This window comes from Cellvibrio zantedeschiae, assembly GCF_014652535.1.
Taxonomy (GTDB): Bacteria; Pseudomonadota; Gammaproteobacteria; order Pseudomonadales; family Cellvibrionaceae; genus Cellvibrio; species Cellvibrio zantedeschiae.
Window position 1 is genome coordinate 1 of the sequence record NZ_BMYZ01000004.1, and the last position, 57671, is coordinate 57671.

Sequence of the window (57671 nt, forward strand, 5' to 3'; positions counted from 1 at the left end):
CCGCTTAGCTCGGCGTTAACTAGTACACGAATGAAAATAATTACATGGAATTGCAATGGTGGCCTTCGGAATAAAACTGCGGAAGCAGATTTATTGAATGCTGACATATTAATTATTCAAGAATGTGAAAGCCCTGAGCATTCTACACCGGCCTATAAAGAGTGGGCAGGTGAATATCTTTGGGTGGGTTCGCATAAAAATAAAGGCATCGGTGTTTTTCCGAAAAACGGAAATAAAGTAGAATCACTTAATTGGTCGGGCACTTTTAAACTCTCTGGCTTAAGTAGTTCAAGTCCTACTCTAACTTGGAACACTGCTGAGCTAAATTTATTTCTTCCGTTTTCTATTAACAACGAATTTAATGTGCTGGCAGTATGGACCAAAGGAAAAGACTCAGAATCATTTCGTTACATTGGGCAGCTTTGGAAATATCTGCAAATTCACCGCTCTGATTTAGCAAGAAATAAAACACTAATTGTAGGTGACTTTAACAGTAACAAAATATGGGACAATGTAGACCGTTGGTGGAATCACTCCGACGTTGTTAATGAACTTCGTGAAATTGGTATAGAAAGTTTGTATCACCATTCCAAAGGTGAAGCTCAAGGTTGTGAAACCAACCCTACATTCTATTTATATCGTAAATTAGAACGCCCATATCATATAGATTACGTTTTTTGTTCTTCTGACTTGCTCAATAATTGTGAGCTAGAAATTGGTAGTGTTGAAAACTGGCTTAAAGTAAGTGACCATCTACCTTTGAGTGTAAAACTAAATAGTTAACAAGTCGCTCAAGCACCGCACACTTCGTGTGCTGGACAGTTTTTAAGTCGCAGTTTTGTGGTTTTGCTGCGCAAAAGTATTCCACAAAACTACAACTTAAAAACTGCCGCTTAGCTCGGCGTTAGCAATTACAGGAAAATAAATTGGAGTACACCCTAGCTAGGAAACAACCTGAAATTCTTGGGCAGTTATGTCAGGGCTTTTATTTATTACAGCACCAAGTAGCTTTCAATATTTCTGACTTTGCTAACGTGGCATATTTCAAATTTGAAAATCGTTGGGTTCGGCTTTATTTTGAACCCAATATAATTTTTTGGGGTGAGCATGAGCCTCCACAAGAACCAGAAAACTCTAATTTAGAAAGTATGCTTGTTCTTGTAAATCTTAATGAAATGAACGGTATTGTTGGTTTTACTTTAAATTCTATTGAATATGGCCTTAAAGGAAATAATGTATTTGCTTCTTTAACCTTTGAGGGCGGTAAGTGTTTAGTGTTTTCACATAGTTCTGAAACAGATACAACTAGCATACGTTGCTAACAAGTCGCTCAAGCATCGCACACTTCGTGTGCTGGACAGTTTTTAAGTCGCAGTTTTGTGGTTTTGCTGCGCAAAAGTATTCCACAAAACCGCAACTTAAAAACTGCCGCTTAGCTCGGCGTTATAAATGGAACGAGTACCATCGAGAAATAAAAATGGAAAGAAGCCCTGCTGAAAATTCAATTAGAAACTACGCTGCCAACTTGGCTTGTATAAGCGCCTTCTATGCTGGCTTTGCTTTTTTCAATCATCTATTTTTATATGACATAGCTATACTTTCAGTGCTTTCTTTATGGCTCTTCAAAAAGCAATCTTTAACAGGTGCAATTTTAGCTTTTATGTTTGGTATAGTTGCTGTCCTTTTTGCTTTCCAGCAACCAACATTCGCTGGTGGTTGGCATCTAGCTCTTGCATTTTGGTGGGTATGGTCTGGGGGCGCCTCAATCTATTTTGTTTTAAAGTTAAAACGTACCTCTAACGAATCAAAAGCCAAAATCTTGTAGAACGCAAAAGCAAAAAATTTATAACAAGTCGCTCAAGCACCGCCACTTCGTGGCTGGACAGTTTTTAAGTCGCAGTTTTGTGGTTTTGCTGCGCAAAAGTATTCCACAAAACCGCAACTTAAAAACTGCCGCTTAGCTCGGCGTTATAGCGTGCGAATTGTTTCTAAACGTACTTTGTAGAAGTTTTTTGCCAAGCAAATACTTTTAAGTTTTATCGTAACTTTCAAAGTGCGCAGTGTCGTTCCGGTGCCAGTAGAAAGCCTGCGCTAAACGCACTTCGCATTGTGGGTTGCCACTAAGGGAAATTGTTGCGAGCATTAGCATCAGCAATTTTAATCGGCAGCTTCGGTTGGTTTTGTGGAAATGTAGTTTCTAAAAGTGTAAACCATCGCTGCCATAACAAAACGCGTCAGGCTCGCACACTTCGTGTGCTGGACGCATTGTAAGTCGCGCATTTAGCGAATCGCTGCGCGAAGTTTATCGCAATGCGCAACTTACAACGCGCCCCTGCGCTCCACGTTAAGCAGGGAGTAGCCAGAATGGCTAGAACATTGAATGCAAGTATTGTAATTTTTTGCCTTTACGGAATATTTTTATCGATTCTCTACGGCAATACATTTCTATTTTTCCCTGCGGTATTTGGTGTGTTCGGTCTTCTGGCCGCATTTAAAGGTGGGACATTTTTGACGGCATTAAAAATACTTTCAGCTTTAAGTATATTGGCGCTTATAATTATTCTAATTTTCCATTATTGGTTTGTGCCTCAAATGGCTTCAAATGGTAGTGAAACATATACCTTTTATGAATCAGCTGACGAGACACGGCTTATTCTTGTCGCAGTAGTTCCGTTAGTCTTTCTCATAGGCATCCAATTTTTGTTGTTTTATAAAAAAAGGCATGCTTAACAAAGCGGTCAAACAACGTTCCGCTTCGCTCCACTGGACAGAATTCAAGTCGCGGTTTTGTGGTTTTGCTGCGCAAAAGTATTCCACAAAACCACCACTTGAATTCTGCCGTTTACCGCGGCGTTAGAGCAAAATTAGTATGAAATTACTTTATAGGTTCGCTCTTTTAATCTTGGCTTTCTTTCAAAGCATTGCTTACGCCGGATGTGAAAATTCTAGCGTAGAAAAATTTGCTAGAGACTTTTTTACGTTTCATCGCGATTTTTACTACTCAGAGCCCTCAAAAGTTAAAAATCTACTTTCGCCTGAGTTCTACAACATTCTGGAAAATGAATACAAATGTAAATCGAAAGGTGAACTTTGTGCAATTGAAACAGATCCCTGGGTGAGTGCGCAGGACGGTGAAATCGTTGAGCCCATTAGCTTTATAATTACAAGCCAAGCTGCTCTTAGCGCATCGGTAAAAGTGAATTACCTTTTTGTGCTTTCCAAAAGACAAAAGGAAAATCGAGCTGTAACCTTGCAACTCCTAAAACTGAATAATAGTTCTTGCTGGTTATTGGCTGATCTCATTACGCCAAAGGAAGGCTCGTTAAAGAAATATGTTCAAGCGTGGCAATCGGAGTACGGCAAAGCGCTCTAACAAGTCGTTCCAGCACCACTACGGCGCTTTGCGCCTCCGTTGGACGGATTTTAAGTCGCAGTTTTGCGGCTCGCTACGCTCACTTTACCGCAAAACTACAACTTAAAATCCGCCGCTGAACTCGGCGTTATAAAGGAACCGTACATGGAAGGAATATTTGCACTATTTCTGTTGCTTTTATTGGTTGTATTTCTGCTGCTAGTTGCAGCTATACCATCTATATTAAATTTACTCATATCTTTTTCTGCATATTTTATATTTAAAAAAATCACTAAAGCGCGAACAATATCAATTATTGTTGTAGTTGCCATATCGATAGCATTAACTTTTAACCTTAGATCTAAGGAGGTGCTGAGTGATATATTAAGAAACGATAACAATGGCTCTGTTGTGAATAAAATATCCATCAAGAAAAATGAATCGCTATTTATAGACTCCAGCATAGAAAATATTTCATATAGAGAAAGTAAATTTTCGACTTTATCAATTGAAGCTAGCTCTAATTGTGGTTGTATTTTCCAAAAAAATCCGAAAATAATGCAAGAAAACATATACGCGTCAATTTCTAAACTTGGTATAGCTACATCTAATATCGAAAAATCAGCCTACCAATTATATGTAAGTTCAGTCAAAGAAAGTGGTGTTGAAAAAATCAGTTTAGTACTATCTAAAGGTGGTAAAGCTTTAAATACAAGAACAATATCTACAAGGCAAAATTATAGAGGCGAAGGGTATCTACTAGAAAGTGAATTTTCATCGTCCGCAATTATTAATTATATTTTTGGTTACACCTTTTGGGTTCCTATATTTGAAAGTTTATTTGATCAATCGCCTAAAAGTGAAATTTTCTACAGCGCTTTAGAGTCAATGCTGGTGGTTGAGAATGAGCAAATTCTAAGTAAGGAAGCTGTAGCTATTTTCGTTCCTTCCTCTTCAATAGATCATTTAAGTTTATTGGAGCCTGCGAGAAGTGGAAAACAAATTGGGTGTGATTCGGAAAAAATTTCATTAGACTCTATCGATTGGTCAAAGCATGTGTTGGTAGTACGTGGCAATCGAATACCTGTAAGTGTGGGCAATACATTCGAAAGTATTGTATGCGCCAATGGTACAATCTATGTTATTTCGACACCTTCAAACTATGAGAATTCTTTTGAGGTATACGAGTTTAGTAGTGAGGGTGTTCCTATCGCACATGCCAAATATCGGATAGATCCAGTTGAATGGAAGGGTTATCCTAGAAAACCATTAGTATATTTTCAAAAGAATGGCGACTCTCTATCTTTGGGTGTGTTAGATATTAATGAGGAAAGAACAATTAATAAGCTATATTTTTACAATATAAAGGTCCCCAGTAGTATTTAGCTTTTATAACAAGTCGTTGCAGCCTCAGTCGCTACGCTCCTTGGACAGTTTTTAAGTCGCGGCTTTATGGTTTTGCTGCGCAAAAGTATTCCATAAAACCACAACTTAAAAACTGCCGCTGAACTCGGCGTTAGAGTAAATTATGCCGGATTATCATTCTATATTTGAGCACAATAACCATGTGCTAATAGCTACTGAAGATGTATTGAAAGAATTCAAGGAATCATGGAAAAGCTATCATCCAATTTCAAATACACATTTACAATATGCAAACCAAAAGGCTTTTGTGGAAAGTATTTCCTACTATCATGGTGGAGCACCGCTCTACACACTATTTACCTATGAAGCAAACGGCTCCAAAAAATCAATTCCGGCCATATGGCATGAATGCCTCCTTAAAGAGGCTGATCCATCTTGGAAAAAAATACCAGCAAATGAGGTCCTAAGCGTTAATGCTGAGGTTAGAAATGGAATTCCAGTAGTTGTGGTAAAAAATATCAATACAAACTTTGAATATTTAGTCTCACACAAAGTTCAAAACGAGCTTGCGGCTAAAGACATGCAAGTAGTATTTAACTGTCGAGATTTACAAATGGTGGCTTTGAAATATGGTTTTGATTTGGAACCCAAGTTTTAAAGCACTCTAACAAGTCGCTCAAGCACCGCACACTTCGTGTGCTGGACAGTTTTTAAGTCGCAGTTTTGTGGTTTTGCTGCGCAAAAGTATTCCACAAAACCGCAACTTAAAAACTGCCGCTTAGCTCGGCGTTACGTGAGGCGAGAAGATTTATATGCTAATTCGACACATCATAAAAGCAAAATCACTTCTCGTACTTACTTTTCTATTGTCTGTTACATCCCAGGCGGATGATACAAACAAATCTATATCGCCATGTACGCCGCACACTAAGCCTATTTCGGTTGGGCCCAACGTTAATCATCTCACTGACTATAGGGGAGAGGGAGGTACGGTATTAGTTCAGCTTATTGTAACTTCTACTGGTAAAGTAATGGAGCCAGCTGTAGTAGAATCAACAAATCCTGAATTAAATAGCCTTGCGCTAAAAGCTGCTAACCAGTTTCGCTTTAAGCCCGGCAAGCAGCCGTGTATATTTAAAATGCCCATTAAATTTACTGTAAACTAATTTCATTGCCATACAGTCACATTTTTAAAATTCAAATTATTCGTAGTGAAAATATCACGTAACAAGTGGCTCAAGCGCAGCACACTTCGTGTGCTGGACAGTTTTTAAGTCGCAGTTTTAACTAGGCGTCCCCATGGGTTTGCTGCGCAAAAGTATTCCACAAAACCACAACTTAAAAACTGCCGCTGAAATTAACCTTAGGTGTCATGGAGAGAATGTGTTGAAACATACTTGTCCTTGTTGTGGCTATAAAACTTTAGATGAGCCAGCTAAAGGTACATATGATATTTGTGAACTTTGCGGCTGGGAAGACGATTTGGTTCAAAATGAAGATCCAGATTACGAGGGTGGAGCCAATGGCATTTGTTTGCGTGAAGCCCAGCATGAATTTTTAAAAGAGTTTCAAGGCGCCGGGGAATATGAAAAAGATGCAGAATGGAGGTTATTAGAGCCGCCTTCGAAAGAGTCACGTTTAAAAAATAGTAAAACGAACTTTATAGTTAATAGCGACGGTGAAGCAAAAAAATCGTAAAAATAGCTCTAATTCTTAATTCGTGTTTTTTTGCTTTACTTAAATGTGGCCGTTAGCCGCGGCTTTATCTGTAAGTAAAAATTAGGAACGCCTACTATGTCAAATGAAGGCTTAAATTCTCGGATGCCGGCTTATAAGAAAACTTTCGCTAGTGGCGAGATTCAAAAAACTTACCAAGGCTTGGTTGGCGTCGTTCAAAATCTAAGAACTGATTTTTCAAAAATATTTGAAAACGAATATACAGTCGCAAATGTACTTCACGGTTACATCGACTTTACTTATTTCTATCTGCAGAACGATTATCTTAAAAAGCGAAAGCTTAAATTCGCTATTGTGCTAAATCATCAGCAAGCTCACTTTGAATTCTGGCTTCTCGGCCAAACTAAGGAGGTACAAATAAGTTATTGGAACAAATTAAAGGGTTTTAGATGGGTTAATAGTGAAGAAATGCCTAAGTTCTCTATATTTGAATTTGTTTTGTTGCCTGCACCGGATTTTGACAATTTCAAGAATTTATCAAAGTCCATTCACGGTGCATTTGGTTTGGCGTCAAAGGAGATACTTAACACCCTGAAAGCATACAAATAAATAGCACCTAGCACGATCATCAAGCGGATGCATTTTGTTGCGCATTTGCATTTGCGTTGTTCATTCTGTGTAACACAGAAGCGCAACAAAAAACGCACCACTTATAACAACGTTATGTTTCCCGAGGTATTAAATGAGCAAGCAATACACTGATAATTTAGAAGAAATTGCAACCTACGGTTTTGAAAAAATTGACCCGAATGAAAAGGTAGAAGTAAATTTAAAAGACCTTATGTATGTATTTGCTACGTTGCTTGAATACCAAAGGTTCTTTCATCAACCCGCACACTACCAATCCATGAAAGATATCGAAAAGTTTTTAGGCTCAGTTGCTGAACCATCAGGGTATAAATTGCTGCATATTTCAATACACGAAAAAATGCGGAAAATGCTTCCTGAATACATAAAAGAAAAATATGGCGATGGTGACTTTGATTGTCCGAAATTTCCTTTCTATTACGATGCAACAAGGTAAAACATAACACGTCTCTCATGTACCGCATGCTTCGTGTGCTGGACGGTTTTTAAGTTGCGGTTTTAACTAGGCATATTGCCACTAGAGCCTTGTGCAACTTTGCGCTCGGTCGCCCGTTTTCCTTTCGTGGTGTCGCTATTTAGTCAAGCGCTACACTCACGGCTTGAATTACGAGATGCGTTCATTTTTGTAAAGCAAGTTGCCTATAGTGTTGACTAGCTTTTAAATACTGCTTCGCCTGCGTGATTACTGATAGGCTACTGAAATTCAATTTAATGGTGATTGGTATGAATAGCTACCTGAAATTTGGCGCGATATTGTGTGGTTTGGTGCTGGCGGCAACGAGTATTGCTGCGGAGACTGGCGGTGATTTGTATGCGACCTATTGTTCCCAATGTCACGGTAAAAATCGCGAAGGGGCTGTTGGCCCCAATTTGGTTGATGCAACCTGGATTCACGGCGAGCCGACTAAAAGTCGTTTAATAGACATTATCAGTAAGGGCGTTGCTGATAAGGGTATGCCTGCCTGGAGTAGCGTACTCAACAAACAACAATTAGCGCAGCTTGCCGATTTTTTGTTAACCAAGCCTGTGGCAGTTAACACAGAGGCAGCAAGCGCAGCAGAGCTGGCTAAGATACGTGTGCCTAAAGGTTTTAAACTGTCGGTATATGCTGATGGTGTGAGTAATGCGCGTGGCTTAGCTATTGATGAAAACGATGTGGTTTACGTAGGTTCACGCAAAGCAGGAAAAGTTTACGCCTTGGTTGATGCGAATAAAGATGGCGTAGCAGACAAAGTTATTACGGTTGCAGAGGGTTTGGATTCGCCTATTGGTGTAACTGTCCTCAATAAAAATTTGTATGTGGCTGAAGTTGGCCGTGTGATTCGTTTTGACGACATCAGTAAAAATTACGCGAACAAACCTGCGTATAAAATTGTAAAAGATGATTTACCTAATGACCGCTGGCACGGTGAAAAAATTATTAAAGCGGGGCCAGATGGAAAACTTTATATTCCAGTTGGCGCGCCTTGTAATGTGTGCGACAAGGAAAATGGCCCTCATACAAAAATTTATCGCATGAATCCAGATGGCTCTGATTTCAAACCTTTTGCAAGTGGTATTCGAAATTCTGTTGGATTTACCTGGCATCCACAAACGCAGGAGTTGTGGTTTACCGATAATGGCCGCGATGAGTTGGGTGATAACACGCCTTCTTGCGAATTGAATCGCGCACCAAAAGCTGGAATGCATTTCGGTTTTCCTTACTGCCATAGCGGTGTGTTGCTTGACCCGGAATTTGGTAAAGGAAAAAGCTGCAGTGATTATGTGGCACCTGTAGCGCAACTCGGCCCACATGTTGCGCCTCTTGGTCTTGCATTTAATACGGGGAATCATTTCCCTGCACAGTATCGTAATCAATTGTTTGTAGCGGAGCATGGTTCATGGAATCGCACGCAAAAAATTGGATACCGCGTGAGTGTGGTGACGCTCGCAGGAAATCAATTGTTAAGTGATACTCCTTTTATTGAATTCTTGCAGGATGAAAATGTGCTAGGTCGCCCCGTTGATGTAGCTTTTTTGAGTGACGGTTCTATGTTGATATCAGATGATGATCGGGGTCGCGTCTATCGAGTGACTTATACAGGCAATAAATAATTAGCTATTCGCATAAAAATGAAAGAGGCCGATGTATTTTATGCATCGGCCTTTTTTATTGGATTTTAAATTGTAAAAATGACTAGCGCTTCCAAAATAAAATAATAATAGCTGCCAACCAACCGCTGACGGCGAGCATCTTCCACACTTTATCTGGATGGCGTTCCATTAGCGGTTGCTGGCGTTGTGTCAGCCATTCCGGATTGGGGCGTTTTAAATCCTGAAACCATTCTGATAAGGCTTCGTAGCGCGCATTGGGATAAATACTTAAGGCTTTTTCCAGCGCTTTGTCTAACCAATAGGGCACAAGCGGATTGTGTTGCATGGCAGAAATATATTTTAATTTTTGGAAGCTGTGCAAGTCAGTTGCATTACCGTAGTTGGCGCCATAAGGCAATTTGCCTGTTAGCATTTCGTATAAAAGCACGGCTAGAGAAAACTGGTCAGATGCAGGGCCAACTTTGCCGCCGTATCTATATTCAGGCGCAGAATAATCGGCGGTGCCTAAAATAATATCGCGCGTAAAAGGCGCAATGACTTCTTCAACGCCTGCGACCCAGCAAGAACCAAAATCAACAATCATTGGTCCTTTGGAACTAATTACAATATTGTCCGGTTTTAAATCCTGATGCAGCGTATCTTTGCGATGGAAAACGCGAATGCCGCGAATTAAATGTTCAACCAATTCCACCGCATCCACAATCGCCAATTTGCCTCGTTCTTTTAATAATTGCGTGAGCGTTGGGCCACCAATATATTCTGTTAAATAATAAAGGCATGAGCGTGATTCCGGCGCGGGTATTACACGCGCAACACCGGCCCCGTGAATGCGCGAGCCAATCCAGGATTCCATAACGAAGCGCTCAATATAAGCGGGGTCATCCTGAAAATTCACCGAAGGTGTTTTCATGACCAGCGGTGTACCTTTTTCATCTTCAACTAAATAAACCTGGCTACGTGTCGACTCGTGCATAATTTTTTTTACGCGCAATCCATCAATTACCTGCCCTGGTGATAAAAGGGGCGGGAAGGGCAGGCGCGATAACACCTGGATTGCTTCGCTCTGGGTGGCGCTGCCCAGTTGTTCAATGGCTACCGCTTGGATACTGATATTGTCATCGCTGTTATGTGTAAGTGCTAATTCAATTGCGCTGTTGACCAGTGTGTCTAAATCACTGCGATTATTTTTAATAAGGTTTTTAAATTCGGTGGCGGGAATAAATTCATGAATGCCATCGCAACTCAATACAAACACATCTCCCACTTCGAGCTCGATGGTGTGCATATCAACTTCTAAATATGGATCTGCCCCCACGGCGCGGCTTAAATAATTTGTGTCGCGATCAATGCGTTGGGTATGGTCACGGGTAATGCATTCAAAATCTTCTCCACGCAAACGATACACGCGTGTATCGCCCACATGAAAAATAAATGCGGTAGAACCTTTTAATATCAGTGACGAAAAAGTGGTGAGGTAGCCTTCGCCGTAAATTGAATTTTGGCTGCGGCCAAACAAGCTTGAGTTAAGTGCTTGTATGACGCGCATGGCAGATTGCTGCGTGCGCCAGGTATCCGGTGTTGCATAATAATCAGTGAGAAAACCTGCAATTGCTGTTTGGCTTGCTTCGCGCGCGGCCATGCTGCTGCTCACACCGTCGGCAATCGCAATCGCAATACCTTTGTTGGTGAGTGCGTTGCCATCGGGAATGCGTGCGCCTACGGTGTCCTGATTTTCTGGTTTGCGGCCAGCTTCACTGCGCTGTGCAAATTGGACACGCAATGTAGATTGAAGGTGATCCATAAAAATTTTTCGCGAGCTGTGATAAAAATTAATACAAGTGTAATAGAAAAGCCCGCAAGAGCGGGCTAATTCTTAAAACAGTTTTTGGTAAATCAGATTAAGCAACTTTTTATTATGAAGCTTTCTATTATGAAGCTGCCTATTAGGCAACTTCGATTTTTTGCAAGGTTCCGTCTTCGTTTACTTCTACTGTGTGGCCTTTAGGTTCTTTAAGGAACTGGATGAAGATAAAAGCCAAGGCTGCGGCACCTGCAAGCACATAGAAGAAGGTATGGATATTTACAAAGGTATTGATAGTGAGGAACGCAAGGCCACCCACGTTACCGTAAGCACCGGCCATACCAGAGATTTGGCCAGTCATGCGGCGTTTGATCAGGGGCACTACTGCGAACACAGAACCGCAACCCGCTTGTACGAACAGAGAGCAAATAAATACAGCGGCGAATGCTAAGGCTAATGGCCAGTTGCTGTTAATTTGCGATAAGAGTACGTAGCCAATTGCGATGCCGCCAAAAATCACTGACATAGAAAAGCGACGACCTAATTTATCGCTCACCCAACCACCGCCGGGGCGTGCAACCAAATTCATAAATGCGAATGAACCACCGAGCATTGCCGCTTGTGAAATACTTAAGCCTTTAAATGTGTCCATAAAGAATGCAGGCAATACAGATACAACCGCTAATTCAGAACCGAAGCACGCAAGGTAAGCCCAGCTTAAAATCGCCACTTGTTTGAATTCATATTTGTCGTGCTCTGGCACACCGTTTTTCAGCATATCTTTGTTAACACGATAGATTTGTGAAAATTGGAAAACGAACAATGCAATCAACACAACATACAAAATATTAGTGGTGGTAGCGCTTAATAATTTCAAATTCGCTGGTGACATCTTCCACGCAAGCACAGCGAGAATTAAATACATAGGTACGTTCAAGGCAACATAGAACCAGAAATCTTTTTTGCTGCTCACCTCCAAACCGCCAGATTTTTTTGGTTTGAAATAGGTAGAGCCTTTAGGTGTGTTGCGTGCGAATACGTAAAATATCACGCCGTAAACTGCTGCCAAAATGCCCGCAGCGCTCATGGCATAACGCCAGCCATCAACACCACCGAAAACGTGAATGGCGAGGAAGGGCAAAGTAAAACCTGCAGCGGCCGCACCAAAGTTACCCCAGCCACCGTAAATACCTTCTGCCAAACCAACTTGACGAGCAGGAAACCATTCACTCACTAAACGAATACCAATTACAAAACCCGCACCTACAAAGCCCAACATAAAACGGAAGAGTGCAAGTTGTTCAAAGGTTTGCGCAGAAGCAAATGCAATCAACACGATTGATGAAAGAATTAATAAAGCGCTGTAAATATTTCGTGGGCCGAATTTATCAACAAGGCTGCCTACAACAATACGTGCGGGAATTGTCAGTGCAACGTTCAATGTCAGCAGCGCTGCCCATTGTTGTGGCGTCATTTGTACGGATTGCATGATGAGTGGTTTTAATGGCGGCAAGCTAAACCACATCACGAAAGTCATAAAGAAGGCGAACCATGTTAAGTGCAAGGTCGCAACGGATTTATTGGAAAAGTCCAACAGGTTTAATTTTGAAGTGCTCATGGCGTTTATCCAAACTGGTGAAAACACAGTGGCCTCTTTTCTACTTTTGATAGTGAGAGGTGCTCAATGGGGATTTTGCAACGCCTGTGCCAATGCCTTATTTGTTGGCGTAAAACTCATAAATTTAGCCAAATGAGGTGGCTTGGTGCATTTTTGCTGTTCGGACATGCGCTAATTGATATCCGAATAAAGCAAAAGTGATTCATTGTGGTGCGTTTATGGTGTGTTACGGGGAGTATGGTGAGATTTGCAGCGGATCAGCCAAGCGACGGGGAGAAACTGATAATTTTTGTTTGAGAATGGCGCAGCGCGATCTTGAGGCGAGGTTGGATGGGGTAGGTTTAGCCAGGAAACGATCTTTTGTTGTTCCGTTTCTGTTCTCAATGTGTGCGTTTTTGCCTCCGCTAATTGCACTACTTTTGAATTTGTTGTGGTGCGCCGTGGTCTTTATCTGGGCATTTTGGCTGTAAAAATGGCCAGGTTTTAATCTGGTGCAATCCTAAAAGCCTTGATTCACCGATTTTTATTATAAGTGGCGTAAATATTGCCTTAGGTGCTCCATCGTAAAACCTGTTGGAGTTAGTGGTGAAAAATTCTGGTGCAAATATTAATTTTTTTTCCTTTACCGGAAAAACAAAAATCCTCCATATGACATGGATGGCTTTTTTTATCACTTTCGTGGTTTGGTTTAACCATGCGCCCCTTTTAGTTGCAATCCAAAGCACTTTGGGTCTCGATGACCAACAGATTAAGACGCTCCTTATCCTCAACGTAGCCCTCACAATTCCTGCGCGTATAGTAATTGGCATGTTGGTAGATAGTTTTGGACCGCGAAATATTTACTCGCTCTTGCTGTTGATTACCGGCGCTTTCTGTTTTTTCTTTTCGCTCTCTACCAGTTTTGAAATGCTTGCTCTTGCGCGCTTCCTGTTAGGTTTTGCAGGTGCAGGTTTTGTAATTGGCATTCGCATGATTAGCGAGTGGTTCCCCGCGCGCCAGTTAGGCTTGGCAGAGGGTATTTATAAAGGCTTGGGCAATATAGGTTCAGCGGCTGCTGCCATAAGCTTGCCGACGCTCGCTTTGGTGTTGGGTGGCGATGAAGGTTGGCGTTATGCGACGGGGATCACCGGTGTGATCGCCATTATTTATGCGGGCATTTATTACATGTCGGTGCGCGACACCCCGGCCGGTTCAACTTATTTTAAACCCAATAAATCCGGTGGTTTGGCTGTTACCAGTAAAAGCGATTTTATCCAGTATCTGTTAATCAATATTCCTATGTACGGCGCTTTGTCGCTACTGACCTGGAAAGTGCAATTGTTGGGGCTCATTAGTCACACCGCACTGATCGGTATTAATGCAGTTCTCATTGTGCTGTTTTTATTCCAGAGTAAAAAAATCTACAACGTGAATGCCGAGATTTTCCAAAAGCCGGTCGAAAAAATTCATCAATATAAATTTAAACAAGTCACCATTTTAAGCTTGGCTTACGCCGTTACTTTCGGTTCTGAATTGGCGGTGGTTTCTATGCTGCCACTGTTCTTTAAAAATGTTTTCCTGGTTCCAGTTGCTTTGGCTGGTGTATTCGGCGCTTGTTTCGCGGCCATGGATATTATGTCCTGTCCATCGGGCGGTTGGATTAGCGATAAATTTGGCCGTAAAAAATCGCTGATTGTGTTGTTGTTTTTAGCATCGGTCGGCTTCTTTGTTATGTCGCGTATCAATGCTGATTGGCCAATTGAAGTGGCAGTAATCACCATGATGTGCAGCTCATTCTTTTTAGGTTCTGCAGCGGGTTGTGTGTTTGCTGTTGTACCCCTGATTCGCCGCAGCCTTACCGGGCAAATCGCGGGGATCGTGGGCGCTTATGGAAATATAGGCGCGGTGATATTCCTGACCGTATTTTCATTTGTGAGTACACCTGCATTTTTTATTACTATCGCGGCTAGTATTTTTGTGGCTGCGGTTGCAGCGATTTTGTTGGACGAGCCGAAGGATAAAATGTTTGAGGTATTACCAGACGGCTCTGTCCAAATGATTGAAGTCCACTAATGGAGCTTCATTGTTTGAGCGATAGCGGCGTTATTTGCGTGCTCGAATCCTCATTTACTATAAGTAAACTCCGGTTCTGTGCGCGCAAATGCCTTGCTCTCATCTCAAACACTAACGCTCTGTAGGTTGTGTGCATTTTTTTAAGAGGGAGTCGTCATCCTCGCGCAGCGGGGATCCAGCTCTTAAAAAACTTTCGTAATAAAAAGTTGGATCCCCGCTGCGCGAGGATGACGACNACTTTCTCTGTCGGGCAATACTCGAGTGCGGGTGTTAAGGCGGATAATGAAGATGCTATTGGCATTCGTATTCCTGAAGGAACTTTGCTGAGTACCAAAGGTGCGGCGGCAATTATTGCGGATGGTGTGAGTGCGGCTGAGGCGGGTAAAGAGGCGAGTGAAACTTGCGTGCGCAATTTCCTTGTCGATTATTTCTCTACACCCGATACCTGGACGGTAAAAAAATCTACTTCTCAAGTGCTGATCGCGCTTAATCGCTGGCTCTATTCGCGTGGGCGTGAATTTCACGAAGCTAAAAAAGGTTATGTCAGTACTTTTAGCTGCATTATTTTTAAATCACATAGTGCACATATTTTCCACGTAGGTGATTCCCGTATTTATCGTTTGCGCAACGGAAAGCTGGAGCAATTGACGCGCGATCATCGCACAGTTATCAGCGATCAGGAATCTTATTTAGTTCGCGCCATAGGTCTGGATGTGTCGCTTGATGTTGATTGCGGGATTCATGAAATTGAAGTTGGCGATACCTTTTTATTATCAACTGACGGGCTACACGATTTTATTAAGCAAACTGATATTGTTAATGCGCTGGAAAATTCCGGTGAAAATTACGATGAAGCTTGTGCACAGTTGGCGCATCTTGCGTTAAGTAATAAGAGTGATGACAACATTAGCTGCCAGATTATTCGCGTAAATAGTTTGCCAGAAGAAAATATTGAAGACGCTACGCAAAAATTAACCGCGCTACCCTTTCCACCGAATCTGGACGTCGGAAAAATTATCGATGGATACCGGATTGAAAAAGAATTGCACGCAAGCAGTCGCAGCCAGGTGTATCTGGTATCGGATATAGAAACTGGTGAGCGTTTTTGCATGAAAACGCCTTCAGTCAATTTTGAAGATAATGCAGCCTATATCGAGCGTTTTGTTATGGAGAGTTGGATCGGTAGCCGCATCCACAATCCACATGTTGTAAAAATTATTAATCACAACAAGCCAAAAACCTGTCTCTATTACCTAATGGCTTATATTGATGGTATTACGCTGGCGCAGTGGATTAAGGAAAATCCCAATCCACCTGTGCAAAATGTTACCTATATCATTGAGCAGGTTGTTAAAGGCTTACGCGCATTTCACCGGCGCGAAACCTTGCATCAGGATATTCGCCCGGCCAACATTATGATTGACCGCAATGGCGAAGTGAAAATTATTGATTTCGGTGCATGTCTTGTAAAAGGTATTGCAGAAATTGCTACACCCATCAAACGCGATAATGTTTTGGGCACAGCGGAATATTCTGCACCCGAACATGTATTGGAGGCGACCTGTTCTGAGCAATCTGACATTTTTTCACTTGCCGTGGTTGTGTTTGAAATGCTCACGGGTGCTCAGCCGTTTAAAGGCAAGCTCGGGCAGTGCCGGTCGCCGCGCGCGTATCTCAGCACACAATATGTGCCCGCCTATGAATTAAACCCGCTGGTGCCGTTTTGGATAGATGCTGCCATTAAGAAAGGGCTGCGTTACGATCCCGGGCGCCGCCACGCGGATGTTTCTGAATTTTTGCATGAATTATTGCAGCCGAATCCAAAATACAAACAACAGTATCGTTCGATTTTGTCAGAGAAAAAGCCTCAGCGCTTTTGGCAGATTGTATCGGCGGCTTTATTGATAGCCTTGTGTGTGGAAACCTATTTATTAATCGGTAAGATGGCAGGTTGATTAAGTAGCGAACGCGTTAATTTTAATCGCAAAATTAACGCGTTTTTATTTACTTGAGGGATTTGGTATCCGTGCCTTTTAATTTATCAAAAGAGCGTAGCGTTCCTATACCGAGCATTCCCATAATCAATGGATAAAGTGCGTCGCTATTTGGTGTAGGTGGTGTCTCCATGCCGGGAATCCAACACAACAAGGGATAGAGAATAAATTGATAGAAAAGTGCAAGTGCGCCAACCCAACCAATTGCTGGTCGCCAACCTGCAACAAATAAGCTGGTGTGGGTCGCTTCGGTTTTATTGACTTCAGCTTGCGCCGTGTTTTGCTCGGCAATTAATTTGTTTTCCAGATAATCAAATTCGCGATTAGCTTTTAAAAATTCATTTTGCTTTTCCAATCGCTCTTCATCGGAAGTAAATAAATTATCGACTGTGTCGCCAATAGCTTTGACGGTATTGCCACCGTTAAATAATGTTGATAAAAAATTCATGCTGCACCTCCTAGCGCACGGTTAACCCAACCTAATAGAAACTTACTCTGGCTGCGATCTTTATTGCACAAGCTGGCGTAATAGCCGACTTTTACCAGCGTAAAATGCACGATAAATTCTTTTTCATTTTGCTGGTTAATTACACCAAGTGACGCGCTGCCAATAATGCCGTCAGCGGGTTTGATGTCTAACATGGATTGAGCCAAACGACTGGCGGTGCGCACACCCATGTTAACTGCGGTATCAAACAGATTTTCGGCAATCATTTGTGATTTCAAATCGTCACCGCGCACTCTATCCCAATAATCGCGTTTATAGATATCGCGCGCCTGTTGTTCGGTGAGATTGCGAATATCAACATTTGGGTATGCGGTTTGGGAAATTCCGTACTTGGTTGCGCCGCCTCTATCACCGGCAATGTCCGTAAATTTTGCGCCGCCCTCTTTCGCCAGTGTTTTTACAATGGCATCGTTAAAATTGGCCATGACTAATTCCTTCAGATGTGTTTATTTGTTGGTCGAAAACTAACCTGATTAAGCCTGTGATATTACGCGACAGACGTCAATCGTTTTGTGAGGTGTGGCGACAGAATCTGGCGCCTAAAACTTTTATTTGTGATTGATAAAATGAAGGAAGGTAATTTGGGGCAGTAGTTTGGTAAGTCGTTTGGGGAATGGCTGTAGCCGTTTTAACGCGAAGCAAGTTTATATAAAAGATTTTGTTTTACGCCGGGCCATTCATGCTTGACGATACTGTAGAGCACTGAATCGCGTACTCGACCATCGGGCATCACCATGTGGCTGCGGAGGATACCTTCTTCTTTTGCACCTAAGCGTAAAATCGCCTGGCGAGATGTTGAGTTTAAATAATCGGTGAGAAATTCCACCCGATTAAAATTCAGGTTTTCAAATGCGTGTGTGAGCAACAATAATTTTGCTTCAGTATTGAATAAAGTTTTCTGCCAACTTTTACCTAAAAAGCTATAGCCAATTTCTACGCGCTTGTTGGCGAGATTAGCTTTCATGAAGCGTGTAGAGCCGACTACTTTCGTGTTGTGTTTGTCGATGATTGCAAAAGTTAAGCCGTCACCCTGTTCAAAAAGTGTTTGGGCATTATCGAAAAACACGTCTAAATCATTGGGATGTGGAACCAGCGTGACAAATAGCTTCCATAATTCACCATCGCAAATAGCGTCGCATAAACCGGATTTATGTTCATGTGAAAGAGGCTCAAGACGAACAAGATTTCCTTCAAGAACAAGCGGTGTAAATGTCATAGCCTATAGCTCGTGATTCCAATTCGGTTGAACTATAACCACAATTTAATTATTTTTGAATAGCTTTATTCGCCGGTGATTTGTTTTAGGCGAATAAAGCTGCAAAGGTTAAACAGGATTAGAATTTAACTCTCATTCCCAGCTGAATACTTCTGCCGGCTTCTGGCGCTATGTCCCGCAAATAGGATGATGCATTGCGAATTTCTGCGTCGGTCAAGTTGGTCGCTTTTGCAAAGAGGGTGTAATCCGTACCTGCGCTGCTAAAGGTGTAATCGATTCGCGCATCAATGCGGTTGTAGGAATCGGTTTCACTTTCGTTATCACCTGCATGGTTTTGTTTTGATGTATGAGTGGCGCTAATGTTTGCGCTCCATTGATTGAAATTAAAATCCAGCGAACTGCCAATTCGCATAGGTGTAATGCGCGGAAGATCGCCACCATCATCCAAAGTTGCGCGTACCTTATCGCTGAATAAACGCAAATTCCAATATTGTGCAAATGGAATTTTTAATTCTGTTTCAAAGCCCTTAAAGGTGGCGTTTGCTTGGGTGTATTGGTAGCCATTGAGTTCATCAATAATTTCGTTGAGATTTTTAGCATAAATAAAATCATCTACCTTGTTGTAAAAAATACTGGTGGAAAATTGCAGCTTATCACCATGCCAGTGGTAGCCAAAATCTATATTGGTGCTGGTTTCTTCGTTGAGATTTTCATCACCTATTAAATAGCTTCCCGTTGCTGGATGTGGTCCATTCGCGAGCAATTCTTCTACACTGGGTGCTCGTTGTGATTGTGCAATGCCCAGGCTGAATTGTTGATCCTGGGTAAAATGCCAGGTAGTGGTAGCGGATAAGTTAATAGAGTCATGGCTAATGCTGTGTCCTTTTGATATTGCAGCTTGTGCATCGGGCGTAATTTTTTGTGAGTCGGCGCGCACTCCAATTTCGTAAGTGAAATTATTGTGTTTGGTTTCTTCTACAATAAAAATTCCTAAATTGCTGATGTCTGATTTAGGAATAAACGCTTCTTCACCTATGGCAGCAAAGGTGCTTTTTGCAGTTTGTACACCAATGGCACCGTTCCAATTTACATTAAATAATTCGAGCGGGTCGTGAATTAATTCGACGCGGCCTTCGTAAGCATCGTTAGTAAATTTTGTGCCGGGCTCGCCGTTTTCCATTTCTGTGTGTTGGTAATCATTGTGGCCAAGGCGTGCGCTGATTTTTTGGAAACCGTCAAATGGATTATTGAGTTCGCCTTTTACATCGTAACGGGTTTGGTGCATATCAATACGCACCAGTTCATCGCCATTCCCATTATGATCAGGAGGCACGCCATAATTGTTATCGAGCTTGTTCACACTTATGCCGATGAAATCTTCACCGCTAATATAAGACGCGCCCAGGGTGCCGCTGGTGGATTTTGCATCTGTATTGGGAATAAAACCTTTGGCTGCGTCAGCGTGGTCTTCTGGATTTTTAAAAGCGAAGCCGGGAGTTTCCATATTGTCGCTGTCGCGTTTTACACCATCGATATGAAACGCAAAATTTCCTGCGGCAGCATTAAGATTGGCAACACCGACGGTTTCATTGTTGGCGCTTGAATTGCGTAGCTCCGCACCGCCAGCAAAACTTTCAGGCAATTCGCTGGGAATGCGATTGTCTAACACGTTTACCACACCACCAATGGCGCCGCTGCCGTAACGCAATGCTGCGGGGCCACGCAAAACTTCAATCTTGTTGGCGAGCAGTGGCTCCAACGTCACGGCATGGTCAGGGCTCGCGGCTGAGGCATCCATTGAGCCCACGCTGTCTTGCATCACTTTTACGCGGTTATCACTCTGGCCACGAATAATGGGTAGGCCAACGCCGGGGCCGAAACTGGCAGAGCTCACGCCCAATTGCCCATTAAGGGTTTCGCCCAGAGTCGCCGCTGCGGCGTTTTGCAAACTTTCGCCACTCAAGAGGTTTACGGGTTTGTTTACAGCCTCAATACTTTTGGCAAAGGGCGATGCAGTCACTACAACTTCTTCAAGATCATCAGCAAAAGCGATGGGGCAGGCAGCAGCAAGCACTACCGCGAGATAGTGTTTCGGAAAATGGTTCATCTAAAAACTCCACAGCAAAGGGCGCGGCTACTCTAAAGTAGCCGCAATAAAAATAAGGGTTTAGCGAGTGCGGAGTAGAGCGGGAGGTGCGCGTATAAGCGCGAGGCGGCTTTTTAGGCGAGGAACAAAACGCGTGATCGACGTGCTTAGGGTTGCGGCAACTAGCAACGGAATCAGGATGAGGGCTGGCGAGCCAAGCAGCTTATCCAGTGACACTGAATGCTGGCAGAGTGCACATTGGTCATCTGCCTGGGTGAAAACGCCGTGAGCGTGACCTGCCTCCAGCACCGAGGTGAGCGCCAATACTGCCGCCGCGGCTATGAACCAAAGGCGCAGTTGTCGAGTGGATTGGCGAATGACTGTGAACATGGGGCGCAATCTAAAGAAGTTTTGTATGACTCGCAAGCGTTATATTATAACATTTGTAAAAAGGTTGAAATTAACGGAAGCTAAGGCCTCGTTAACTTTTATGTGTTACTTGTGAACTTTGATTCCCTCTATGAACTTTGATCCTCGCCTTATTGAAGCAGCCCAGTGTTACAAATTAATGGTGGGTAGTATCACCCCGCGTCCTATCGCGTGGATAAGTAGTTTGAGTTCCACGGGAGTGCTTAACCTGGCCCCTTATTCTTTTTTCACCGTGGCGAGTTGTAATCCTCCTGTGCTTGCAGTGACTCAGGTGAATCCGCGTGACCGTGCGGCCAAAGATACGCTAACTAATTTACGAGCGACCGGCGAATGCGTCGTCAATATTGTGAGCGAAGATCAGGCTGCAATAATGAATGCCAGTTGTGGTAATTATCCGCCTGAGATAAGTGAGTTTTCCGCGTTGAATATCGCGAGTGAACCGAGCCATTCGGTGAAAGTGGCGGGAGTGAAAGCAGCCAACGTAAGGTTTGAATGTAAACTGCGCGAAGTGCTGGCAGTTTCTTCACTACCCATGGGTGGGCACATGATGTTGCTGGATGTTGTGAGTATTTATGTAAATGAGTCGGTTCTTGTTGATGGCCAAATTGCGCCACACTTGTTAAATACAATCGGTAAGTTGGGTGGCGACTTATACACGGCAACTCACGAGCAATTTGAAATGGCTCGTCCGGATGTAAAATAACCAGGTTGAATTTTCGTATCGAGGTGGCGGAATGTGGGTTTTGTGGTTAGTGCTATTCATGGCGGTGGTGGGTTATTTTATTTATCGCACGGATAAAAAAATAAAATCGAAATTCGAGGATAAATTTAATCCGCACGATTGGGATCTGCCGCGTTCGGTAGAACTCACGGCTGAGATCAAACCTCAGCCGGTTGTCGCGCCTGTTGCGAATGTAAAGCTCAGCTATGAAAAAACATCTTCGGTTCTAAATGATGTTCAGCGTCCTATTTTTACCGCGCTACAGCAAGCATTGAATGGCGAATATATTTTGCTCACCAATATAAATGCGGGCGATGTTTTGAATGTTGGCGCCAGTAATAACCTGCTTGCGGTGCAAGTTGCGACTAAAAATATTGCCACAAAGCAATTTGATTTTGTTGTCTGCGAAAAAACGCAGTTGCGTGCAGTTTGCGTCATTATGTTGGGCGATAGTCTTGATCCATTACTGACTAGCATATGTGAAGATGCGCAATTGCCCTTGGCGCGTTTTAAAGTGCAGGCGAGTTATGATGTTGCCGTTATTCGTGCAAGTTTATTTAAAGCATTGGGCGTTGAGCAAGCTGAGGCAATATCCACCAATGAATCGGTTTTGGATATTGTTGATGAACCGGAAGTAAAAAGCCCAGCTAATAAAAGCGAGTTGACAGAAAGCGGAATTGCTTTAGAGCTTTGTCCTGAGTGCTCGGCGGTTATGTTAAAACGCAAAGCTAAAAATGGTGCAGCTGCAGGAAAATTATTTTGGATTTGTTCTACCTATCCAAAATGCCGTGGCGTCTTGCCTATAAAATAAAGGCAAAAAAATCCGGAAGCTTTACAGCGTCCGGATAATTTCTTTAAACAGAATTAAAAACTAATGTAACGCGAATTTTCCCCTGCTATATATTGAACTCCGTTATTCCCATAGGAATAACCCATGGTTAAACCGGCGTTGCCGTAACCCTGGAAGTAAACCAATTTAAATTTGTGCTCCCCTTCCATTAACCTGATTTGGCATGCATTGACAGTTAATGGGCGGTCATGAGTCCATTCGCACAATTGCTGGCCATCAATACTAAAAATAAAACCATCGTCGCTGCCAAGATAAAACACATAATCCCCAGCTTTTTTAACAGTGAAGGGTGCATTTATATCCACCCAAAAATCGCCGGCATAACCAATATCACCCAGTTTGGGGTGTCGAAAACGACTTTTATCTGCCAAGTCGATACGGTCGACTTTCACGGTTTTTGTCATTTCAATATCGCGTGGCTGATGAATATCGGTAATGGTTATGCGGTTTTTGCTGATCACCAAATCGAACACGCCGCTGACATAAGGTGGTGTAATTCGATAGATAATAGCCACTGCTATGATGGCTAGCATTACCGAAAACACAATGTTTCTATTGAACGGAATGGTTGTCATTATTGCACCACCTGTAATTTCCAAAAGCTAAACCAATTGCGCATTTCGAATTGATCTTCGGTGATGCCAATTCCATAAGTAAAGGGTGCAAAGAACGCGAATATCGCAATAACCAGCGCTATATAAAATCCGAAATTAATCCAGACGTGTTTGCTGTTGGCAATAATGTCATCGCGATAAATGTAGTTAAGGATCAGCGCAAGGTTGAGTGAGCCAAATACCAAAGGTATTAGGTAGTGATAGAGATACATCACACGTTCAATTTGTAAAATGGCAATCATGTAACTCAAGTACAAACCTGTGAAGACACAAATCCAATAAAACAAGGGTGTGTTTTTTTCTTGCTGGCCATAAATAAATTTGCTCATGATTAAACCAAGGCTCAATACAATTCCGGCAATTACGCTAAACCAAATGATCGGGTTTGCAATAATTGTCATGTATTTAACTTCGACTTTTCCATCTACCGTATCTTTATCCCAGCGATAACTGATAGTTTTTTTACCCAGCAGCCAATCCATTGGGTAACTTCCATTTTCATCGGGTTTACATTCGTCCAAACGCGGAACGCCGTCGGCGTATTCGCTCATGTATTTCCAGTTGTCGCGGAAACCAATCGCAAAGGTTGATGGGCTCCAGGTGTCGCCACGTTGAATTGCTTGTAGATATTCAGGTGATGCCTTGTAGGTGCGGTCGGCAATAACTTTGGTACCCATACCAATATGAATATAAAACACGCTGAAGAATACTAATAGAAGTGGTGCCACTCCTGCGGGCACGGCTATGACCAGACGTTTTAGCAGCGCGCTGTAATTAAGTGCTTTAATATTTTTCCATTGATCTACACCAAACAAAATAACAAACAGAATAAGTTCAATGGCACTTGTCACTTTCACACTCATCGCAAAGCCAATCAATGTGCCCAGTAATAGGTAATCGGTTAGTTTGATGGGGCGTTGGCTGGTGACGATGCGGACGAAACAATAAAGCTCGGCAAGAATAAAAAATATTTGAATTCCTTCAAGCATGGCGGCACGCGCCTGTATCACCAATGCATTGTCAAAAATAATAAAGCTGCTAAATAAAAAGGCAAATAAGGGTTGACGAGTAATATTGTTTAATATTCCGAAAAAAAACAAAACCGCTAGCGCCATCAAAACTACCGATGGCCAGCGATAGCCCGTAAATTTTGTGCCTGCTGGTGTGTCCGCTCCCTCAATATGATCAGTAATAACAAAATTATGTTTATCAATATTTTCGTTGGGGTTGATTACAACTTCTGCCAGCGCCATCAGCATTTTTCCAAGCGGCGGATGCGGCTCCATATACATCACACCTTGCACATGTTTTTCGGCAGAGGCGACATGGTAATTTTCATCCCAAAACATAGAGCTGGGTGAACCGTAGTGGATGAAATAAACACTAAAGGAGCAAATCAGCAATATAAGGGGATAGATATTTTTCAACAGCTGAGCATAAGTATCGCTCGCTATTTTTTGTAATTTCCTGGACATAGCATCAGCACTTATAAATTGGACATTGGGGTTGCGTCGGCAATATGAGGGTAGCCTGCCTTATTGAAATTATCTGGCTCCTCAGCGGGGAGAATCTTGCCTTGTTCTGATGCGCGGTGCAATTGAGATTAGGTTGCTAATTGTATTTATGAGCAATCATCAACCACGGTCAGGAAATTTGGCGGGCCTTTCCTGATGAATCCTGCTCCTTCGTGGAGTAGGATAATTTACCTGGCGCACAGCCCATCTTTTTAAGGAATTAATTATGAAAACAGTTGTTATCACCGGCGCTAACCGCGGCATTGGCTTTGCGCTTGTGCAGGAATATCTCGCCCAAGGCTGGCGTGTAATCGCTGTATGCCGTACGGCGTCTGCGGAGCTCAGCGCAACTGACGCACAAGTCATTGCCGGAGTAGATGTGACTAGCACCAAAGCAGTTCAGGAGTTGGCCACAAGGTTGTCCGACGTAAAAATCGATTTGTTGATTAACAATGCCGGAGTTCTACAGCACGAGCGTCTTGGCGAAATTGATTACAACACTGTGACTCAACAATTTTTGGTCAATGCCCAAGCACCCTTGCACGTGACTGAAGCGCTATTAAAGCACCTGAATGAAGGTGCAAAAATTGCGTTTATCACCAGCCGTATGGGCTCCATTGCGGATAATACCTCGGGTGGCTACTACGGTTATCGCATGTCAAAAGCCGCCTTAAATGCAGCGGCAAAATCCTTGAGCCTTGATCTGAAACCGCGCGGCATTTCAGTGGCGATTTTGCACCCCGGTTATGTTCAAACGGCCATGGTAAATTTTGGTGGCGATATTTCGGCCGCTGAATCGGCCAAGCGTTTAAGCAAACGAATCGCGGAATTGAATATGAGTAACACAGGCAGCTTCTGGCATTCTAATGGCGAACGCCTGGAGTGGTAATGATGGCTCGGTTTGGTTTTGTAAATTTTTTGTGATTAATCCTACAAATGAGGTACATTCTGCCCATAACCTCTAATAAATGGGATAACACGAATATGAAAGTTTACCGAGCTTACAAAACACTTTTGGCTACCTTGTTGGCGACAGCGGCCTTTTCCGCTGCAGCTGCGAACAAACCCGCGCAAGAAGAGTGGGTGGATTTATTCAATGGAAAAGACTTAAGCAATTGGACTATAAAGTTAAAGGGCTACCCTGCGGGAGAAAATGCTTTTGATACTTTTCGTGTAAAAGATGGGCTCTTGCAAGCTCGCTATGATAAATACGAAACCTTTGGGAACACCTTCGGGCATATCTTTTCCAACAGCGGGCCATACTCCCATTATAAATTACACGTGGAATACCGGTTTGTGGGCGAGCAAGTTAAAGATGGTCCGGGCTGGGCATTACGCAACAACGGCATTATGTTTCACACGCAATCGCCACAAAGTATGGCGGTGGACCAGGATTTCCCGCTGAGCATGGAGTACCAACTCTTGGGTGGTAATGGCAAAGATGCACGCTCCACGGGCAACCTCTGTACTCCATCTACCCAAGTGGTTATTAAAGGCGAATTGCGTAAAGATCACTGCATGAATTCTACTAGCGATACTTTTCATGGTGATCAATGGGTGACTGCGGAATTGGTTGTGCATGGCAGTGAGTTGGCGCAGCATTTTATTAATGGCAAATTGGTATTTGAATATAATGATTTGCAGAAGGATGATGGCACCCCCTTGGAAGGAGGTTTTATTGCCTTGCAAGCAGAATCCCACCCTGCAGATTTCCGTTCAGTGCGTATATTAAATCTCAAAGGCTGCATGGATAAAAAAGCGAAAAACTACAAATCTTATTTTGTAAAAGATGACGCTAAAGCTTGTAAGTATTAATCAATGTAAACCGAAAATAAAAAGCCCCGCCAGTGATGAGCTGGCGGGGCTTTTTTGTTTCTACAATATTAATGACCTTCTATTGTTTCTGCTTTGAGTGTCGAAAGATAAGCCACCAAATTCCGAATTTGCATACGGTCCAACAACAGATTCATAGGCGGCATGCCTGAGGTGCTGGTTTCAATTTTAGCGATATCAGTGCGATTAAGTTTATGGGTTTTATCCTTACTGCTAATAGTAATTGTGGATTCGGTTTCCGCATCAAATGTACCTTCAATACGTTCACCGGTTTTTAGCACTGCAGTGATTTGACCGAACCCGGGTGCGATGCGCGCCGATGGGCTAACCAATGCCTCCAGCATTTGCTCGCGCGATATACGGCTGGCAATGGTGGTAAGCTCCGGGCCCACGCGTGCACCATTGACTCCCACCATATGACAGCGCACACATTGCGCCATATCGCTAAAGCGGAATAAATTTCTTCCTTCCATTGCATTGCCACCCATTAGAGATTCGCGGTAAACCTCCAGAGGGTCATTGGCGTTTTTACTTGCTTCGTAGGTTGCAACTATTTGCTTTAATTCGGCGGAATCCATTTTTTCTGCAGCAAAAATTAAATCAAGTTGCACTTCTCGAGCAATTTTTCCTGCAATTAATTTTTGCAATTGTTGTTTAAATACTGCAGTGGCTTCTGGCGATTTAACATTGGCGAGAGACGTATAAGCCGCTTGTTGTTCGCCCACAGTGCCGTTTTGTAAAAGTAACTCGTGCATAGATACAACTTGCTGCACAGGCAAGTTCAATTCAGGCAATAACCTTAAGGCAGACATGCGCACTGATTGATCCTTATCTTTCATTGCAGCAAAAGTGACTTTACTCATGTCGCTCACATTAAATTTTTTCAGTGCATTTAATGCGGCAATACGAACGGCTGGATCAGAATCCTGGGAAAGTATTTTGATCAGGTTGTCGTTAGTCTCTTTCACATTAAATTCGGCAAGGGCGTTGATAGTTGCCGCGCGAAATTTTCCGTCCTTATCCGCTAAAAGATTTTTATAGGCGCTAGCCAAAGCGCGCTGCGCATCTTTAGCGTCGTGAATTGCTGCGCCACGATTTTGGCCGGTAACACGGTCAAAGTCAGATGATTTAGCCCACACTGACAATGTATTTATGGCTTCGGCGCGCAGGGTTGCATCAATATTTTTTTGCTGGGCAAAGCGTACCAAGCGTGAACTATTTTCTGCACTGTTATTTGCACCGGTTGCATAAAGGTTGGCATTAATGACACGACGCAAGAAAGGTTCATTGGTAAACCTTGGTGCATCCAATAATTTTGCCAACGCAGGTAATGCGTCTGTTACAAAATTATCATCGCTAATAGCGCGTGCGGCATTGGTAACTACAAATTCGCTAGAATCATTTAGGAACTGTGCGAGCGCTGGGCTCTCCAAACGTTTTAATGCAACTACAGCGGCAATGCGAACGGCTTCAGAAGGGTGGCTTGCTAATTTCGCTAGTGCATCCTGGTTGCCGATACGCGCAAGTGCTATGGCACCGGCTTGGCGTAAATAAACATCTTTATCGTTGTTAGCTGCGAGCATGGCAACGATTGGTGTTATGGCCGATTCTGCACCCAGGCGGCCAAGTGCTTGCGCTGCAAAAAATTGCACGCGTAAATTACTGTCTGCTAATAGCGGCAATAAATTATTCGTAGCGTTTACCGCTTTCGCATCACCTAATAATTTGGCAGCTTGCGCGCGAATTTCTGCATCTTTATCGCTTAGGAATGGCATTAGCGCTGCCACCTGCGCTTGGTCTTTTCGCGCTAGTTGCCCGAGTCCCCAAAGCGCGTGAATGCGAGCAAGTTGATCTTTTGAATCTTTTGCTACTGCTTGCAATTGTTGCGTTGCTTTACGAGTTACTAATTCTAATTGTGCTTTAGTGCGCACGCGCATATCAGCATGAGAGAGTAGCGCGGTTAATTTAGATAGCGAAAGCGAACCGAAATTTTCTGCAAGGCGCGCCTGGGTATCTTTACGCGCGGCGTTACTCGTGGTTTCCGGCGTATCCAATTTCCAGATGCGACCTTTTTCTTTCAGGTTCCAGCCTTCAACCCAGTCGCTCATATAAAGCGCGCCGTCGGGACCAAAATCAATTCCGGTTGCTAAAATGCCACGGAAAACATTTTGATCTGTGTCGAGTTTAAAAGAGGCGCCTTCAGGTTTTAAGGTGAAGGCATTAACCCCTGCACGTGCAGGCGAGCCGACAAATTCCACCACAAAAAAATGATCCAGCCATTTGTCACTCAGTGCTGTACCGGGGTTGTAAGTCATTCCAGCGGGGCCGGCATGATAAGGTGCAATTGGGGGTAATACATGCGCAGCTTGTCCTTCAAAACGAGGCTTGTAATAACTCTCATCCATCCAGACTTTGTAGGTGTTATTTTTTGGATCTTTGTATTTTCCGAGCTGCCAATTGGTACGCCAGCCACTGTCAGAGCCATCAATTAAATAAACTATGCGTTCGTACTCGCCAACGTGATCGCCATCATTATCAACGCTGATTAAATTGCCAAATTTATCAAACGAAAATTCATGGGTGTTGCGCAAGCCCGCTGCAAACACTTCAAAGTTGCTGCCATCAATTTCGCTGCGCACTATTACGCCCTGGTTAGGGTAGTGCCATTTTTTTCCGGTGCTATCGGTAATGCTGGAACCTACATCGCCCATGTTGGAATAAATTCTGCCATCGGGGCCGAGAATGGCGCCGGAGAATCCGTGCCCGCTAAAACCTATGTGTACACCAAAGCCGGTGGCGAGTGATTTTTTGGTGTCCATGGTGCCGTCGCCGTTGGTATCTTTCAGGCTCCAGAGGTCTGGCGCGACGTTTAAAAATAATTCATCCGTTTGGTTGTGATAATAAAGGCCGCCTGCCACATCGGTCACTTCAGTGTTGAAATCGCGTATTACGGTTTGCGCCGTGTCAGCTCTGCCGCTGCCACTTTTATCTTCCAGGCGCACAACACGCTCTTGCACTACGGCCAAGTCGCGCCAATCGTGGCTGCCATCTTTATTGCGGTCGGGGAATTTGGTGTTTTGCGCACTTTTTTCTGGCGCTAATTCTTCGCGTAAAAATTTACTGCGGTCTTCCACTGTCGTAAATTTCATTGAAGGCTGCTCCCATTTCGGGTAGCCGCGAATATCAAATTCTGAATTGTTGCTGCGCTCGGTAATGGCCGCCCAGACGCGACCTTTGTCGTCCACATTAATCGCAACCGTATCGCTCAGGAGCTTCTCAGAAGCCCAGAGTGTTGCGCTCAAACCGGGGGCTAGGTGCAGGTTTGCTTGCTGCTCAATCTCTTTTGCCGTTTGCGCGGCCTCTTTAGGGGAGATACGGGTGATCTCCAGTGCGTTAGCGGTTGCAGATGCCGGATTCACCTGCGCACCAGGGGCTTTGCCCGAACATCCGCTCATGAGAGCAAGTGACACAAACACGCTCGGGCCAAGAGCGCGATGAGAGAATAAGACGGCTAATATTTTCTGTTTCATGGGTTGCTCACGGTTAATTATGATTATTAAGATTAATGGAAGATGACAGATTATAGGCGAGCAGCGGGCGGTGCATACCAGCTTGACGTTAATTAACACCGCAACCCTTGGTTTAGGCTGGTGCTCCTCAATTTCTGCTGTTTACGGTGAGGGAATTTGTGGATAGTATTTCTGCCGCATGCACCGGTTGTTGTGTGTGCATTACCCTCTGTCTTAAAGGAACTTTGATATGAAAAAGATGATTGTATTTTTGGCATTGAGTTTGGCAGTTGTACCTGCATTTGCAGCGAAAAACTGCGAGGAGTTGAAGTCAGAAATTGCCGCCAAGTTGGATGCAAAAGGTGTTAAGGGTTATACCCTGGAAATTGTTGCGACTGAAGAAGTGAAAGACCAAAAGGTCGTGGGAAGCTGCGAAGCGGGAACCAAAAAGATCACTTACAAAAAAGATTAAGTGATGAAAAGTTTTTAGAAGGGTGGACAGGTTCCACCCTTTTTTATTTCAGATTATTCTGCGGTTTGAACAGAATCATACACAGTCACTTTGCTCCACAAATGTTCACAGTCTGCAATAAACTTTAAATGTGTCGCGTGTGTTTGATAAACATGTTCATCAGCTTCATTATCAAAAAAAGCCAACCAGGAAACGCTATAGCTGTTATCAATAACGCCGCGCTCTTCGGTTGCCGCAGGTGTTGCTATATGAAAGCCTTTGATGGTTTCAATCGTGGTCAGTGTTTTAACGCCGCGAATAAGTTGCGCCACGTCTTCTTTTGATTCTGGATTTTTTAACCAAAAATAAACATGGTGCGATAAATGGGAAATAGTGCCGCTCATAAGATCTCCTTTACGTGATGTATAAAATTGCGAGGGAAGAAACTTAGGGTACGTGAAAAAGAAAAAAGGGCGCAAGCGCCCTTACAAAACTTCTCAAACCAAGGCTCTAGCTATTTCCATTAATCAGGTTTATTAGAGCCCGATTAATTAACGGTTTTTATAGGCTTTGTATTTAATGACTCAAGCAATTTCAATCGCTTGAGGATTGCGGTTTCAATTCCGGGTGCATCCAGGCCTTGCTCAGCAAGTTGCTGGGTGTGGTTGGCGTGATCAACAAAAGTATCCTTCAAGCCAAGATGTAAAACGGGCATCACATAGCCCTTGCTGGCAATATATTCACTCACCGCAGAGCCCGCGCCGCCAGCGATTGCATTTTCTTCCAGGGTTACTATCAAGCTGTGACTGTTGGCCATGCGCTCAATTAATTCTTCATCCAAGGGTTTTACAAAACGCATGTCGCACAAACTTGCATTGAGTTTATCGGCAACTTGTTGCGCGTTGGCGAGCAAAGTACCAAAGCACAAGATGGCCACTTCTTTACCTTCGCGCTTGACGAGGCCTTTACCGATTGGCAGTGCTGTAAATGTTTTTTCAATCGCAATACCTGTACCTGTACCGCGTGGGTAACGTACAGCAGCGGGGCCGGGGAATTGATAAGCGGTGTACAAAAGTTGGCGACATTCATTTTCGTCGCTGGGCGCGGCAATGAGCATGTGAGGAATGCAGCGCAAAAAACTTAAATCAAAACTGCCTGCGTGGGTGGGGCCATCTTCACCGACTAAACCAGCGCGATCAATTGCAAAAGTTACGTCGAGATTTTGCAAGGCAACATCGTGCACCAATTGGTCATAAGCGCGTTGCAAAAAGGTGGAGTAAATCGCCACCACAGGCTTTTGTCCTTCGCACGCCATACCGGCGGCAAGTGTCACCGCATGCTGCTCTGCAATGGCAACATCGTAAAAACGGTCTGCGTATTGAGTTGCAAAATCTACCATGCCGGAACCTTCACACATGGCGGGCGTAATACCCACAAGGCGTTTGTCTTGCGCCGCCATATCGCACAGCCAATCGCCAAAAACTTGTTGGTATTTGGGTTTGTTGGGTGATGAAACGGCTTTTTTCGGTTCGATTTTATTCAGTGCATGGTAGCCAACGGGGTCGAGCTCCGCGGGCTCAAAACCCTTACCCTTTTGGGTGATGATATGCAGTAGCTTGGGGCCTTTAATATCGCGCAGGTTGCGCAAGTAGCTAACAAGATCAATTAAATCGTGGCCATTGATAGGGCCAACATAATTGAATCCCATCTCTTCGAACAGGGTGCCGGGGGACATAAACCCTTTAAAGTGTTCCTCGGTCTTGCGCGCAAATTCCCAGGCGGAGGGAATCTTGGTCAGCACTTTTTTACTGCCTTCGCGCAAGCCGTTATAAAACTTGCTCGCCCAGATTTTGGAAAGGTAAGTCGCCAGGCCGCCCACATTGGGGGAAATGGACATGTTGTTATCGTTGAGGATAACCAGCATATCCGTATCTGTATGCGCGGCGTGGTTCAGGGCTTCAAACGCCATGCCGGCGGTCATAGCGCCATCGCCAATGATGGCGACAGATTTACGGCCATTGCCGTCCATCTCGTTTCCAATAGCCATACCGAGTGCGGCGGAAATTGAGGTGCTTGAGTGGCCTACGCCAAAGGTATCGAACTCACTTTCATCGCGCTTTGGAAAACCAGACAAGCCTCCACCCTGACGTATAGAGTTCATGCGCTCGCGACGCGACGTAAGGATTTTATGAGGGTAAGTTTGGTGGCCAACATCCCACACCAGGCGGTCGGATGGGGTTTCGTAAACGTAATGCAGCGCTATAGTCAGCTCTACGACACCCAACCCTGCACCAAAATGGCCGCCGGTTTGGCCGACACTGAATAGCAGGAATGCGCGCAGTTCGTCCGCCAGCTGGGGCAATAGCTTTTCGTCCAACGCACGCAGGTCAGCGGGGGAATCTATGCTGTCCAAAAGGGGGGTGGCGGGGCGGCTAGTGGGGATCTCGTTGAACATTCGGCGCTTTCGTCTTATAAAAACGTGCATTGTAGGCTTTAGGCGCTAGATTTCCTAGCGCAATTCCAGTTGGCCGCAGGGCGAATTCCCAAAGCTGCGATTGAAAACCTGTGGCAGAATAGCGCGCTTTCCAGGGCGCCGTTCCACTGCGCGTCTGTCATTATCAAAGGATTTCCAATGCTTGTTCATCCCAATCCCGATCCCGTCGCCTTTCATATTGGCTCTTGGCCTGTGTATTGGTACGGCATCATGTACGGCGTGGCATTTTTACAGTTTATTTTGCTGGGCAATCAGCGTATCAAGCAGCCCCATATTGCCGCCCAGGGTTGGACGAAAGAGCAGGTTAGCGACATCATTTTTTACGGCATGATTGGCGTAATTGTGGGTGGGCGTTTGGGCGAGGTACTGTTTTATCGCCCCGCCTATTTTTGGGAGCACCCCATGGAAATTCCCATGACCTGGCTAGGGGGAATGTCGTTTCACGGCGGCTTTCTCGGCGTGGTTGTAGCCATGTGGCTTTGGGCACGCAAACACAAACATGCCATAGGCAACGTTTTCGATTTCATTGCACCACTGGTGCCGCTCGGTTATGCCGCCGGTCGTTTTGGCAATTTTATCAATCACGAATTACCGGGGCGCGCGGCAAGTGCAGATCTGCCATGGGCGATGCAATGGCCCGGTGTTGATCATCTGGTACACCCGTCTCCTCTCTACCAAACCCTTGTGGATGGGGTTTTGCTGTTTGTGATTGTGTGGCTGTTTTCGCGCACTCAAAAACCGCGTTGGGCAACTGGTGCGCTCTACTGCATGTTGTACGGCTGCGCGCGTTTCTTTACCGAATATTTTCGCGTGCCCGATTGGCAAATTGATATTGCCGGCCTGGCTATTTCATCGGGGCAGTTGTTAAGTTTGCCAATGATTGCGGTGGGCGCCGCTGTATTGGTTTGGGCTTACAAATATCAGCCAGCGGTTGAGTCAGTTGATTTAGCAACGAAAGAATCAAAGCAAGAATCAAAGAAAGCGGCGAGAAAAAAGAAATGACAAAAAAAATTGTGCTTGCCAGTGGTAACGCCGGTAAGTTGCGAGAGTTCCAACAATTATTGGCAGGATGCGGATTTGAAGTTGTACCGCAATCCGATTTCAATCTCAGCAATGCAGAAGAAACCGGAACTACCTTTGTTGAAAACGCCATCATCAAAGCGCGCCACGCCTGCCAACAAACGGGCTTGCCTGCAATTGCGGATGATTCGGGCATTGAAGTAGACGCGCTTAATGGTCGCCCTGGGGTTTACTCGGCGCGTTACGCTGGTGAAGGTGCAACTGACGAAGCCAACAACCAAAAACTTTTGCAGGAACTCTCAAATATTCCTGCAAGCCAACGCACCGCTCGCTACCACGCCGTGCTCGCTTACATGCGCCATGCCGATGACCCGACTCCAATTCTTTGCCACGGTACATGGGAGGGAATTATCTTGACCGAAGCTCGCGGTCAAGGCGGCTTTGGTTACGATCCATTATTTTTTGTACCAACACATAATTGTGCCTCTGCAGAATTGGATAAAGCAGAAAAAAATCGCATCAGCCATCGCGGTAAAGCCATGCAGGAATTGTTGCAAAAAATTCCGCACGCTTAAATTTTAATTAGGGACGATCATGAAAAACAAATTGATGTTGTTAATAGTCTTGGCCGGTATTTCCACGGCGGTTTATCGCTTTTTACCCGCCGATCTAAAAAGCCGGGTTGATACGCAGCTACATAAGGTGGCGCAGGTTACTACGCGGGTGTCCGGCGTGCCGAGTGCAGCTGCAAATCCTGCGCAGAAAAAATATGTGCTGGATATTCCCGACACAACTGCGAGCGTACAATCAGGCGAAGCTGTCGATCTTGTAAATGCTTTTATGCAGCATCAAAGCAATGTGCAAGTGCGTGCGCAGGGCAAGGTGATTAAGATTTTGTTTGATGATACCAAAGGCTCCAGGCACCAACGATTTATTGTGCGCACTGAGGCAGGCTTTACAATTTTAATTGCGCACAATATTGATTTGGCGCCACGCATAAATTCTCTCGCAGAGGGTGATAACGTCAGTTTTTGCGGCGAGTATGAATGGAATGAAAAAGGCGGTGTAGTGCACTGGACTCATCGTGATCCACGCGGCCATCACATCGCCGGCTGGATCAAGCACAAGGGCGTTAATTACCAATGATTTTCATAAAGCCGGAACGCAGGCTTTGTCTTTAATATACTGAACTATTTTTATGTCACTTATCTTGCCGCCGCTATCACTTTATATTCACATTCCCTGGTGCATTCGAAAATGCCCTTATTGCGATTTTAATTCGCACCAAGCCAATGATGATATTCCTGAACAGGATTATGTGAACGCATTGCGTTTTGATTTACAGCAAGATGCAGAGTTGGCCCAAGGCAGAAAACTTGCCAGTATATTTTTTGGCGGTGGTACGCCGAGCATCTTTTCTGCAAATGCAATTGCGCAAATTATCAAAGATGCTGAAAATATTATTGGTTTTGAACCTGATATAGAAATAACACTCGAAGCAAATCCGGGAACTTTTGAGCAGGAAAAATTTTCGGGTTTCCGCGCCGCAGGTGTAAACCGTCTCTCTATAGGAATTCAAAGCTTTAATGATGTGCAATTAAAATTGCTTGGCCGTGTTCACGGCCGCGAGGAAGCCCTGCGCGCTGTGGATGTAGCGCGTAAGGCAGGGTTCGATAATATCAATCTGGATTTAATGCACGGCTTACCCGAACAATCGGTTGAAGATGCTAAAGCCGACTTGGCGCAAGCAATAGCCTTAGCACCTGAACATATTTCCTGGTATCAATTAACGATTGAACAAAACACTGCGTTTTATTCTGATCCTCCGATTTTACCTTTTGAAGATACACTTGCTGATATTCAAGATGAAGGCCAATCGATGCTTGCGCAAGCCGGGTACGAGCAGTATGAAATTTCTGCCTACGCCAAAAATAAACAGCGCGCTCGCCACAATATAAATTATTGGGAGTTTGGCGATTATTTGGGAATTGGTGCTGGTGCCCACGGTAAAATTACCCAACCAGAAAAATCCCTCATTACTCGTTTGTGGAAAACCCGTTTGCCCAAACATTATCTGGATTCTGTAACGAGCAATAAAATTTCCACCAATCTAGCTGGCCACCAAAATGTATTTGGTGCGGGTAGTGACATTCTTTCACCATCATCATTGCCACTGGATTTTTTAATGAATGTTTTGCGTTTAAATGATGGCGCACCAGTGAAATATTTGGCCGAGCGAACAGGTCTGGATCTAGGTTCATTGGACCCGCAATGGAATGAGTTAACGCAAAGAGGTTTAGTTGAAGTATTTGAAGGTAAACTACGAACTACAGCACTTGGGCGTCGGTTTTTAAATCGTGTGTTGGAAGCATACGCTGGCGGCTAATAAGATCAAATAAAAATGGAGGCTTATGCCTCCATTTTTTTATTATGGTTGTTGTCCTTATCGTGTTTGTTTTTATGATTTATTGTTGGTTATGCGTGAGCGCTGGCGGTATTAATTTCACCCTCCCAGCGTAAATGATCTGTGTGATGCAATATGCGCATATTGCCTTGGTAATCTTCAATCAGGGCACTACAATTTTCTATCCAGTCACCTGTGTTGCAGTAACGCAATCCATCTTGCTCAAACAGCGCGGGGTAATGAATATGGCCGCAAATTACGCCATCGTAATTGCGCCGCTTTGCTTCACTTAAGCATTCCTGTTGATAGGTATGAATTGCCGCTTTAGCGCCTTTGATATTGCTTTTAATAAGACCTGCTAATGAAAAGTACGGGCGTCCCATCCATTTGCGCAAACGATTTCCCCAACGGTTGATAAACAATAATAAATCGTAGCCGTGGTCGCCTACGATACGCGCGAGCCATGAGTGATTGATGTAAGCGTCCATTGCATCGCCGTGCATAATTAAAAAGCGTTTACCATCTGCACTTAAATATTCGTGTTCATGTTGAATTTCAATAGGGCCGAAATATTGTCCGCAAAAACGGCGCAAGGGTTCGTCGTGGTTGCCGGGTACGTAAATTACGCGAACACCCCGTGCTGCCAATTCGTAAAGTTTTAAAATTACCTGATAGTGTTTTTGCGGCCAACAAAAGCGGCGCTTGAGTGACCAGAGATCAACAATATCGCCCACTAAATAAAGCGTGTCGCAATGAATATGATTGAGAAAATCGAGCAGGTAATCTGCTTTGCAATCGCGATAACCGAGATGCACATCGGAAATCCAAATGGTGCGGGCATTAACGAGCGGGGTTGCAGTGCGGAGTGGAATCGTTGATTCACGTTCAATGGCTAAGGCATTTGACAACACAGAGCTGGATGCATTCATGGGGCGTTTCCATGTGGCTGTTTGCAAAAATTTTTGCAAACTCACATGACGGAAACGCAACATTTATGTGAATTTTTAATGACGACTGATGAGGCGTGCTAGAAAAAATCCAATTCCTTGATGAGTTCAAGCAGCAATAAAACGACTACTGACCGGAAGCAAGACGTTTGGTTTGGGCGCTATCCTGGCGCAACCAGTGCAACACCGCGAAACGGCTTTCCAGCATATCTCTGTAGGTTTGCAGGATTACGGCGTTAGGTTTTTGTTGTTGCTCCAACAGATGCAAGCGCTCTGTTAGAAAAGCGATATCGCCTTCTACCTTGCGTGCTACATCTTCACTGTTATGTTCTACATCGCCTATGCTAAGTCGCGTCATTGATTCTCTCCTGAGATGTCCTTAATTTCGCTCATTATCCTCTGTTTCTGACGCCACTAATAGACGACATTCTCCTCAAGCTTTGTAAGCCAAAGCTCACAAAACCTGTTTTTTGCTCAAGGTCAGTACAAATAGCAAGGTGGCAGCCAGGACGATAGACGGACCTGCCGGGCTATCCCAAAAGTAAGATGCAGCAAGGCCAAGGCATACCGCGATACTACCCAAAAGACTGGCGACTACAGCCATAGCTTCCGGTGTGTGAGTGAGACGGCGGCTGGCGGCAGCGGGAATAATCAGCAAAGCAGTGATAAGCAATACTCCAACGACTTTCATGGCTATCGCAATCACCAAAGCCATCAGCAACATAAGTGCGGTGCGCACCTTGTTTACCGGAATCCCCTCCACTTGGGCCAGTTCTTCATGAACGGTAATGGCCAGTAAAGGTCGCCACAACCACGCCAATGCACCTATAACTGCTAATGAAATCAGCCAAATACTGACGAGATCGACCTTGTTAACTGAAAGAATATCGCCAAACAAATAGGCGAGCAGGTCAATGCGTGTGCCGCTGAACAAACTAACGCACACCAGACCCAAAGCGAGGGTTGAGTGAGACAAAATTCCCAGCAGGGTGTCGGTCGCTAGAAAGCGATTGTTTTGCATGCCGACCAATATGAGCGCCAGTAACAGGCATCCTATAGCTACCGCAAGGTTTAGGTTTACGCCCAATAACAATCCAAACGTAATCCCTAATAAAGCTGAATGCGCCAGGGTATCGCCAAAATAGGCCATGCGCCGCCAAACCGCGAACGAGCCTAAAGGGCCAGCGACAAGGGCTACAGCGATTCCCGCGAGAATTGCGTACAACAGGAAATCAGCCATGGTGATGATGCTCGCAAGAATCGGTACAACCAACATGACCCTGAATCACATTGCCATGAGCGTCATGTTGGTGGTCGTGATGGTGATGATAAAGCGCTACTTGAGGTGTAGCGCCAGCGGTATCGGCAAGACTTGCGCCGAAAAGGGCGAGATAGGCGGGGTCGTTGGTGACTTTATCCGGGTGCCCATGGCAGCAAACATGCTGGTTAAGGCAAATGACCGTATCTGTTGTCGCCATCACCAGATGCAAATCGTGTGATACCAGCAAAACACCGCAGTTGCGCACCTTACGAATATCGTTAATCAGGGCATACAACGCCGATTGACCGCTCACATCAACACCTTGAACGGGTTCGTCGAGCACCAGTAATTGCGGATCGCGCAGCAGGGCGCGGGCCAGTAATACACGTTGGGTTTCGCCGCCGGACAGCAGTTGCATGGGGCTTTTTCCCAGCTTTTGAATGCCGGTTAGCTCTTGAACTTCAGCCAAATTGGCGCCTGGCGGGCCACCCAAAAGTAGAAATCGGTCAACGTTTAAAGGGAGGCTGGCATCAAGCTGGAGCTTTTGTGGCATATAGCCAATACGCAGCTCAGGCGCACGCTCAATCCTTCCTTCGTCGATTTTGATAAGCCCTAAAACACTGCGTACCAGCGTTGTTTTACCGGCTCCGTTAGGGCCAATCAGGGTGACAATTTTGCCTGCTTCCAGCGTTAAATCGGCTCCCTTTAATAAGTGGCGACCGTTGCGAACAACGCTGACGCCCTGTGCGCGTATCAGAGTCATGCGTTAATCCTTGATTGTGCTTTTTTGGCAGCTTGGGCAAAGGCCATTAATTTCTACGCTGTGGCTCGCCAAAGTGAAACCTGCTCCAGCTGCAGCATCCAAAATACTTCTATTCAATGGGGCGTTGTCCAGCTCAACAGCTACATTGCAGCTCTGGCAAATCAGAAAGTGGCTTTGATGTTTTTGTGTCGGCGAGGGGCAACCTATAAAGGCGTTCAAGCTATTAATGCGATGAATTAAGCCTTCTTCCAGCAAGAAGTCCAACGCGCGGTAGACCGTTGGTGGTGCAACCTGGCGAGTTGAGGCTTGCGCGAGCATTTCCATCAGCGCGTAAGCGCCAAGGGGTTTGTGGCTTTGCCAAACCAGTTCCAATACTTGCTCGCGCAAACTCGTCAAACGCACACCGCGCTCATCGCACAACTGGCGCGCAGACTGAATTGCATCGCTAATACAATGACTGTGGTTATGGTGGCTACAGGCTTTGGCGAGGGTGTACATGGTTTAGTATTGAGTAAAAGTAAGGAGGTGTTATGTTACACTATAACCTTTCATCTCACAGCGTTTCACTGGGCGAGCGGGTTAGGATTATGGGTTTCGGGTTTTTACAGTTGGCTGCGACATTGACATTCCTGGTGGTCAGCTGCGCAAGTCAGGCTAAGCCGCTTGTATTATCCAGCCTTAAACCCTTGACCTTGATTGCTCAGGAAATCACGGGTTCAAACGCAGATGTGGATACCCTTCTACCTGCCTCGGCCTCTCATCACGATTACCCATTAAAAGTCTCCGATCATGCGCGCTTGCAAAAAGCTGACGTGTTTTTGTGGATTGGGCCTGAGTTGGAAAGTTTTCTGCAAAAGCCGGTCGCAAATTTGCCGCGTACAAAAATTCTTACCGCCTATGATCTTCCGGGTCTTTATTGGCCAGTAGAAGAGGGCGGTGGCGCGTCGCACGGAGATCATGATCATCATGCAAAAGATCCGCATATTTGGTTGGATCCGCGTAATGCCGTGATAGTCGCGCAGGCTTTAACACAAAAGCTGGTTCAGGTGGATGGAGCGAACGCGGGGAAATATCGTGCAAATCTGCAGATTTTTGTGGAAAAAATGCAGCAATTGGATCGTAGGCTGCAAGCATCTTTAAAGCCGGTGGCCAATGTGGGGTTTGCGGTTTACCACGAAGGTTTTGCGCATTTTGTTAGCCATTATGGCTTGCGCCAGCTAGATTACGTCGCTTTTACACCCGAGCAAAAACCGGGCGCAAAACATATGCACCAGTTACGGGAGCGATTGGCCAAGGAAGGGAAATGTTTATTTTTAGAGCCCTACAACAATATGCAATCTACGCGCGATTTGGCTCAGGAATTACAGTTGCGCCTTGGCACGCTCGACGCTTTGGGCGCACAAGATGTGACCACCTATACGCAACTCCTGGAACAAATGGCGGCGGCTTTCTCAGCCTGCTTGACGAATCGACGTAACTAAAGATGTATGCATTGGGAAGCGCAGTTTAATTCCGCGAGCTGCCAAAGCATCAATTTGACGTTTATTCAATTCCATCACAAACGCGTCGTAAGCAGCGCGGACTTTGCGATCTGAAATCAAAGCGCTGCTTTGCAGCAACTCTAGAATCCCACCTTCGGTGGCTAAACGATGGCGCTCGCCTGTGCTGTGATAGTACTGGCTGCCCAATTGTTGAAGTCGAAAAATAGCAGTTTGCGAAAAAATCAGTGTGTCCATTAGAAGGCTCCTTTGACGATAAACATCATGTTTACTCGGGTAAAAGTAAATTAACTAAAAGCACCCAGAGTCTAGGTTAAATGCTGAGCTAATGTGGCCCCTTCACGTGCCAATTAACAACGAGATGTAAAATTTGTGACCTTGGTAAAAAAATGGCCCTGCGCCGCCATAACAAAAAGATATAACGAAACGCAGAGCCTATGCAGGGTCAAACACGAGGAGAGAAAAACAAATCAAAACAACGATAGAGCAACTACAAAAAACATTACAAAAAAACGGTTTCAAACATTCTCAACACGCCCAATTTCGGCGAGCTGGCTTAAATTTAAATTTGCGCTTTAGCGCTAGGTCTGGAAGTGATGGCTAATAACAGCAGTGATTTCTACACATCAGCTGCACTATTTGAGATCTGTTAAGCAACAGGTCAATCAGGTGCGAATTGCTGCGTGTCACTCAGTATCTGCAGTTGGCAGAGCTGTTAATTAGTATCTACTTCCAGTGCCTCTCCGCGAATGCGGTTTTAGCGTCTTTCTTTTTAGGGAAAAGAAGCTAGTTGGTACATCAACAATTTTTAAAATGGTTGATTCGCTACTGTCAGCAGGATCCAGGGTGCAAACACTGGGGCGGCTAAGAACAATGCGACTAGAGCTGAAGATGACTTTTTCATTTTGCGATTTCCTTTTTGAGGTTAGTTTCGTTACCGAGGTAATTTTGTTACCTCTTGTTACTCATAGTAACACAAAGTTTATTTTTGGCTAGTGTTTTTTACTAAAATTTTTAGAATAAGTTAATAATTATGAGTAATATCAACGTATTGTGATTTATATCTCATGTTTGATGAGGTTGCGCACAATGTGCACAAAAGTAACACAAAAAATGTAACAAACCTGTGTTACTTGCACTTATAGAGGGCTACTGCCAGAAGAGGAGTGCTTTATCGAAGGTCTTTTGGTGTATTCTGCGGCCTAAAATACCTCCTGCTCCTTGTTAAAGACCCAATATCATGGTTTCTCAAACTTCCCCGCTTGTTTGCACTGCACCGCTTGTTCTGGTTGATGGTTCTTCCTATCTATACCGCGCTTATCACGCGTTACCCCCGCTGACTAATTCCAAAGGGCAGCCTACAGGTGCAGTTAAAGGCGTTATTAATATGATGCGCCGCCTTATTAAGGATTATCCCAACAGCCAGATTGCTGTGGTCTTTGATGCAAAAGGCAAAACCTTTCGCGACGACATGTTTGCGGAATACAAAGCTAATCGCCCACCTATGCCTGATGATTTGCGTCCGCAGGTGCAACCTATTTTCGATATTGTCCAGGCTATGGGTTTGCCATTACTGGTGGTGGAAGGTGTTGAGGCGGACGATGTAATTGGTACGCTCGCGCGTCAGGCAACAGAACAAAAATGTGACGTGGTAATTTCAACGGGCGATAAAGATATGGCGCAGTTGGTGAACGAGCACGTCACGCTTGTTAACACCATGACGGAAACTGTTTTGGATATTCCGGGTGTAAATGAAAAATACGGTTTTGGTCCGGAGTTGATGATTGATTACCTCGCACTCATGGGCGACAAGGTGGACAACATTCCCGGCGTCCCCGGTGTTGGTGAAAAAACGGCGCAAGGTTTAATTCAGGGAATGGGTGGTTTAGATGCGATTTACGCAGACCTTGAAAAAGTGCGAACGCTTTCATTTCGCGGCGCGAAAAATATGCCAGAGAAACTAATTGAACATCGCGACATGGCATATCTTTCTTACCGTCTCGCCACAATTAAAACAGATGTTGAATTAGAGCTTGGCCCGGAGACAATTAAAATATCTGCGCCGGATAACGCAAAATTGCGTGAGTTGTTTGAAGATTTGGAATTCAAAGGCTGGGTAAAAGATTTAGGCGATGTAGATACCCAAACAACAGAAACTCTCGCAACATTTGCTCAAGAAGAATCCATCCCTGAACCAATTATTGAAGTTGCTTCATCTGCATTTGTGCCTCCCTTGGCGCCTGCGGAAGTGAAGTACGACATCATCACCGACAAAAATTTATTTGCGGAATGGCTTGTCCGTTTAATTGCAGCGCCCGCGTTTTCATTCGATACGGAAACGACCAGTTTAAATATCATGGACGCAAAAATTGTCGGCATCAGTTTCGCAATTGAAGCTGGTAAAGCTGCGTACATTCCTTGTGGTCATGATTATATGGGCGCGCCGGAACAGCTCCCTGTTGAATGGGTGTTAATGGAATTAAAAACCCTGCTGGAAGACGATAATAAAATTAAAATCGGACAAAACCTGAAATACGATCGTAGTGTTTTGTTGAACTACGGTGTGACTTTGCGCGGAATTGCATTCGACACCATGTTGGAATCCTACGTGTGGAACTCCATTGGCAGTCGTCACAATATGGATGCGCTTGCGGAAAAGTATCTTGATTACAAAACTGTCACCTTTGAAGAATTAGCCGGCAAAGGTGTTAAGCAGTTAGCATTTAATCAATTGCCCGTTGAAGATGCTGGGCATTACGCTGCGGAAGATGCAGACATTACACTACGTTTACATCAATTTTTTTGGCCGCAGCTTGATCAAATTGCGTCATTGAAATCGGTCTTTAATGAAATTGAAATTCCATTGATTCCTGTGCTCTCTCATGTAGAACGCAACGGCGCTTTGGTGGATGCTAATTTGCTCGGCAAACACAGCATTGAGTTGGGTGAGCGTTTAACACAATTGGAACGCAAAGCTTATGAAATTGCGGGGCAGGAATTTAATTTGAGTTCGCCCAAGCAATTGGGGGTGATTTTATTTGAACAGCAAAAGTTGCCCGTTATCAAAAAAACACCTACAGGTACGCCTTCAACCGCAGAGGAAGTTTTACAAGAATTGGCGTTAGATTATCCGCTGCCAAAAGTGTTGATGGAATATCGCGGTCTTGCAAAATTAAAATCGACTTACACTGATAAATTACCGCTTGAAATAAACAAGCGCACGGGTCGTATCCACACGAGTTATCACCAGGCAGTTGCTGCGACAGGTCGGTTATCATCGCAAGATCCTAACTTGCAAAACATTCCAATTAAAACTGAGGAAGGCCGTCGCATTCGCCAGGCGTTTATTGCACCTGCGGGTTTTAAATTGGTCGCGGCAGATTATTCGCAAATTGAATTGCGCATTATGGCGCACTTGTCTGACGATGCCGGTTTGTTAACAGCGTTTGATAAAGGTTTGGATGTTCACCGTGCAACTGCAGCAGAAGTATTTGGTGTAGGTTTGGATTCGGTTACTTCAGAAATGCGTCGCAGTGCAAAAGCCATTAACTTTGGTTTGATCTACGGTATGTCGGCATTTGGTTTGGCGAAGCAATTGCGCGTTGGGCGCAATGAAGCTCAGCAATATATTGACCGTTACTTTGAGCGTTACCCAGGTGTGCAGCGCTACATGAATGAAACGCGCTCGCTTGCCCATGAACAAGGTTTTGTTGAAACTATTTTTGGTCGCCGTTTGTATTTGCCAGATATCAATGCGAAAAATAAAAACTTGCAAATGGCAGCGGAGCGCACAGCAATCAATGCGCCCATGCAAGGTACAGCGGCCGATATTATAAAGAAGGCCATGATCAGTGTTGATGGTTGGCTTCTTAAATCTAATCTCAATGCCAAATTAATTATGCAAGTGCACGATGAATTGGTTTTGGAGGTTGCGGAAGATCAGTTAGATGAGGTGCGCGACGGTGTTATCGCGCGCATGTCGGCGGCGGCGCAATTAAAAGTACCACTGCTGGTTGAAGCTGGTATTGGTGATAATTGGGACGAGGCGCATTAGCAGGCGGCGAATTTTGTCTAGTGGATACAGATGAATCATATTTATTTCGCGCTCTATGTAATTGCATTGCTTGGTGGCGCTTTGTTGTTGCCAGTTTTATATTTTCGCTACAAAACGGCCAAAGCCTTTAACGAAAGTTTTGCAATTTATGTGGTCCTGAGTCTTCTGGTATTTTTGGGTACCTGCACGCTCTACATCGCCGTGAATGTGTCGCCCTATCATTTTTTGTTTAATGTTTTTGTATCTGCTGCGTTCTGCAATATTGCCGCACTTGTTTATTTGCTGCCGCGCCAGCAATACCAATTATTTAATGTCCCTGAAAATCGCCGCCGGGATTATATCTGGCGGGCTTTGTCTGGAGCGGTATTTGTTGTAGCTCTCTTTATGTGGTTGTTACCGCAAGCAATCGCGTTCATAGTTGTTGTGCTATCACTTCTCGCTTTGATTTCTACCCTTATTTATTGCCAGCGTTTGCAAAACCGGTTTTATGCACAGGTTTTTACATCCAACAAACCCAAAGTCGTTGCTCTGGTTCTACCTGTTTTAGGGATTGGTTTAGGGCTGCTCGAGGGGTTTGTGTTCGGTGATGGAGTGGCCAAACGCGGTGTTATCTTAAGTTTACCGATTGTTTATATTTTGCATTGCGCGAGTGTCTGGTGGCTGCGCGATGAATTGTTTCCCTCAACAACTCAAGTGCAGGCTCTCCAGTTGGATCAGCTAACTGCCAAGGAGCGCGAAATCGTTCAGGCCGTACTAAAAGGTTTGAGCAATAAACAAATTGCGGCCGATTTTGGTCTTTCGCCGAGCACGGTTAAAAATCATTTGTACGCGATCTTCAAAAAACTGGGTGTCACCAATCGCTATGCTCTCCTCAACGGATTAGCTACGAAAGGGCAGTCCTGATCACATTAAAAAAGCATCTTATGGAAGGTCTGGGGCAAATTTCCCAGGCTTTTCCTGTCTTATAGGCCTAATTTCCCATAGGCAAATCACTTAATCCCATCGCAAGCTGGCTTCTCTCGCACGCTTATCCAGGTGTAATTGATGTGTTTTGCATTGGAGTGGGTTATGGGATTTTCTTTTGGTGTGTTGTTGCGGTTTATCGGGCTGAGTGTGTGGCATTTTTTGAGCCTTATGATTGCCGCTTTGGTTGTTGGGCAATTTTTAAGTCTTGCGGATCCCGGCACTAAGCCTGCAGAGGTAGGGCCTATCTTCCTGGTAAGCCTTATAGAGACTGCTGCTATGTTTTGGGTGGTAGCAAACTCCAAACTCACAGGCCTACGGCTTTTGTTAGCAAGTATCGTGATTTTTCATGGAACTAAAACCTTATTGATGATGGTGGAGCTGGCATTCTTCCTGAATATTTGGGCAGCGCCGCCACTGATTGGGTTGGAGCGAGTTTTGGCATTGGAGCTTCACGGCCTTTTAATGGCTTGCTTATTTTGCCCGGTGCTTGTGTTGGTGTTAAAAAAATGGGGGCGCGCGAATTTTGTAAGTTCACCCGTTAATCAGAATATAGCTTTGAAAATATTGGGTGTAAGCGTGTTCTATTGGTTGTGCTATTGGTCGGCTGGAAGTTTTATTTTAATTCCCCTGGCGGGCGATGCTTTCAATTTCACTTACGGTCATTTACAGGTGCCCCATTGGCTCTGGTTATTTCAAATGGGGCGCGGCCTGGTGTGGGCATTCATCATTTATTTGCTGGCGAATTATTTAAAATCCAGCGGTTTTCGGCTCTATTTTCAGGTGGGTTTAATATTGGCAGGGCTTAGCGCGGCCCAGCTGCTAAGCCCTAATCCTTACATGATGGATGGCCTGCGTTATGCGCACATCGTCGAAATTCTTGTGTCTATGTTGATTTTTGGAATCTTGGCGGCCTGGGTTTTGCGATTTGAAAAGCCTGTCGATAGTTTGGGATAAAGATTTGCGCAAGCTGATTTTGTAACTTATTGTTTTTGAATGGCTTTTGCGAATGTGCAAAAATTCTGCAAATTTATTTACATTTTGAATGAACTTATTGGAGGGGGCTTAGTCTCAGCTATGTGTGTTTTACTTTCATGAGCTAACTCCTCCCCTAATGGCAATTTGCCAGCTAAGCGTTGAGACCTATGCAAAGCTACCCTGACTTTTAGTCGGGGTTTTTTTTGCCTGCAGGTTTTGTTTTTTTGAACAAAATTATTAGGCGATGAAATCTTTTTATTTATTCAAGTCAGGTTGAACTTATCGCATTTATCGGGGCCATAGTATCAGTAAGTTTTTGCATGGTTACTCCTCTAGTCCCGCTGACGCTTTTCCCCAAGGGTGTCAGCTTTATATCCGGTGGCATGACCACCGGTTTTTTTATTGGGGCTCCGGTAATTCCTCTGTTTCACTCTGCTCGTCTGATTCTGGTGCAAGCCAACCCTGGAGTTTTGCTTTCAAGTCATCGACACCGGTGTTTTTTAAAGATGAGAAAGTTTGCACGCTAACTAAATCCGCCAATCCGGCATTTTTTATCTCTTTTTTGACCGCCATCAAAGCGCTGCCGGCTTGTCCACGGCTTAATTTATCGGCCTTGGTGAGTAGTATGTGCACTGCCATATTGGATTCGGTGGCCCAATTTAGCATGGTGGTATCAAATTCCTGCAGGGGGTGGCGAATGTCCATCAATAGAACCAAACCCTTCAGGCATTGGCGCTCGCGCAAATACTCGGATAAATAGCGCTGCCATTGTTCTTTTTGCTCACGCGACACCTTGGCGTAACCATAACCAGGGAGATCCACCAGGCGCTGGGTGGCGCTGAGTTCAAAGAAGTTAATGAGCTGGGTGCGCCCCGGCGTTTTACTCACGCGAGCCAGTTTGTGGTTATTGGTAAGCGTATTAATGGCGCTGGACTTACCAGCGTTGGAGCGGCCGGCAAAAGCAACTTCAATCCCCTCTTCCGGGGGGCACTCGCGAATACTGGGGGCGCTTAATGTGTATTTGGCCTTGTGGAAGTTAATCGCAATGGTCATAAAAGCCCTTCAAATTGGTGTGTTATTAGCACGATGGTATATAATGCAGCATGCCCTTCTGCGGATTAATGCTTGCTGGAACAAAAGCTTGGATGTCCGGGACTCGAGATCTAGCTCAAGCTCTAGAAAGGTAAACAGACAAGCAGAATATGGATGGCCGGCATTGTAGCCTGATGCTATCCCTAAGCGAAATAAAATGACCTAAGCACTACATGCGTGCTTACAACACAATCGAATGACAGGTTTGCCAATGAAATATCTTGTAAAAAATGCACTTTTTTCGCTGGGTTTAATCGCAATTGCTCATGGTGCTTATGCATCAGCTGGTGCAAAAGTGACTGGTGACGCTAAAGCGGGCCAGGCTAAAGCAGCAGTGTGCGGAGCTTGTCACGGAGCTGATGGTAACAGTGCAGCCCCAAATTTCCCCAAGCTGGCCGGTCAAGGCGAGCGCTATTTGATTAAACAAATCCACGATATTAAAGCGTGGGATCTTGAAACCAATCCTGCCAAGAAAGCTTCTGCGGGTCGTGCTGTGTTAGAGATGACCGGTATTGTGAGTGGCTTAAGTGATCAGGATATTGCCGATATCGCGGCTTATTTCGCCAGCCAAAATACGCAATTGTCGGGTGCTAAAAAGGCTGAAGTTCAAGTGAACTCTGGCTTGAAAGTGGATGCATTGGAATTGGGCGCAAAAGTGTACCGCAGCGGTAATTTGGCAAATGGTGTTCCAGCCTGTACCGGTTGCCACGCACCAGACGGTAAGGGTAATGCTGCGGCGGGCTTCCCGCGCTTGAGCGGCCAACACCCTGACTATATTGAAAAGCAATTAACTAACTTCCGTGCGGGCAATCGGGTGAACGATGGTGATACGTCTCCAATGCGCACAATCGCTGATAAATTGAGCGATGCGGAAATCAAAGCTGTAGCTAACTTCATTGCAGGCTTGAATTAATCTTTGGAAATGCTCTGGTCATTGCGCTATGAGTAGTAATTGCGATAAAAAGGCGGCCCCGGTCGCCTTTTTTATTGGCTGATAATTGATGGTGAGCTTCAGGGTCAGATAGCCTGGGTTCATATTGCGATCTTTATTCTTGTAAAGCATCTTTCAAAAAGTGTCGGAGTCAATTTATGCGTATTTTTGCAGCCCTGATGGGTGTGGTTTTTTCTGCGACGGCTGCTGCTGCCGAATCTACAGGTTCCTCTCTGATATTTCCCTATCTGGAAGGTAAGGATTATGTGGTGCTGGATACGCCGGTGCCGACCTCATCCCCCAATAAAATCGAAGTTGTCGAAGTTTTCTCTTATCTATGCTCTCACTGCTATCACTTTGACCCTATTCTCAGCGCCTGGATGAAGCAACAGAAACCTGACGTTGCTTTGGTGCAGGTGCACGCTTCATGGAGTCCAGCCATGGAACCCTACCAGCGTGGCTTTTATGTTGCGCAAGCACTGAAAGTGAAAGATAAGGCTCACGCGGCTATTTTTAGTGCGATCCATAAGGATCAAAAAGAGTTAAAGGACGCCCAAGCCTGGGCTGATTTCTTGTCGGTATACGGTGCTAATAAGCAGGCTGTAATTACCGCTTACAATTCCGACGCAATCACCAAGCAGCTCGCACAGGCTAACCAGCTTTTCAGAAGTTACCAAATTTCTGGTACTCCTGAATTGGTTGTGGAAGGTAAATACCGTATTAGTACGCGTTTTGTCGGCACTCAGGAAGATATGCTTAAAGTTGTCCAGTATCTGGTCAACAAAGCCCGTGCTGAACGCGGAGCCAAATAGCCTTTAAATATTTCTGTGGTTAATCAATAGCTGCAGGTTGGAACTTAAAAACAGTGTGGCACTCCTAGCCATACATTTTTCAAGCGTTGGAGTTATATATGCGTATGTTTGCCGCCCTGGTTGGGCTTGTATTGAGTGCATCGGTTGCAGGTGTAAGCGCGGCCGGTTATACCGAAGGTAAAGATTACTCTGTGCTGCCAGAGCAAGTGAAGCCAGCTGATGCGAGTAAAATCGAGGTTGCAGAAGTTTTTTCTTTCCTATGCCCTCATTGCTACCACTTTGAACCCTTGTTGCAGGCTTGGTCCAAAAAACAGCCTGCCGATGTGGTTTTAGTTCAAACGCATGCATCCTTTAACCACAATTGGCCCGCTTACCAGCGCGGTTTCTACACCATATCTGCCTTGGGTGTAAAAGATAAGGTTCAGGAAGCTGTGTTCAGCGCAACCTATGTTGCCAAGAAAGAAATGCTGAACGCAGAAGCCTGGGCGGATTTTCTCTCGCTCTACGGTGTGGATAAGCAAAAAACAATCAGCACTTACAACTCATTTGGTGTAAACAGCCAAATGAAACAGGCGGACAACCGTGTGCGCGATTTCAAAATTAATCAAACGCCTACCTTAATCGTGGATGGCCGTTTCAAAGTGCTGGTTGCTAACCATGAGGAAATGCTGAAAGTCACGCAGTTCCTGGTCGACAAAGTGCGTGCTGAGCGCGCTGCCAAGCGTTAATTCGTTCGCTCTTTAAAAAAATGCCCGCGTCAGCAATGCCGCGGGCATTTTTGTTTCTGCCGGTGATTTTGGCTAAGTCTGTCTATACTTATTGGCAGAACAAAAACCTGATACCGAGAAAAATATGGTTGACCGATCTGACGATAAAAATGGGAACTGGCGTGAAAAGTATTTGGACGCCCTTGATCAGCAAGAACAAATCGAAAAGTCCCTGGCGGTACAACAAGAGCTTTTGCGGCGTGCATTAGTGCGTGTAAGTGTTGTGGCCGACGGGCAGGATGACGCGCTTGACGGCATTCTCAGTCAGTTGCGCGAACGCATGCGTGGTTCGATTACTGGCGATATTAGCAGCTTGATTGCCCGCCTTGACGAAGTTGCTTTGAACTTTGAACAACACCGCGAACAAAATGCACTTGATGTTCGCACGTCCTTGATGGAAACCGTTAAGCCTTTACAAGCTTTGGATTTAACGCGTGGTGTAAAAAAAGAAATTAGCCAGTACCTTGCGCAATTGCCGGAGCGAAGTAAAAAGGTTCGTTTATATCCTGCACTTTTGCAACAGCTCGCCAGCATTCAGCAGCAAGCCCTAAAAGAAATTGAGCAACCGAAAACGGGTTTTCTGCAAAAAATTTTGGGCACGCAAAGCGCCGCCAAATCAGAAGAAAAAGCTGCATCTGATTCGGAAAAAAATAATTCTATTGAATCCACCGAGACAGCGCCAGATAGCGAAATTTCAGCTGTCTTTGCTGCGCCTGTTGCCGCAGCCAATTACGCGGAAATTAAGGGCGAATTAACCTCCACGTCACCAGCTGGGTACGCTTCCTACGATACGAATAGCGCGCCGCGCCAAATACCCATAGCGGGTGAACTACCGCAAAAATTTGTTGAACAAATTACGCAAGTTATTAATCAGTTTTTAGTGGGCCTTGAAAAAGAGGCGCCCATGGTTAAGAAAGTGCAAGTAATTCGTGAGCGTCTTTCTGCAGCAACAACTGCAGACGCGTTTATAAAAACCCTGGAAGAATTGCGCGATTTAATGATGCAATCTTACTTATCGGCGAACCAGGCATTTGCGACCTATTTAAAAAATGTAAATCAGGAATTAGCCGATATTTACAGTTTAGTTGGCGGCGCAGTTGAGTCAGAATCCAGCCGCCGCAGTGCCAGCGAAAACCTGCAAAGTTCCGTGCGTAAAGAAATGGAGACGCTAGAATCCAACGCAGAATCTGCAACCGATTTGGCGCAACTAAAAAATTTGGTGCAATCGCAAATCGGTAATATTCGCCAAGCGCTCGATCATTTCCAACATTCAGAACAAGCACAAGGCCAGCTGACTAATCAACTAGAAGCGCTTGCGACAAAAATAAAAGTGATGGAAGAGGAAGCCGAAAAAAGCCGCAGCGTTTTGGAAAAGCAGCGCTATAAAGCATTGCATGATCCGCTCACTGAATTGCCCAACCGCGAATACTATAACGAGCGTGCGAATTACGAATACCATCGCTGGCAGCGTTACAGTCGCCCCTTAACTTTAGCGGTATTCGATATAGATCATTTCAAAAAAATTAATGACAGCCACGGTCATCAAGCGGGCGACCGGGTGTTAAAAGTCATTGGCCGATCAGTTGCCAAACGTTTACGTGAAGTGGATTTTTTCTGCCGTTTTGGGGGTGAAGAGTTTGTCGCTATTATGCCTGAAACCAATCTCGCCGAAGCAATGCCAGTGCTAGATACCATTCGCGCGGCCATCGCCAACGCGGCCTTCAATTATAAAGAGCAACCGATTTCAATTACTTTGTCGATTGGTGCGACTGAATTTAAAGCGGGAGATGATCTGGAGATTGCATTTGCCCGTGCAGATGAAGCGCTCTATGCGGCCAAATCCAGCGGACGTAATTGCATTAAATCGTCATAAATCCAGCGAGTGGGTAGGTTGATATATTTCGGTTAACACTAATTAACCAATATCAACAAAATTAATCGCCGGGCTAAATGCCGGGCGATTATCCTATGGCGGCTTTCCATTCGAATTTTTCTTTTTCCATTTAGCGATTCAGCTAGGTCTATTATGAAAAAAATAATTATCGCCTGTACTCTCATGGCTGCAGCATGCGCGCAAGCCAAAACTCCAGCGGTTACGCCCGTCGAATCCCTGGCAATTAACGACAAAAATTATTTCGCCATGCAGGGCTTAAATGTCACTGTATTTAGCGACATTTATCCCGATGGACATCAAACGGGTGTCACCATTATCCAGCATGGCAGTCGCGTTGCCGCCAACGGTGATTTACGTTTGGAAGTTTCGCCGGGGCAGTGGTCGCCAGTGCCAACCGGTGGCGAGCAAGTTGTTAACAAAGAACAGCGTAGCATCACCCAAACTATGTCGTACCCTGATCCTACCAAAGATAAAAAAGGTTTCAATCCGATTAACTATCCCGACTTAAAATTTTCTTACAAGGTTAATGTGACTGCCTTGCAGGGCAATCAATTTAAAGTCAGTGTGGATTTGGAAAAGCCTTTGCCCGCCGAGTGGATTGGAAAAATCGGTTTTAATCTCGAATTATTTCCCGGTGAATTATTTGGCAAAGCATTTTTAATGGATCAACAATCCGGCATTTTTCCGCGCCAGGCAAATGGCCCGATTGAGAATATTGGCGGTGAGTTTATTGCAACGCCATTGGCAACAGGCAATAAATTAGTTGTTGCACCGGATGATGATAAACGCCGTATCGTGATTGAAAACACAACTAAAGATAGCGGTGCAGGAAAGTTAGAGTTGTGGGACGGCCGCGCCAACCACAACAATGGTTGGTACATAGTACGCACCAGCATTCCTGCTAACGCAACTAAAAATGCAATTGAATGGATTGTAACGCCTAATGTTGTGAAAGGTTGGCAGTACGAGCCAGCGTTGCAAGTTTCCCAAATTGGTTATTCCACCAAGCAGCCCAAAAAATTGGTTATCGAGCAAGACGCAACAGATTTAAAAGTTGATGAAATAAATATTTATCAACTGACAGAAAGCGGTAAGAAGCTGGTGCGCAAAGGCAAGCCGCAAACCTGGGGAAATTTCCTGCGCTATAACTATTTAACATATGATTTTTCCGACATCCAAACTCCGGGTAGTTATGTAATTAGCTATCGCGATAAATCAACATCTTCATTCAAAATTAATGACGATGTTTTTGACCGTCACGTGTGGCAGCCAACGCTCGAATATTTCTTGCCAATGCAAATGTGCCATATGCGCATCAACGAAAAATATCGAGTGTGGCACGGCTTGGATCATATGGACGATGCAATCATGGCGCCGGTCAATCTCAATCACTACGATGGTTATGTTTCTGGCCCATCGACCTTAACCAAATACAAACCAGGTGATCGTGTGCCCGGCCTCGATGTGGGTAACTGGCATGATGCTGGCGATTTCGATATGCGTATCGAATCCACAATGGGAACCGTTTGGTTATTGGCAGAAATGGTAGAAGAGTTTGGTTTGAATTATGACGCTACCAGCATTGACCAAAAAACTAAAATTGTGGAAATTCACCAGCCAGATGGTAAGAACGATGCGCTGCAACAAATCGAACATGGCTTGTTAAGTGTGCTCGGTGGTTATAAAGCCTTGGGCCGTTTGTATCGCGGCATTATCGATGTGGATTTGCGCCAATACGTTTTGTTGGGTGATGCTTCTGTACAAACAGACAATCTTCCTTATGATCCAAAGCTGGCTAAAGGCCAGGTGAAAAATGATAAATCAGGTAATCCTGACGACCGCTGGGTTTTCACAGAGGACAATCCTAATCGTGAAATCAATGCGGCTGCAGGTTTAGCGTCCGCCGCGCGTGCGTTGAAAACCTATAATCCACAGATGTCAAAAGATGCGTTGGCAGCCGCAGTAGATATTTACCAAAAATCTTTTGCGCGTGCGACAAAAATTGATGAGAAAGCATTTGTCATTGCTGAACTGTATTTGTCGACGAAAGATAAAAAATATCTCGCCGATCTAATGCCGCTTAAAGATCAAATTATTGCAAAAATTGATGAAGCAGGTTGGCCACTGGGTCGTATCATGGCTGATATTGAAGACAAAAATTTTGTTGCAGCAATTAACGACGCAGTGGATAAGCATCAGCAATTAGTGCGTGATCGCGCAGTTAAGGAGTCTCCATATGGTGTTCCTTACAAACCCAATATTTGGGGCGCTGGTTGGAATATTCAGGAATTTGGCGTTAAACAATATTTCTTCCACAAAAGCTGGCCGCAATACACCACAACCGATGCTTATTTCAGCGCGCTGAACTTTGTATTGGGTGTTCACCCAGGTGTGAATACACAATCTTTTGCATCGGGCGTTGGCGCTAATTCTGCGACAGTAGCCTACGGCAATAACCGTGCAGATTGGTCTTATATTCCCGGTGGCGTAATTTCAGGCACGGCGTTGATTCGCCCTGATTTACCCGAGCTAAAAATTTGGCCATTTTTCTGGCAACAAACTGAATATGTAATGGGTGGTGGAGAAACTAATTATATGTTCCTGGTGTTGGCGGTAAATGCGGAAAATAAGAAACGTTAGGTTTACTTTTAAGTAAATAATGATTCTGTTTAAGTAGTAATTGCATAACTCTTTCGATTTTAGAGTTATTGGTAAAGTAGGGAGTCGTCATCCCCTGCGGGGCGCCCGGCTAGGGATGACGACTCCCAAATTTACTTACCGCTGTTATTATTTCTAAATTTACCTAAATTAATTTTGAATCTAGGGCAACAATAAAAAACAAGGTGTTCTCCATGTCTCTCGAAGAAAAACCATCGGCGCTATCCCGCCGACAATTCCTAAACACAAGCCTACTAACTGGAGCTGCAATTATGAGCAGTGGAACATTATCAAGTATGTCAGCTCTTGCAGAATTACCCCAAAAATTCCATTTCGAATTATCCCTGGCGCAATGGTCACTACACAAAGCTTTCTTTTCCAAAGAAATTTCCCCTTTGGATTTTCCGGTTATTGCGCGTAAGACTTACGATATAGGTGCAGTGGAATATGTTAACCAGTTTTTTTTAGACAAGGCAAAAGATAAGGTTTTTTTAACAGAGCTTAAAAAACGCTGTGAAGATAATGGCGTAGTCAGTTCATTAATTATGATCGATAAAGAACCGGAGCTATCATCGCCCGATCCAAAGGAGCGTGCGGCAGGTGTTGAAGGTCATAAAAAATGGATTGATGCGGCAAAGTTTTTAGGCTGTACCGCCATACGTATTAATTTGCACGGTAACGGAACTCTTGAGCAATGGACACAAGGCTCCGTTGAATCTTTGCGCAAGTTATCTGCTATAGGTAAACCGCTCGGCATTAAAATTTTGGTGGAAAACCACGGCGGCTTTTCATCGAGCGGAAAAAATATGTCGGAGGTTATGCGCTTGGCGAACGACGCTAACATTGGCACCATGCCAGACTTCGGTAACTTTTGTATACGCCGCGAAGTTGCTGGCGATCTGTGGAAATCTGCTTGCGTTGAGCAATACGACATTTACCAGGGCGTTGCTGAAATGATGCCTTATGCAGGTGCTTTCAGTGCAAAGAGTTTTAACTTTGACGAGCAAGGCAATGAATCTGGAATTGATTTCCTGGCCATGTTTAAAATAATGCGCGCATCAAAATATCGCGGCTACGTAGGTATTGAATACGAAGGCGAAAAATTAAGTGAAGATGCTGGTATTCGCGCAACGAAAAAATTGATTGAAAAAGTACGTGCGCAATTGAGCAATAGTTAAATGGAACGCTAGGAAATTGTAATAAAAAAGGAGCCATGCGGCTCCTTTTTTTATTGCGTATTAATCCTTATTTCTATCCCAATTCAGCACCATATTTTTAACATAAATGCCATTCTCGGTCAGGTTTTCGTCGGTCCATTTTCCATCGGGCGCGGTGCCGGGTTTTAATTGCGAAGCACCTTCTTTCTTATCGTTTAATGCCCAGTTGCACATGGACAAGTTATTTTTCTTGGCAAATGCAATCCATAAATCAGATTCTTTTTTGTCAACACCACCATCGCCGTTGGCATTCACCGTGCCCCACTCGGTAATCATTAGGGCGATACCACCATCAAGCGCCTTTTGTGCTTTATCGCGTAGGTCTTGCTTATGTGAACCCGCATAAAAGTGCAGGGTGTAAGCGATATTGCTGAAACCTTTAATCGGATCGGCTGCGGCTTTATCGACATCTTGCGACCAGGTTTGGGTTCCCACAATAATCAGATTGTCAGGATCAATTGCGCGAATTTTGGTGATGACTTGTTCAGCGTAGGGCTTGATCTTTTTTGACCAATCTACATTTTGTAAAGGCTCGTTGTAGATTTCATAAATCAGGTTGGGTGTCTTGCCATATTTATTGGCGATTTTTTCAAAAAAGCTGATCGCTAATGCGGGATTTTTTTCTGCGTCGTGAGAGTGCCAGTCCACAATCACATACATGCCTTGCGCGATGGCTGCATCAACTACTCGCTCTGCTTTGGCGAAGTTGCCTTCCGGGTCAGCGGCGTAACCACCGTTTTTGTCCGCACCTATGGCTGCGCGAACGATTGTCGCGTTCCACTCTTTTTGAACGTAGGCCACAACATCGGCATTGTAATAGCGGTCGGCGCCCCAGCCGGTATTGCTCCAGAACAAACTTGGGCCGGCGAAGGATGCTGGCTTACCATCGGCACCGACAATTTGGTTGCCCTTAACGGCAAGTGCACCATGGGTTGATACGGCGTTGGCGGCAAAGCTTGGGCTCAAGGGTAGGAGTACAAGGCTGGCGATAGCCGTCATTTTTAAGAAAAACGGGTTAAATTTCATAGTGATAGACCTGTATACATAGTTATTAGATTAGTTATTGGATTTAGTCTAGAGCTGTGCGAGCTGCAACTTTTTTCGATAGCCTACCTTTGTAACACTGCCCGCCATGCGTACGCATTTTCTTTTACATTTCTTTTAGCTTGGGATTAGCCTCTGTGTTTGTTTTTTGCGTTGGTAGACCTGTCTTTTTTTGCGGTTATTTTTTCTAAATTTACATCCATTAGGTCACGAATTAAATTGTTGTTAATGTCATAAAATGCGAAAATTAGCGTTAAAAATTTATAAAAAAATAATGCTAAGAGAGCTCCTATGACGGCTAAAAAAATTCTCATTGTTGGTGGTGGTACGGCGGGTTGGATGACCGCATTAATTATGGCGCGAGCCTGGCTTAAACAGGGTTTTGAAATTCGTTTAATTGAATCGCCTGAAGTGGGAATTATTGGTGTGGGTGAAGGATCCACTCCTGCGCTAAAACAATTTTTTGATAAGTTGGGCATTGCTGAATCTGAATGGATGCCGGAATGTAACGCGACTTATAAATCAGGCATTCGATTTGATC

General features: G+C 44.6%; 54 protein-coding genes (1 of these 54 running past the window's edge). 34 read left to right on the forward strand and 20 right to left on the reverse strand.

Going from position 1 to position 57671, the window contains the following annotated elements:
• The 12 genes from IE104_RS16760 to IE104_RS16815 form a co-directional block, all read left to right on the forward strand.
• Positions 1-783, forward strand: a 783-nt coding sequence (locus IE104_RS16760; protein ID WP_229838055.1) for an endonuclease/exonuclease/phosphatase family protein, incomplete at its 5' end; no start/stop codon positions are given.
• Between the two features lie 143 nt (positions 784-926).
• Positions 927-1322: a hypothetical protein gene (locus IE104_RS16765; protein ID WP_189420665.1), complete on the forward strand. Its 396-nt coding sequence runs from the start codon at positions 927-929 to the stop codon at positions 1320-1322.
• 155 nt (positions 1323-1477) lie between these two features.
• The gene (locus IE104_RS16770) at positions 1478-1825 is read left to right on the forward strand and encodes a hypothetical protein (protein WP_189420667.1); all 348 of its coding nucleotides are present in this window, start codon (positions 1478-1480) and stop codon (positions 1823-1825) included.
• A gap of 485 nt (positions 1826-2310) precedes the next feature.
• On the forward strand, positions 2311-2730 hold the full coding sequence (locus IE104_RS16775; protein WP_189420669.1) for a hypothetical protein: 420 nt from the start codon (positions 2311-2313) through the stop codon (positions 2728-2730).
• Between the two features lie 139 nt (positions 2731-2869).
• Positions 2870-3373: a hypothetical protein gene (locus IE104_RS16780; protein WP_189420671.1), complete on the forward strand. Its 504-nt coding sequence runs from the start codon at positions 2870-2872 to the stop codon at positions 3371-3373.
• A gap of 144 nt (positions 3374-3517) precedes the next feature.
• Complete coding sequence (locus IE104_RS16785) at positions 3518-4738, forward strand: hypothetical protein (RefSeq protein ID WP_189420673.1); 1221 nt, start codon at positions 3518-3520, stop codon at positions 4736-4738.
• A gap of 142 nt (positions 4739-4880) precedes the next feature.
• On the forward strand, positions 4881-5375 hold the full coding sequence (locus IE104_RS16790) for a hypothetical protein (RefSeq protein ID WP_189420675.1): 495 nt from the start codon (positions 4881-4883) through the stop codon (positions 5373-5375).
• Between the two features lie 154 nt (positions 5376-5529).
• Positions 5530-5883, forward strand: coding sequence for an energy transducer TonB family protein (locus tag IE104_RS19210; protein WP_189420677.1), 354 nt, complete (start codon positions 5530-5532; stop codon positions 5881-5883).
• 133 nt (positions 5884-6016) lie between these two features.
• Complete coding sequence (locus IE104_RS16800) at positions 6017-6415, forward strand: CPCC family cysteine-rich protein (RefSeq protein WP_229838057.1); 399 nt, start codon at positions 6017-6019, stop codon at positions 6413-6415.
• A 96-nt stretch (positions 6416-6511) separates the two neighbouring features.
• Complete coding sequence (locus IE104_RS16805) at positions 6512-7003, forward strand: DUF7000 family protein (RefSeq protein ID WP_189420679.1); 492 nt, start codon at positions 6512-6514, stop codon at positions 7001-7003.
• A 133-nt stretch (positions 7004-7136) separates the two neighbouring features.
• The gene (locus IE104_RS16810; protein WP_189420680.1) at positions 7137-7478 is read left to right on the forward strand and encodes a hypothetical protein; all 342 of its coding nucleotides are present in this window, start codon (positions 7137-7139) and stop codon (positions 7476-7478) included.
• Positions 7479-7765: 287 nt separating this feature from the next.
• On the forward strand, positions 7766-9136 hold the full coding sequence (locus IE104_RS16815) for a PQQ-dependent sugar dehydrogenase (RefSeq protein ID WP_189420682.1): 1371 nt from the start codon (positions 7766-7768) through the stop codon (positions 9134-9136).
• An 82-nt stretch (positions 9137-9218) separates the two neighbouring features.
• Here the strand turns inward: IE104_RS16815 and IE104_RS16820 are convergent, their stop codons facing one another.
• Together IE104_RS16820 and IE104_RS16825 are read right to left on the reverse strand one after the other, a co-directional pair.
• On the reverse strand, positions 9219-10937 hold the full coding sequence (locus tag IE104_RS16820; RefSeq protein ID WP_189420684.1) for a bifunctional protein-serine/threonine kinase/phosphatase: 1719 nt from the start codon (positions 10935-10937) through the stop codon (positions 9219-9221).
• Positions 10938-11079: 142 nt separating this feature from the next.
• Positions 11080-12555 (reverse strand): MFS transporter, encoded by a 1476-nt coding sequence (locus IE104_RS16825; protein WP_189420686.1) that lies wholly within the window; start codon positions 12553-12555, stop codon positions 11080-11082.
• Positions 12556-13203: 648 nt separating this feature from the next.
• Between IE104_RS16825 and IE104_RS16830 the strand changes: the two genes are divergently transcribed.
• Positions 13204-14607 carry an MFS transporter gene (locus IE104_RS16830; protein WP_229838117.1) on the forward strand — a complete coding sequence of 468 codons (1404 nt, stop codon included), beginning with the start codon at positions 13204-13206 and terminating at the stop codon, positions 14605-14607.
• A gap of 227 nt (positions 14608-14834) precedes the next feature.
• A complete protein-coding gene (locus IE104_RS16835) occupies positions 14835-16562 on the forward strand; it encodes a bifunctional protein-serine/threonine kinase/phosphatase (RefSeq protein WP_189420687.1) in 1728 nt (575 codons plus the stop codon).
• A 49-nt stretch (positions 16563-16611) separates the two neighbouring features.
• Here IE104_RS16835 and IE104_RS16840 read toward each other — a convergent pair whose 3' ends face one another.
• The 5 genes from IE104_RS16840 to IE104_RS16860 all read right to left on the reverse strand — a co-directional run bounded on the left by IE104_RS16840 (position 16612) and on the right by IE104_RS16860 (position 20801).
• Positions 16612-17049 carry a 3TM-type holin gene (locus IE104_RS16840; RefSeq protein ID WP_189420689.1) on the reverse strand — a complete coding sequence of 146 codons (438 nt, stop codon included), beginning with the start codon at positions 17047-17049 and terminating at the stop codon, positions 16612-16614.
• A complete protein-coding gene (locus IE104_RS16845; protein ID WP_189420691.1) occupies positions 17046-17534 on the reverse strand; it encodes a glycoside hydrolase family 108 protein in 489 nt (162 codons plus the stop codon). The genes IE104_RS16840 and IE104_RS16845 overlap by 4 nt, the downstream gene beginning before the upstream one ends.
• 203 nt (positions 17535-17737) lie before the next feature.
• Positions 17738-18325, reverse strand: coding sequence for a GNAT family N-acetyltransferase (locus IE104_RS16850; RefSeq protein ID WP_189420692.1), 588 nt, complete (start codon positions 18323-18325; stop codon positions 17738-17740).
• Between the two features lie 118 nt (positions 18326-18443).
• Positions 18444-20432, reverse strand: coding sequence for a TonB-dependent receptor (locus IE104_RS16855; RefSeq protein WP_189420694.1), 1989 nt, complete (start codon positions 20430-20432; stop codon positions 18444-18446).
• A gap of 60 nt (positions 20433-20492) precedes the next feature.
• The gene (locus IE104_RS16860; RefSeq protein ID WP_189420695.1) at positions 20493-20801 is read right to left on the reverse strand and encodes a hypothetical protein; all 309 of its coding nucleotides are present in this window, start codon (positions 20799-20801) and stop codon (positions 20493-20495) included.
• Positions 20802-20931: 130 nt separating this feature from the next.
• Between IE104_RS16860 and IE104_RS16865 the strand changes: the two genes are divergently transcribed.
• Complete coding sequence (locus IE104_RS16865; RefSeq protein WP_189420697.1) at positions 20932-21543, forward strand: flavin reductase family protein; 612 nt, start codon at positions 20932-20934, stop codon at positions 21541-21543.
• A gap of 31 nt (positions 21544-21574) precedes the next feature.
• Positions 21575-22372 (forward strand): DUF2726 domain-containing protein, encoded by a 798-nt coding sequence (locus tag IE104_RS16870; RefSeq protein WP_189420698.1) that lies wholly within the window; start codon positions 21575-21577, stop codon positions 22370-22372.
• A 53-nt stretch (positions 22373-22425) separates the two neighbouring features.
• Here the strand turns inward: IE104_RS16870 and IE104_RS16875 are convergent, their stop codons facing one another.
• Together IE104_RS16875 and IE104_RS16880 are read right to left on the reverse strand one after the other, a co-directional pair.
• On the reverse strand, positions 22426-22986 hold the full coding sequence (locus IE104_RS16875) for a PA14 domain-containing protein (protein WP_189420700.1): 561 nt from the start codon (positions 22984-22986) through the stop codon (positions 22426-22428).
• Positions 22986-24500: a phospholipid carrier-dependent glycosyltransferase gene (locus IE104_RS16880; protein ID WP_189420708.1), complete on the reverse strand. Its 1515-nt coding sequence runs from the start codon at positions 24498-24500 to the stop codon at positions 22986-22988. Before IE104_RS16880 ends, IE104_RS16875 begins: the two co-directional genes overlap by 1 nt.
• A gap of 265 nt (positions 24501-24765) precedes the next feature.
• Here IE104_RS16880 and IE104_RS16885 point away from each other — a divergent pair, with 265 nt between their 5' ends.
• Both IE104_RS16885 and IE104_RS16890 read left to right on the forward strand, forming a co-directional pair.
• The gene (locus tag IE104_RS16885; RefSeq protein WP_189420710.1) at positions 24766-25428 is read left to right on the forward strand and encodes an SDR family oxidoreductase; all 663 of its coding nucleotides are present in this window, start codon (positions 24766-24768) and stop codon (positions 25426-25428) included.
• A 95-nt stretch (positions 25429-25523) separates the two neighbouring features.
• Entirely contained in the window at positions 25524-26354 is an 831-nt protein-coding gene (locus tag IE104_RS16890; protein WP_189420712.1) for a 3-keto-disaccharide hydrolase, read from the forward strand.
• A gap of 68 nt (positions 26355-26422) precedes the next feature.
• On the opposite strand, the gene IE104_RS16895 is transcribed toward IE104_RS16890, so the two are convergent.
• Entirely contained in the window at positions 26423-29902 is a 3480-nt protein-coding gene (locus IE104_RS16895; RefSeq protein ID WP_189420714.1) for a HEAT repeat domain-containing protein, read from the reverse strand.
• 229 nt (positions 29903-30131) lie between these two features.
• On the opposite strand from IE104_RS16895, the gene IE104_RS16900 reads away from it, so the two are divergent.
• The gene (locus IE104_RS16900; protein WP_189420716.1) at positions 30132-30353 is read left to right on the forward strand and encodes a DUF1161 domain-containing protein; all 222 of its coding nucleotides are present in this window, start codon (positions 30132-30134) and stop codon (positions 30351-30353) included.
• 53 nt (positions 30354-30406) lie between these two features.
• Here IE104_RS16900 and IE104_RS16905 read toward each other — a convergent pair whose 3' ends face one another.
• Together IE104_RS16905 and dxs are read right to left on the reverse strand one after the other, a co-directional pair.
• Positions 30407-30736, reverse strand: a complete 330-nt coding sequence (locus IE104_RS16905; protein ID WP_189420718.1) for a Dabb family protein — start codon at positions 30734-30736, stop codon at positions 30407-30409.
• A gap of 143 nt (positions 30737-30879) precedes the next feature.
• On the reverse strand, positions 30880-32787 hold the full coding sequence (dxs, locus tag IE104_RS16910) for a 1-deoxy-D-xylulose-5-phosphate synthase (RefSeq protein ID WP_189420720.1): 1908 nt from the start codon (positions 32785-32787) through the stop codon (positions 30880-30882).
• 177 nt (positions 32788-32964) lie between these two features.
• On the opposite strand from dxs, the gene lgt reads away from it, so the two are divergent.
• The 4 genes from lgt to hemW are packed head-to-tail and all read left to right on the forward strand — an operon-like array spanning position 32965 to position 36232.
• Positions 32965-33828 (forward strand): prolipoprotein diacylglyceryl transferase, encoded by an 864-nt coding sequence (lgt, locus tag IE104_RS16915; RefSeq protein WP_189420722.1) that lies wholly within the window; start codon positions 32965-32967, stop codon positions 33826-33828.
• Positions 33825-34421: an XTP/dITP diphosphatase gene (locus IE104_RS16920; protein WP_189420724.1), complete on the forward strand. Its 597-nt coding sequence runs from the start codon at positions 33825-33827 to the stop codon at positions 34419-34421. The genes lgt and IE104_RS16920 overlap by 4 nt, the downstream gene beginning before the upstream one ends.
• 19 nt (positions 34422-34440) lie before the next feature.
• Entirely contained in the window at positions 34441-34992 is a 552-nt protein-coding gene (locus IE104_RS16925; protein WP_229838060.1) for a DUF3465 domain-containing protein, read from the forward strand.
• Positions 34993-35044: 52 nt separating this feature from the next.
• Positions 35045-36232, forward strand: coding sequence for a radical SAM family heme chaperone HemW (hemW, locus tag IE104_RS16930; protein ID WP_189420726.1), 1188 nt, complete (start codon positions 35045-35047; stop codon positions 36230-36232).
• Between the two features lie 89 nt (positions 36233-36321).
• Here hemW and IE104_RS16935 read toward each other — a convergent pair whose 3' ends face one another.
• The 5 genes from IE104_RS16935 to IE104_RS16955 all read right to left on the reverse strand — a co-directional run bounded on the left by IE104_RS16935 (position 36322) and on the right by IE104_RS16955 (position 39719).
• On the reverse strand, positions 36322-37179 hold the full coding sequence (locus IE104_RS16935) for a UDP-2,3-diacylglucosamine diphosphatase (protein WP_189420728.1): 858 nt from the start codon (positions 37177-37179) through the stop codon (positions 36322-36324).
• Positions 37180-37324: 145 nt separating this feature from the next.
• Positions 37325-37555 carry a hypothetical protein gene (locus tag IE104_RS16940; RefSeq protein WP_189420730.1) on the reverse strand — a complete coding sequence of 77 codons (231 nt, stop codon included), beginning with the start codon at positions 37553-37555 and terminating at the stop codon, positions 37325-37327.
• A gap of 96 nt (positions 37556-37651) precedes the next feature.
• Positions 37652-38437, reverse strand: a complete 786-nt coding sequence (znuB, locus tag IE104_RS16945; RefSeq protein WP_189421161.1) for a zinc ABC transporter permease subunit ZnuB — start codon at positions 38435-38437, stop codon at positions 37652-37654.
• The gene (locus IE104_RS16950; protein ID WP_189420732.1) at positions 38430-39221 is read right to left on the reverse strand and encodes an ATP-binding cassette domain-containing protein; all 792 of its coding nucleotides are present in this window, start codon (positions 39219-39221) and stop codon (positions 38430-38432) included. Before IE104_RS16950 ends, znuB begins: the two co-directional genes overlap by 8 nt.
• 3 nt (positions 39222-39224) lie before the next feature.
• The gene (locus IE104_RS16955; protein ID WP_189420734.1) at positions 39225-39719 is read right to left on the reverse strand and encodes a Fur family transcriptional regulator; all 495 of its coding nucleotides are present in this window, start codon (positions 39717-39719) and stop codon (positions 39225-39227) included.
• Positions 39720-39751: 32 nt separating this feature from the next.
• Here IE104_RS16955 and IE104_RS16960 point away from each other — a divergent pair, with 32 nt between their 5' ends.
• A complete protein-coding gene (locus tag IE104_RS16960) occupies positions 39752-40702 on the forward strand; it encodes a zinc ABC transporter substrate-binding protein (protein ID WP_189420740.1) in 951 nt (316 codons plus the stop codon).
• Here IE104_RS16960 and IE104_RS16965 read toward each other — a convergent pair.
• On the reverse strand, positions 40673-40957 hold the full coding sequence (locus IE104_RS16965) for a hypothetical protein (RefSeq protein WP_189420742.1): 285 nt from the start codon (positions 40955-40957) through the stop codon (positions 40673-40675). The two genes, IE104_RS16960 and IE104_RS16965, sit on opposite strands and share 30 nt — an antisense overlap.
• A gap of 1003 nt (positions 40958-41960) precedes the next feature.
• Here IE104_RS16965 and polA point away from each other — a divergent pair.
• From polA to IE104_RS16980, 3 genes are all read left to right on the forward strand, one after another.
• Positions 41961-44774, forward strand: a complete 2814-nt coding sequence (gene polA, locus IE104_RS16970) for a DNA polymerase I (RefSeq protein ID WP_189420744.1) — start codon at positions 41961-41963, stop codon at positions 44772-44774.
• Positions 44775-44804: 30 nt separating this feature from the next.
• On the forward strand, positions 44805-45677 hold the full coding sequence (locus IE104_RS16975; protein ID WP_189420746.1) for a helix-turn-helix transcriptional regulator: 873 nt from the start codon (positions 44805-44807) through the stop codon (positions 45675-45677).
• Between the two features lie 165 nt (positions 45678-45842).
• The gene (locus tag IE104_RS16980; RefSeq protein ID WP_189420748.1) at positions 45843-46694 is read left to right on the forward strand and encodes a hypothetical protein; all 852 of its coding nucleotides are present in this window, start codon (positions 45843-45845) and stop codon (positions 46692-46694) included.
• A 420-nt stretch (positions 46695-47114) separates the two neighbouring features.
• Here IE104_RS16980 and yihA read toward each other — a convergent pair whose 3' ends face one another.
• Positions 47115-47768, reverse strand: a complete 654-nt coding sequence (gene yihA, locus IE104_RS16985) for a ribosome biogenesis GTP-binding protein YihA/YsxC (protein ID WP_189420750.1) — start codon at positions 47766-47768, stop codon at positions 47115-47117.
• A gap of 250 nt (positions 47769-48018) precedes the next feature.
• Here yihA and IE104_RS16990 point away from each other — a divergent pair, with 250 nt between their 5' ends.
• From IE104_RS16990 to IE104_RS17015, 6 genes are all read left to right on the forward strand, one after another.
• Positions 48019-48720, forward strand: a complete 702-nt coding sequence (locus IE104_RS16990) for a c-type cytochrome (protein ID WP_189420752.1) — start codon at positions 48019-48021, stop codon at positions 48718-48720.
• Between the two features lie 176 nt (positions 48721-48896).
• Positions 48897-49550 (forward strand): thiol:disulfide interchange protein DsbA/DsbL, encoded by a 654-nt coding sequence (locus IE104_RS16995; protein ID WP_189420753.1) that lies wholly within the window; start codon positions 48897-48899, stop codon positions 49548-49550.
• 98 nt (positions 49551-49648) lie between these two features.
• Positions 49649-50278 carry a thiol:disulfide interchange protein DsbA/DsbL gene (locus tag IE104_RS17000; protein ID WP_189420755.1) on the forward strand — a complete coding sequence of 210 codons (630 nt, stop codon included), beginning with the start codon at positions 49649-49651 and terminating at the stop codon, positions 50276-50278.
• 124 nt (positions 50279-50402) lie between these two features.
• Positions 50403-52190: a GGDEF domain-containing protein gene (locus tag IE104_RS17005; RefSeq protein WP_189420757.1), complete on the forward strand. Its 1788-nt coding sequence runs from the start codon at positions 50403-50405 to the stop codon at positions 52188-52190.
• Between the two features lie 153 nt (positions 52191-52343).
• Positions 52344-54851 carry a glycoside hydrolase family 9 protein gene (locus tag IE104_RS17010; protein ID WP_229838062.1) on the forward strand — a complete coding sequence of 836 codons (2508 nt, stop codon included), beginning with the start codon at positions 52344-52346 and terminating at the stop codon, positions 54849-54851.
• 290 nt (positions 54852-55141) lie between these two features.
• Complete coding sequence (locus tag IE104_RS17015) at positions 55142-56047, forward strand: sugar phosphate isomerase/epimerase family protein (protein ID WP_229838063.1); 906 nt, start codon at positions 55142-55144, stop codon at positions 56045-56047.
• Between the two features lie 60 nt (positions 56048-56107).
• Here the strand turns inward: IE104_RS17015 and IE104_RS17020 are convergent, their stop codons facing one another.
• Complete coding sequence (locus tag IE104_RS17020; RefSeq protein WP_189420761.1) at positions 56108-57112, reverse strand: glycoside hydrolase family 5 protein; 1005 nt, start codon at positions 57110-57112, stop codon at positions 56108-56110.
• A gap of 309 nt (positions 57113-57421) precedes the next feature.
• Between IE104_RS17020 and IE104_RS17025 the strand changes: the two genes are divergently transcribed.
• Positions 57422-57671, forward strand: partial view of a tryptophan halogenase family protein gene (locus IE104_RS17025; RefSeq protein WP_189420762.1) — the 5' end (the start) only. Its footprint extends 1253 nt past the window's final position; only the first 250 of its 1503 coding nucleotides appear in the window; it begins with the start codon at positions 57422-57424; its stop codon lies beyond the right edge, outside the window.

What these genes read in the sequence shown, in the direction of transcription:
- IE104_RS16925 (WP_229838060.1), top strand. Translation starts at nt 34,441, where the DNA reads ATGAAAAACAAATTGATGTTGTTAATAGTCTTGGCCGGTATTTCCACG.
- IE104_RS17000 (WP_189420755.1), top strand. Translation starts at nt 49,649, where the DNA reads ATGCGTATGTTTGCCGCCCTGGTTGGGCTTGTATTGAGTGCATCGGTT.
- IE104_RS16935 (WP_189420728.1), bottom strand. Translation starts at nt 37,179, where the DNA reads ATGAATGCATCCAGCTCTGTGTTGTCAAATGCCTTAGCCATTGAACGT.
- IE104_RS16960 (WP_189420740.1), top strand. Translation starts at nt 39,752, where the DNA reads ATGTTACACTATAACCTTTCATCTCACAGCGTTTCACTGGGCGAGCGG.
- IE104_RS16790 (WP_189420675.1), top strand. Translation starts at nt 4,881, where the DNA reads ATGCCGGATTATCATTCTATATTTGAGCACAATAACCATGTGCTAATA.
- IE104_RS16940 (WP_189420730.1), bottom strand. Translation starts at nt 37,555, where the DNA reads ATGACGCGACTTAGCATAGGCGATGTAGAACATAACAGTGAAGATGTA.
- IE104_RS16840 (WP_189420689.1), bottom strand. Translation starts at nt 17,049, where the DNA reads ATGAATTTTTTATCAACATTATTTAACGGTGGCAATACCGTCAAAGCT.
- IE104_RS17005 (WP_189420757.1), top strand. Translation starts at nt 50,403, where the DNA reads ATGGTTGACCGATCTGACGATAAAAATGGGAACTGGCGTGAAAAGTAT.
- IE104_RS19210 (WP_189420677.1), top strand. Translation starts at nt 5,530, where the DNA reads ATGCTAATTCGACACATCATAAAAGCAAAATCACTTCTCGTACTTACT.
- IE104_RS16785 (WP_189420673.1), top strand. Translation starts at nt 3,518, where the DNA reads ATGGAAGGAATATTTGCACTATTTCTGTTGCTTTTATTGGTTGTATTT.
- IE104_RS16775 (WP_189420669.1), top strand. Translation starts at nt 2,311, where the DNA reads ATGCGCAACTTACAACGCGCCCCTGCGCTCCACGTTAAGCAGGGAGTA.
- IE104_RS17010 (WP_229838062.1), top strand. Translation starts at nt 52,344, where the DNA reads ATGAAAAAAATAATTATCGCCTGTACTCTCATGGCTGCAGCATGCGCG.
- znuB (WP_189421161.1), bottom strand. Translation starts at nt 38,437, where the DNA reads ATGGCTGATTTCCTGTTGTACGCAATTCTCGCGGGAATCGCTGTAGCC.
- IE104_RS16990 (WP_189420752.1), top strand. Translation starts at nt 48,019, where the DNA reads ATGAAATATCTTGTAAAAAATGCACTTTTTTCGCTGGGTTTAATCGCA.
- IE104_RS16900 (WP_189420716.1), top strand. Translation starts at nt 30,132, where the DNA reads ATGAAAAAGATGATTGTATTTTTGGCATTGAGTTTGGCAGTTGTACCT.
- IE104_RS16955 (WP_189420734.1), bottom strand. Translation starts at nt 39,719, where the DNA reads ATGTACACCCTCGCCAAAGCCTGTAGCCACCATAACCACAGTCATTGT.
- IE104_RS16870 (WP_189420698.1), top strand. Translation starts at nt 21,575, where the DNA reads ATGTGGGTTTTGTGGTTAGTGCTATTCATGGCGGTGGTGGGTTATTTT.
- IE104_RS16885 (WP_189420710.1), top strand. Translation starts at nt 24,766, where the DNA reads ATGAAAACAGTTGTTATCACCGGCGCTAACCGCGGCATTGGCTTTGCG.
- IE104_RS16800 (WP_229838057.1), top strand. Translation starts at nt 6,017, where the DNA reads ATGGGTTTGCTGCGCAAAAGTATTCCACAAAACCACAACTTAAAAACT.
- yihA (WP_189420750.1), bottom strand. Translation starts at nt 47,768, where the DNA reads ATGACCATTGCGATTAACTTCCACAAGGCCAAATACACATTAAGCGCC.
- IE104_RS16865 (WP_189420697.1), top strand. Translation starts at nt 20,932, where the DNA reads ATGAACTTTGATCCTCGCCTTATTGAAGCAGCCCAGTGTTACAAATTA.
- IE104_RS16770 (WP_189420667.1), top strand. Translation starts at nt 1,478, where the DNA reads ATGGAAAGAAGCCCTGCTGAAAATTCAATTAGAAACTACGCTGCCAAC.
- IE104_RS16815 (WP_189420682.1), top strand. Translation starts at nt 7,766, where the DNA reads ATGAATAGCTACCTGAAATTTGGCGCGATATTGTGTGGTTTGGTGCTG.
- dxs (WP_189420720.1), bottom strand. Translation starts at nt 32,787, where the DNA reads ATGTTCAACGAGATCCCCACTAGCCGCCCCGCCACCCCCCTTTTGGAC.
- polA (WP_189420744.1), top strand. Translation starts at nt 41,961, where the DNA reads ATGGTTTCTCAAACTTCCCCGCTTGTTTGCACTGCACCGCTTGTTCTG.
- IE104_RS17020 (WP_189420761.1), bottom strand. Translation starts at nt 57,112, where the DNA reads ATGAAATTTAACCCGTTTTTCTTAAAAATGACGGCTATCGCCAGCCTT.
- IE104_RS16875 (WP_189420700.1), bottom strand. Translation starts at nt 22,986, where the DNA reads ATGACAACCATTCCGTTCAATAGAAACATTGTGTTTTCGGTAATGCTA.
- lgt (WP_189420722.1), top strand. Translation starts at nt 32,965, where the DNA reads ATGCTTGTTCATCCCAATCCCGATCCCGTCGCCTTTCATATTGGCTCT.
- IE104_RS17015 (WP_229838063.1), top strand. Translation starts at nt 55,142, where the DNA reads ATGAGCAGTGGAACATTATCAAGTATGTCAGCTCTTGCAGAATTACCC.
- hemW (WP_189420726.1), top strand. Translation starts at nt 35,045, where the DNA reads ATGTCACTTATCTTGCCGCCGCTATCACTTTATATTCACATTCCCTGG.
- IE104_RS16845 (WP_189420691.1), bottom strand. Translation starts at nt 17,534, where the DNA reads ATGGCCAATTTTAACGATGCCATTGTAAAAACACTGGCGAAAGAGGGC.
- IE104_RS16905 (WP_189420718.1), bottom strand. Translation starts at nt 30,736, where the DNA reads ATGAGCGGCACTATTTCCCATTTATCGCACCATGTTTATTTTTGGTTA.
- IE104_RS16855 (WP_189420694.1), bottom strand. Translation starts at nt 20,432, where the DNA reads ATGAACCATTTTCCGAAACACTATCTCGCGGTAGTGCTTGCTGCTGCC.
- IE104_RS16780 (WP_189420671.1), top strand. Translation starts at nt 2,870, where the DNA reads ATGAAATTACTTTATAGGTTCGCTCTTTTAATCTTGGCTTTCTTTCAA.
- IE104_RS16825 (WP_189420686.1), bottom strand. Translation starts at nt 12,555, where the DNA reads ATGAGCACTTCAAAATTAAACCTGTTGGACTTTTCCAATAAATCCGTT.
- IE104_RS16980 (WP_189420748.1), top strand. Translation starts at nt 45,843, where the DNA reads ATGGGATTTTCTTTTGGTGTGTTGTTGCGGTTTATCGGGCTGAGTGTG.
- IE104_RS16975 (WP_189420746.1), top strand. Translation starts at nt 44,805, where the DNA reads ATGAATCATATTTATTTCGCGCTCTATGTAATTGCATTGCTTGGTGGC.
- IE104_RS16810 (WP_189420680.1), top strand. Translation starts at nt 7,137, where the DNA reads ATGAGCAAGCAATACACTGATAATTTAGAAGAAATTGCAACCTACGGT.
- IE104_RS16880 (WP_189420708.1), bottom strand. Translation starts at nt 24,500, where the DNA reads ATGTCCAGGAAATTACAAAAAATAGCGAGCGATACTTATGCTCAGCTG.
- IE104_RS16920 (WP_189420724.1), top strand. Translation starts at nt 33,825, where the DNA reads ATGACAAAAAAAATTGTGCTTGCCAGTGGTAACGCCGGTAAGTTGCGA.
- IE104_RS16820 (WP_189420684.1), bottom strand. Translation starts at nt 10,937, where the DNA reads ATGGATCACCTTCAATCTACATTGCGTGTCCAATTTGCACAGCGCAGT.
- IE104_RS16830 (WP_229838117.1), top strand. Translation starts at nt 13,204, where the DNA reads ATGACATGGATGGCTTTTTTTATCACTTTCGTGGTTTGGTTTAACCAT.
- IE104_RS16805 (WP_189420679.1), top strand. Translation starts at nt 6,512, where the DNA reads ATGTCAAATGAAGGCTTAAATTCTCGGATGCCGGCTTATAAGAAAACT.
- IE104_RS16965 (WP_189420742.1), bottom strand. Translation starts at nt 40,957, where the DNA reads ATGGACACACTGATTTTTTCGCAAACTGCTATTTTTCGACTTCAACAA.
- IE104_RS16995 (WP_189420753.1), top strand. Translation starts at nt 48,897, where the DNA reads ATGCGTATTTTTGCAGCCCTGATGGGTGTGGTTTTTTCTGCGACGGCT.
- IE104_RS16890 (WP_189420712.1), top strand. Translation starts at nt 25,524, where the DNA reads ATGAAAGTTTACCGAGCTTACAAAACACTTTTGGCTACCTTGTTGGCG.
- IE104_RS16950 (WP_189420732.1), bottom strand. Translation starts at nt 39,221, where the DNA reads ATGACTCTGATACGCGCACAGGGCGTCAGCGTTGTTCGCAACGGTCGC.
- IE104_RS16850 (WP_189420692.1), bottom strand. Translation starts at nt 18,325, where the DNA reads ATGACATTTACACCGCTTGTTCTTGAAGGAAATCTTGTTCGTCTTGAG.
- IE104_RS16860 (WP_189420695.1), bottom strand. Translation starts at nt 20,801, where the DNA reads ATGTTCACAGTCATTCGCCAATCCACTCGACAACTGCGCCTTTGGTTC.
- IE104_RS16895 (WP_189420714.1), bottom strand. Translation starts at nt 29,902, where the DNA reads ATGAAACAGAAAATATTAGCCGTCTTATTCTCTCATCGCGCTCTTGGC.